Origin of the sequence: Methylobacterium sp. E-041 (genome assembly GCF_022829665.1) — a bacterium.
Classification (GTDB): domain Bacteria; phylum Pseudomonadota; class Alphaproteobacteria; order Rhizobiales; family Beijerinckiaceae; genus Methylobacterium.
On record NZ_JAKSYQ010000131.1, the window covers coordinates 1 to 56,282 of the forward strand.

The following is a 56,282-nucleotide window of genomic DNA, read 5'->3' on the forward strand; positions in this document are numbered from 1 at the left end:
GGCGCCGTGGTCGGGCTGATCTCGGACATCGCCGGCCAGACCAACCGGTTGGCCCGAAAGGCCACGATCGAGGCGGCCCGCGCCGGCGCGGCCGGCAAGGGTTTTGCCGTGGTGGCCTCCGAGGTGAAGGCCCTGGCCGAGCAGACCGCCAAGGCGACGAGCGAGATCTCGGGCCAGATCGCGCAGATCCAGGCCTCGAGCGGTCAGGCGGTCGCCTCGATCGGCGGGATGACCGGGCGCATCCGCGAGATCAACGCGGTGGCCACCGCGATCGCGGCGGCGGTCGAGGAGCAGGGCGCGGCGACCCAGGAGATCGTGCGCAACGTCGGCCAGGCGGCGATGGGCGCGGCCGAGGTGACCAGCAACATCACCGGCGTCGCCGGCGCCGCCGAGGAGACCGGGGCGGCCGCGACCCAGGTGCTCAGCGCGGCGTCCGAGCTGTCGCGCCAGTCCGAGCACCTCGCCGCCGAGGTCGGGCGCTTCCTCGCCACCGTGCGCGCCGCCTGACCGGGCGGGATCAGGCCGGCTCGGTCCCGCACCATTCGGCCACGAACAGCGCCATCGCCGTGGTGATGCGCCGGACCGAGGCGAGGCTGACGCGCTCGTCGAAGCCGTGGATGTTCTCGCTCCGCGGGCCGTAGCACAAGGCCGGCACCCGCTCGTAGAGGGCGTGCACCCGGGTATCGAGGTAGCAGGGCGACATGACGCTCGTGAGCGCCGTCCCGACCGCCGCGCGGTGGGCGGCGGCGAGCACGTTCTCGGCGTCCGAGCCCGGCTCCAGCACGTAGCCCTCGGCGAAGAAGCCGTCGAAGCTCACCCGCGGCGGCGTGCCCGACAGGAACGGGTCGGTGCGGGCGAAGGCGCCGACCGCCGCCTCGATCTCGGCGGCGGCGTCGGCCGCGCGGAGGCCGGGATAGAGCGCGATCCGGCAGCCGATGCGGCACCAGGCCGGCACCGAGGAGATCCAGTCGCCGCCCTCGATCCGGCCGATATTGAGGTTGATCGGGTGCTCGGCCTCGGCGAAGTGCGGCCGGCCGGCCCGGTCGGCGTTCCAGCGCGCCTCGACCGCGCGCAGGGCGCCGATCACCCGGTAGGTCGCGTCGATGGCGTTGGCGCCGGCCCCCATCTCGCGCACGTGCACCGGGCGCCCGCGCACCTCGACCGTGAACCACAGCACGCCGGTGTTGGCCCGCACCAGGGCCTCGTCCATCGGCTCGGGGATCAGCACCGCGTCGGCGCGGTAGCCGCGCAGGTGCGCCGCGAGCGCGCCGTTGCCGGTGGATTCCTCCTCGACCACCGACTGGATCGTCACGGTGGCGGCCGGCTGCAGGCCGATGCGGCGCAGGGCGTCGAGGGCAAACAGGTTGGCCGCGTGCCCCGCCTTCATGTCGGCGGCGCCGCGCCCGTACATCCAGTCGCCGGCGATCACCGGATCGAAGGGCGGGTGCGTCCACAGATCGAGCGGCCCGGGGGGCACCACGTCGACATGGGCCTGGAGGATCAGCGAGCGCCCGCGCTCGTCCCGCGGCCGGTGGATGCCGACCACCACCGGCGCCTCGGAATGCCCGGCCGCGACCTTGGCGCCGCCGGGATGGGCCTCGACCGCGGCGGCGTCGATGCCGAACCGCTCGGTGGCGTAGCCGCGCGCGCGGAAGCCGCGGAACACGAAATCCTGGATCGCGTGCTCGGCGCCGCGGGTCGAGCCGAACCGCACCAGCGCCTGGGTGTGGGCGACCTGGTCGGCGAACCCGTCCGCGACGGAAGCCGCGATGCGGGCGGCCAGGGCAGGATCGAGGCGCATGCGGGGTCCTCAGGGCTCGCGACGGCGGAACGCCGCGAGCCTACCGCGCCCGCGCGCGCCGGCCTAGGCGAAGGCCGGCGCGGCATGCCTTCGCGCAGCGGTCGCCGGCGAGACGACCGGAAGCCCTGGGCCGGATCGCACGCGTCGCCCCATCGAATGCGGAACGCGATCGGGACATCGCCTCGTTCCGACGCCGCGATTCGCCCCGAGGTCACCCGACCTCGTCGCCTCGGAGATCTTGCGGTTCGCGCGCAGGCCGGCTGCGCTGGGCGATCGCCTTGCCGACCGTGAACAGGAGCATCCGACTCATCGTCTTCATCTCGTGCGTGCCGTGCTCGTCGATGACGGCATGCGCGGCCATGACCGCGTCGGCGACCGCTTTCAGATCAGGCGTGTGATCCACAAGCATTTCCTTCCTGCACGGGAAGATAAAATGTAAAATTTTTACAGAGCTGTGCCGTTCTCTATTTTTGTACATTATTTACGATTTTACTACCCCCTCTGCAATGCTAAGATGCATTCCTGTCGAGCTAGAGACGGATACACGAGGGAATAGGATGGATATGCCGACACCTAAGGGGACCGACATGGCCCCTGAAGTCAGCGGTTCCGAGACGCTCGCTCAGCTCGCGCTGATGCTCGGCTGCTCCCCAGACTCATTCTTCGAGCAGTCCAACGCCGGCTACCCGAAGGATGCCTCGCTGCTCATCCAGACTTGGCTGGCGATCAAATCGCCGAAAGGGCGCGACGCGGTGTTCGCGTTCGCCCGCGAAATGCTGCGGGCGGAGAAGCAGTAAGATCACGCGGATTGCTCGGCACCCCTCCCTTGGATGGAGAATCGGATCACGCTCGATAAGTAAAAATATGACGATTTATCCGGGAATTCCACCTGATTAATGTCCATGGTACGGCTTGGAGCGATTGCTGATCTATGTATCGCGCACCATGTATTCTCGGTGGTCGGCTCGTTTCAGGGCGCTGACGATTGAGGGACAGCGTGTGCTCTTGCCCGCAACGCGAGAGCACACGTGGCAGATCTCCAGCAGGCCGCCCTGCGCAACCGCCTCCTGCGCGCGCTGCCTCCGGAGGACTTCGCCGCCCTGGCGCCTGCGCTGCGTCCCGAGGCGATCCCGCTCCGGCGCGTGCTCATCTCGGCCAACACGCAGATCACGAGCGTCCACTTCGTGGAGGCGGGCATTGTCTCCGTCACCTCCGATGCGCCCAGCGGCCGCATCGAGATCGGGCTGCTCGGCCGCGAAGGCTTGGTCGGGGCCGCCCCGGTCCTGCTCGACGACGACCGCAGCCCGTTCACCCACTTCGTGCAGGCGGCCGGGCACGTCTTGACGGTCGATGTGCCCGACCTGCGCGCCGAAGTGGAGCGACGCCCCGCCCTACGGAGCCTCCTGCACCGATACATCCAGACCCAAACCATCCAGACCGCGCAGACCGCGTTCGCGAACGCCCGCGGCGGTACGCCGACCCGCCTCGCCCGTTGGCTGCTGATGTGCCACGATCGCGGCGAGGGCGACGACATCACGGTCACGCAGGAGTTCATGTCGCTGATGCTGGGCGTCGAACGGCCCGGCGTGACGATGGCGATGAAGGTTCTCGAGAAGGACGGCCTCGTCGGCAAGCGCCGGGGCCACGTCCAGATCATCGACCGCGAGCGTCTGCTCGATGTGGCGGGGGACGGCTACGGCTTGGCCGAGACCGAGTACGCCCGGCTGATCGAGGGAAGCGACGCTCCGGAGGCGCGGTAGTCCGCGCCACGACCGCGTCACGGGTCGGGCCGACACCGAGCCGCGGAGGGGACTTGCCGCCGGTGGATGCCCGTGGGGCGGACGCCTCGGGAGCGGCCGTCGCGCGCCCGCCGGCTCGCGACCCGCCTCATGCCAAGCCTCGCCGAGCGTGACGCATCGAGCCTTGGCCCCCGCGACTGCGGGGCGGCGGTCGTCCGCCGGACCTCATGGGTCCTGACCTATGAGACCCGGTATCAGTCGTGCGCCGCGGGGATCGCGCCATCGATGCGCGCTGCGGTGACGCTCACCCGCACGCGGTGCCAGCAGGCGCAGAGGTAGCCCTTGTGGTTCCAGGTGTCGTCCGGCAGCGCCGGCTGCGTCTGGCCGGCGGCGTCCCAGGCGCGGACCGCGAGCTCGTGCTCGCCCGGCGGCAGATCGAGCTCCACCGCCCAGAACGTCCAGGCGAACGGCGCGCCGGCCGCGTGCTCCAGGTCGGCCTGCCGCCAGGACCGGCCGCCGTTGCCGGAGACGTCGACGCGCACGATGGCCCGGTCGCCGCTCACCGCGTAGCCGCGAACCCTGGTGCGACCGGCGCGGAGGGCGGCGCCGCGCTCCGGCTCGCAGATCGCGGCGTTCAGCGGCATCGTGTCGATGGTGTGCCCCCGGGCCGGGTCCGCCGTCTCGGCGCCGACATCGGGCGGGTACAGCTTGTAATCCTCGGCCTGGATCGGGTTGTCGGACGGGCGATCCTGCACGGCGAGGCGCCGGAGCCATTTGGGGCTGCGCACGCCGGCGAATCCCGGCACCACCGCGCGGACCGGGAAGCCGTGCTCGGGCAGCAGGGCTTCCCCGTTCATGGCGTAGGCGAGCAGGGTCTCGGGCGCCATCGCCTTGGCGAGCGGGATCGAGGCGCCGTACGGGCGGCCGTCCACCCGGTCGTGGCTCTCGAAGGCCACGTGGAGATCGGCGCCCTCGGTGACGCCCGCCGCGCGCAGGAGGTCGCCGAGGCGCACGCCCGTCCACGCGGCCGTGCCGATCGCCCCGGCATCCCACGGGTCGCCCGAGACCGGGGCGACCGCCCGCATGTCGGCGCGCCGGTTGCCGGCGCACTGCAGCGTCGCCGTGACCGTGACCTCCGGGAAGCGGGTCCGCAGGTCGTGCAGCGAAAGCGCCCGCGCGGCACCGTCTCCGCCCTCGACGGCGAGGCGCCAGGTGTCGGGGTCGAGGTCCGGCAGGTCGCCGTGCGAGCGGACGTAGAAGTCCTCCGCCGGGGTCCGGTAGGCGGCCCGCAACCGGGCGAGCGGCGGCTCGGCGTTGTAGGGCCGATCGCCGTGGACGATCAGGCGCGCCTTTCGCTCGGCCAGGCTCGACATCGGGGCTCCCGTTCGGATGCGGACACGGGCCGTGAACGCGCCGGCGGCGCGAAGGCTCACGCGCCGCCCCGAAACGGCCCGGGCGACATCGTCACAGGCGTTGGCGCGCTCCCGCGCTTCCCCGCTCCCGGGGATCGGGTCCGGGCCGGGGAGCCCGCGCGGCTACGTCGCGGCGTGGAGGGTCGGCGGCCCGAGATGCTGCAGGAAATCCGGCTTGCCGAGGCTCACCCCGGCGGCCCGCAGGATGCCGTAGGCCGTGGTGACGTGGAAGAAGAAGTTCGGAAGCGCGAAGCCGGTGAGGTAGCCCTGCCCGCTGAAGCGGTATCCCATGCCGTTCGGGAACGTCAGCTCCACCGCGCGCTCCGCACCGAGGGCCAGAGCCGCCGGATCGACGCCCTCGACGAAGGCGATCGTCCGGGCGCAGCGCGCCTTGAGCTCGGCGAAGCTCGCCTCGACGTCGGGCATCGCGGGCGCCGCGATCCCGGCGAGCCGGGCCACCGCGTTCTTCGCGCTGTCGGACGCCATCTGATACTGGGCCGGCAACGGCTTCATGTCCGGAGCCAGCCGCCGGCCGAGCAGGTCGGCCTCCGGCTTCTCCGCCGCCGCCTTGTCGAGCCACGCGCTCATGTTGGCAAGCGCGTGGACGAAGACCGGGACGCTGACGTCGTGGATGCTGATGCTCATCCGGCCTAGCTTAGGCGGCGGCCCGGGACGACGCGGTGACGGGGCGCACACCGCGCGCGGGCGCGCCGGGCGACGGGGCCGCACGGCCGGCGGGTCGCGTCGGGACCGTGCGGTCCGGGCGCCGGCCTGGGCTGCCGGTCGAAGGGCGGTTCGTGGCGACGCGATCGGCAGCGCCTGCCCGGCGCGGTGATTCCGGAGACCGGCACGACGGGACAGGCGGTGCGCCCCGGCCTGTTCTCCCTCACCCTCGACCCCGGCAACCCCAACTTCGCCCGCGCGCTGCGTGACGGGGATCTGCGCCGGACCGTCGCGCACGAGGCGCACCACGGCATGCGCATGGCCGGGCCCGGCTACGGCTGGACGCTGGGCGAGGCCCTCGTGAGCGAGGGCTTGGCGGGGCGGTTCGTCGGCCGCCTGTTCGATTCGCCGCCCGAGCCGTGGGAATGCGCCGTGACCGACGCGGAACTCGCGGCCAACCTGCCCGACGACGCGACGCTCGCGGGCGCCGGGCACGACCACCGCGCCTGGTTCTTCGGGGCAGGACGGTATCCGCGCTGGCTCGGCTACACCCTCGGCTACCGGATCGTGGGCGACTGGCTCGAAGCGGGCGCCGACACCGGCGGTGGCGCATGGGTCGACATCCCCGCGCCCGACGTCATCGCGGCGGCGCGCGGGCGCACGCTGCCGAACCTCCGACCGCCGGCCCGGGCCGCCTCCCAGCCCCGAGGCGGAATGGCCAAGCCGCTCGATGACGGCGGCTTCCGACACCGGCGGATGCTTGTCCGCACGGCCGGCACGGGCCGAGATCGGCCGGTCCGCTCTGCGACCGGATCGGATGGAAAGCGGCCCCTGGCGTTTTCCCCGGAAGCAGACGTCCGGAGTCGGACCCGACCATGCCCTCGACGCCGACGTCGGTGGTTTTCGAAAGCCGACGAAGGCGGCGTTCCGGACGGTCAGCGCGATCGAAGACTTGCACTCCTAGAAGTTGTACTTCCGGTTGCATCAAATGCGATCGACTTTGCTATCACCCTGTCCTGCCGGATGCTGCATGATGAACTCACAGGGCGGAGGACAGGTTTTTCAGTCGACGCCTTCAGCGCAAGCCAACATCAGAAAGCTCAGATCATGCTGACCCGCGGCCTCAATTGGCTTTTCCTCCGGGCCTTGGGTTCGCCCGCCTGCGGTTGGGTGGTGCGCACGCTCATCGTCTCGGCGTCGGGAGACGCGTCACCTCGTGCCGACGGCAGGGCCTCCAAGATGATCCTGATCCGGTAGTCGGAGGGTTCACCGAGAGGCGGCTCGGCTCAAGCCGCCCGCGCAAGATCGCCCTCGATCGAGGCGAGCGCACGCTCCAGCGCCGCGAAGCAGATCGGGTCGAACGCAGTGCCGAGATCCGCGCGCATGATGCCGAGCGCCTTCTCGATCGACATGGCCGCCCGGTAGGGCCGGTCGGCTGTCAGCGCGTCGAACACGTCGGCGACCGAGACGATGCGGGTCTCGGGCTCGATCGCGTCGCCGCTCAAGCCGCGCGGATAGCCCTTCCCGTCCAGCCGTTCGTGGTGTCCGCCACCGATGCGGGCCATCTCATGGAACACGGCCGCGCGGGTCAGGATGGTCTCGGAGAGGGACGCGTGATTGCGCATGTCCCGCCACTCCGCGTCATCCAGCTTGCCGTTCTTGTCGAGGATCGCGTTCGAGACCCCGAGCTTGCCGACGTCGTGAAGCAGCGCAGCCCGCTTCAGCCAGCGGCGGCGCTCCGACGTGTAGCCAAGCTCGGCCGCGATCATGTCGGCGTAGACGGCAACCCGCTCCGAATGGCCGGAGGTGAACGGGCTCTTGGCGTCGATGATCTGCGCGAAGGCACGGGCGATGTCGTCGAGGTAGTCCTCATCAACGACGATCGGGCTGACCGGTGCCAACGCGAACACCGCCTCCTCGACCTCATCCGAGGCCAGGGTATCCCAGAAGCCGGGCTCGGATGCGGCCGCTTCGAAGCAGGCGACGATCTGAGGATCGAACCATGTGCCCGAGCGCGCCCGCACCTCGGCCATCGCGGCCGCGGGGCCGGCTGCGGTGTGGAACACGTCCACGACCTGAGCGAGCAACGCCATCCGTGCGTAGAGCGGGATCCCCGGGCCGACCAGGCGGTCCGGTCTGCCGCCGCCGTTCCAGTGCTCGTCCAGCGCGTGGATGGCCTCGCAAACGCTCGCGGGGAAGCGAAGCTGCCGGGCGATCTGGGCACCGCGCTGGCAGCGGGTTTGGATCAGTTCGTCGGTGATCGCTCCGCCGTTCTGCAGGATGTTGAGCACGGCACGGAAGCGTTCGGCGAGGCCGGCCTTGAGGCCGGTATGAGAGAAGACGAAGCCGAGCACCTTCGGCAGGCTGTCGCTCACCGTCTTGAAGTCGCGTTTGAAGCTGAGATCGTCGGACAGATAGAGCTCGCAGATGCGCGCGGCGTTGCTGGAGCACCCGAGATCCTTCAGCATCACCGTGTGGTAGAGTTCCCAGAGCTGCAAGTCCGGGAGGCCCATCTCGCGGCCGATGTGGAAGCCGATCCAGGTCGCGCGCACGCAATGCCCGACGGGCTGACCTTCCGTCAGGTCGAGGGCGTGGCTCAAGGCACCCAGCACTTCCGACAGCTGGATCGTCCTGGCTTCCTCGTCGCCGCCTGATACAATCCGCATCGTTCTCGTCCGGCCTCTTGGCTTATCGGTCTCGATAGGCGGCAAGACTGCCTCAAGAACCTGATCAAAGCGTTGCGTTGCCTTGCGCGCGCCGATCCGCCCCGAGCGGACCTTTCCAGCGTCCGCAAAGGGTCGCAGCCCCTCGGATCGCCGGCAGAGCCCCTACCGCCCGGCGATCAGCGCCTTGAGGCGGGTGGCGAGGGCGTCCATCGGGAAGGGCTTGGTCAGAACCTCCATGCCGGGGTCGAGGTGGCCGTGGCCGAGGATCGCGGTCTCGGCGTAGCCGGTGATGAACAGCACCTTGAGGTCGGGCCGGCCGACGCGGGCCGCGTCCGCCATCTGGCGGCCGTTCATGCCGCCGGGCAGGCCGACGTCGGTGACGAGCAGGTCGATGCGCATGTCCGACTGCAGCACCGCCAGGCCGGCGACGCCGTCGGCCGCCTCGATCGCGGTGTAGCCGAGATCCTCCAGCACCTCGGTGACCAGCATGCGCACCGAGGGCTCGTCGTCGACGATCAGCACCGTCTCGCCCTGCTCGGCCCGGGCGGCCTCGGCGGGGACGGGCGCCCCGTCGTCGCCGTCGGCCTCGCCGTGGTGGCGCGGCATGTACAGGCAGACGGCGGTGCCCCGGCCGGGCTCGGACCGGATCCGCACCTGCCCGCCCGATTGCCGGGCGAAGCCGTGGATCATCGACAGGCCGAGGCCCGTCCCCTGGCCCATCGGCTTCGTGGTGAAGAACGGCTCGAACACCCGGGCCACCACCTCGGGCGGCATGCCGGTGCCGGTGTCGGTCACGCACACCGCGAGATACTCGCCCTCGGGGATGTCGTGCGCGGCCGCGGCCGCCCGGTCCAGCCGGGAGTTGGCGGTCTCGATGGCGATGCGGCCGCCGTTCGGCATCGCGTCGCGGGCGTTGATGCAGAGGTTCAGCAGCGCGTTCTCGAGCTGGCCCGGATCGATCAGCGCCGGCCACAGGTCCGCCGCGCCGACCCGCTCCAGCGCGATCTCGGGGCCGATGGTCCGGCGGATCAGCTCCTCCATCCCGCCGATCAGCCCGTTCACGTCGGTCGGCTTCGGCGTCAGCGTCTGCCGGCGCGAGAAGGCGAGCAGGCGGTGGGTCAGCGCGGCCGCGCGGCGGGCCGCCCCCTGCGCCACGCCCATGTAGCGCTCGAGGTCGTCGAACCGGCCCTGGCCGATCCGGCTCTGCATCAGCTCCATCGCGCCGGAGATGCCGGCCAGCAGGTTGTTGAAGTCGTGCGCCAGGCCGCCGGTGAGCTGGCCCACCGCCTCCATCTTCTGCGATTGCCGCAAGGCCGCCTCGGTCTGCATCAGCTCGGCCGTCCGCTCGGCGACGCGCTGCTCCAAGGTCTCGTTGAGGGCGCGCAGCGCCGCCGCCGCCCGGTCGCGCTCCGCCTGCACGGCGCGGCGCTCCTCGACGTCGATCAGAACGCCGGGGAAGCTCGACGGGGTGCCGTCCTCGGCCCACTCGACCCGGCCGTTGGCCTCGATCCAGTAGTAGCGCCCGTCCGTCCGGCGCACGCGGTACTGGTGCGCGTAGGCGCCGCCCTTCCGGATCGCCGCGTCGATCGCCGCGGCCAGGCCGACCTGGTCGTCGGGGTGGACGGTGGCGACGATCTGGGCGAGCGGGATGCCGGTGCGGCCGAGCGCCGGGTCGAGGCCGAAGCTGCGGGCGAAGGCCTCGTCGACGGTGAACCGGTCGGTCGGCAGGTCCCAGTGCCAGGTCCCGATGATCGCGCCGGCCTCGAGGGCGAGCTGCACCCGCTCGGCATTCTCGCGCGCCAGGGTCTCGCTGACGCGCAGGCGCTCCTCCGCGCACTTGCGCTCGGTGACGTCGTTGAAGAAGATCGCGATCTGCCGCTCGGCCGGATCCCCGACCCGCACGGCGCGCACGTCGAACCAGCGCGCGAACGCCTCCGCATAGCTCTCGAACGTCGCCGGCTCCCCGGTCCAGGCGACGCGGCCGTAGGTCTCGAACCAGAACCGCTCCAGGTCGGGCGCGAACTCGGTGACCCACTTGCCGCGCAGGTTCACCCCGGCCTGGCGCTCGAAGGCCGGGTTCGCCTCGATGAAGCGGTAATCGACCGGGCGCTCGCCCTCGAACCGCACCTCGACGATGGCGAAGGCGGTCTCGATGGTCTCCAGGAGCGTGCTGAAGCGGTCCTGCGTCGCGCGCAGGCGCTCGCCGGCCTCGTGCTGCTGGGTGCGGTCGCGGACGATCTTGACGTAGCCCTGGTGGACGCCGTCCTCGTCGCGCAGCGGCATCAGCGCGCCGGAGGCCCAGAACCGGCTGCCGTCCCGGCGCAGGTGCCAGCGCTCGTCGCTCGCCTGGCCCTCGGCGAGGGCGGCGCGCATCTCCCGCTCGACGCAGCCCGCGGCCCGGTCCTCCGCGGTGAAGATGCGCGCCGACGACCCGCCGACGACCGCCTCGCGGGGCCAGCCGAAGATGGTCTCCGCCCCCGCGTTCCACTCCGTCACCGCCCCCTCCGGGTCGGTGACGATGACGGCGAAGTCGATGGCGCTCTCGATGACGTTCTGAAGGCGGTGGCGTCCGGGCATGGCCCCGGTTTAGCCGCATCCGCCGCGCGATTTATGTAGCCGCCCGGCCACGCCGACGCGTCGGTTGCGGAGCGACCCTTTTGTGGGTCGGCCGTTCCGATGCCGCGAGATCCGCATGCCCGCGTCGGCCCGCGCGGATTCCGGCCGCGCCGGGCGCGATTCCGCCACCGGTTGCACGTTTCGGTTGCCCGCCACATACTCGCGCGTGCCGCCTGCGGACCAACCCGGGGGCCGACGGCGATCGGGGGCGGGGCGTGGCACAGGGAACGCAGATGCGCACGCATCTGTGCGGCATCAGGACGGCGTGGACGGAGCGCGGCTCCGCCGGGGAGGCCGTCGCCGAGATCGCGCGGGCGGTCGGCGCCGACGCGGCCCAGCTCCTGGTGTTCTTCTCCCCCGACTACGACCCCGAAAACCTGAGCCGGCGGCTGGCCGAGGCGTTTCCGCGGGCCGAGATTTCCGGCTGCACCATGTCGGGCGGGATCGCCCCGGCCGGCGGGCTCGACCGCGGCCTGGTGGCGATCGCGTTCCCGGCGCACGGCTTCCGCATCGTCTCGACGGTGCTCGACGCGATCGACCACCTCGACGTCGAGCGCACCGCGGGCGCGGTGCGGGCGCTGCGCCGCCGGCTCGAGCCGCACGGGCCCGACCACGCCCAGCCGACCCGCTGCTTCGCGCTCTCGCTGATCGACGGGCTCGCCAACGCCGAGGAGACCGTGGTCTCGGCCATCGCCTGGGCGCTGGAGGGCATCCCGCTGGTCGGCGGCTCGGCCGGCGACGACCTCACCTTCCGCGACGCGGTGCTGCTGCACGGCGGCGCGATCCACCGCAACGCCGCCGTGCTGCTCCTCGTCGAGAGCGACTTTCCGGTGCAGATCTTCAAGAGCGACAACTTCGAGCCGACCGACGTGAAGTTCGTGGTGACCGCCTCGGACGGCGAGTCGCGCACCGTCTACGAGCTCAACGCCGAGCCGGCCGCGCGCGAATACGCCATGGCGGTGGGGCTCGACCCCGAGCGGCTGACGCCGATGAGCTTCGCCGCCTACCCGCTCGCGGTGAAGGTCGGCGGCGAATACTTCTGCCGCTCGATCCGGCGGCTCAACGCCGACGGCTCCCTCAGCTTCTTCTGCGCCATCGACGAGGGCGTGGTGCTGACGCTGGCCGAGCCGCGCGACATCGTCGCCTCGACCCGGGCGGAGCTCGCCCGGCTCGACCGGGCGCTCGGCGGCGTCGACCTGATCATCGGCTTCGAATGCGTGCTGCGCCGGCTCGACGCCGAGAGCCGGCAGGTGCGCCAGGGCATCGCCGACCTCTACCGGCGCTACGACATGGTCGGCTTCGAGACCTACGGCGAGCAGTACCGGGCGATGCACCTCAACCAGACGTTGACCGGCATCGCCATCGGCAAAAGGCCCGCGGACGAGAGGCTTGCGAGCGAAGGGCCTGCGGAGGCGACGCCCGCCCCGCCGGCGCTCCCGTGACCCTGCACGACGCCGGTCTGGAGGGCGAGGCGTCCCTGCGCCGGCGCATCGCCAAGCTCGAGCGGATCAACGCCGCGCTGATGGCGCATGTGGAGCGCAGCACCGACCAGCGCGGCGGCGCCTATGCTTTGTTCCAGACCGCGATCACCCTGGAGGGCCGCGTCCGCACCCGCACCGAGGAGCTGACGGCGCTGATGCACCGCCTCGAGCGCTCGAACGAGGCGCTGGTGGCGGCCAAGGAGGAGGCCGAGACCGCCAACCGCTCCAAGACCCGGTTCCTGGCCGCCGCCAGCCACGACCTGCTGCAGCCGCTGAACGCCGCCCGCCTCTCGATCTCGGCGCTCGCCGACCTGCCGCTCGGGCCCGAGGCGAGCCTGATCGGCGCCCAGGTCGAGCGCGGCCTGCAGACGATCGAGGACCTGATCAAGACCCTGCTCGACATCTCCAAGCTCGATGCCGGCATCGTCCACCCGCAGGTGCGGCCCGTGCCGCTGCCCGACCTGCTGGCGGGGCTGGCGGCGAGCTTCGCGCCGTTCGCCGCGCGCAGGGGCCTGCGCCTGGTGGTGCGCAGCCCGGAGCTGGCGGTGTCGAGCGACGGCATCCTGCTGCGGCGCATCCTGCAGAACCTGCTCTCCAACGCGATCCGCTACACCGCGTCCGGCGGCGTCGCCCTGGTCGCGCGCCGCCGCGCCGGCACGGTCCGGGTCGACGTGATCGATACCGGCTGCGGCATCGCCGCCGACGAGCACGCGCTGGTGTTCGACGAGTTCTACCGCGGCAGCGCGAACGGCGCCGGGACGCCGCCGCGCGCCGCCGAGGGCGACGGGCCGGGCCTCGGCCTCGGGCTCTCGATCGTGCGGCGCCTGGCGCTGGCGCTCGACCACCCGCTGGCGCTGGACTCCCGCCCGGGGCGCGGCACGCGGGTGTCGCTCACCCTGCCCCCGAGCGCCGTGCCGGCCGCGTCCGAGCCCGCGGCGCGGCCCGGGCCGGTGGCGACGCGGCTCTCGGGCGCCCGCGTCGTCGTGGTCGAGAACGACGGCGCCACCGCCGACGCGCTCGAGCGGCTGCTCGGGAACTGGGATGCGCGCGTCGCCACCTTCCGCGATCCCGCCGGCGTCGCGGCCGCCCTGCGTGCGGGCGCGCTCGCGCCCGACATCCTGATCCTCGACTACCACCTCGACGACGGCGCCCGCGGGCTCGACGTCGCCGCCCTGCTCCGGGAAGGGCGCACCGCGCCGCTGCCTGTCATCGTCACCACCGCCGACCACGCCCCCGAGATCGCGGCCGAGGCGGCGGCCCTCGGCGCCGAGCTGGTGCACAAGCCGATCAAGCCGGCGCAGCTGCGCGCGCTGCTGACCTCCATGCTGACGTGAGGACGGGCGAGCCGGCGCCGCATCGTCGTCGCGAGACCGCGTGTCGGCCCGACGGTCCCGCCCCTCGGAGGGCCCGCAGCCCTCGGCCTCAATGCGCCGGCGCGATCGCGGCCGCGGCGGGCGCGTGCTTCTTCCGCTTGCGCTTGCGCACCGTCACGACCGCGTCGGCCTCCTCGTCGGCGCCGCGCTCGGACAGGGCGAAGCCGTGCAGGTCCGCCGACGCGTCCGCGGCCGGGGCCTCGGCAAGGGCGTAGAACGCGGCGCGGACGATCTCCTTCTTGCTCGCCTCCGGGTGCTTCTCCCGGATGGCCGCGCGGATCGCCTTCGGCGTCATCCCGGGCGTGACGACGCTGCGCATCGTCGCCGCGATCTCCTGCATCGATGCCATGGGTTCGTTCCTTCATGCGACGGGCCGCCCGCGCTCCGGCTCCGGCTTAACCCAAGTTACATTTCGATGACACGGCCACACTGCTGGCATATCGCCGACCAGACCTTGCCCGCGCCGCGCCGACCCCGTATCCCACCCGGGTTCCTTCACGAGACCGGAACCAACTCAGGGCGCACCTCTGCCAAGAGGCGCGCCTTTTTCGTCGGCGCCGATCCCGGCACGGGCGCTGCCGGATCGCATGGGATCATGCGTCGAGCGCCATCAGGCTGGCGTTGCCGCCCGCCGCCGCCGTGTTGATCGACACCGTCCGTTCCGCGAACAGGTCCGAGAGCTCGTAACCCGCCTCCGGATCGGAGGCCGTGGGGATCGACAGGATCGTGAGGATCGGCCCGTCGCGCTCGGCGATCCGGCGGACCAGCCCCGCGAGATCGGCCCGCCCGCCCGCGTGCAGCACCCCGCCGAGGCCGGGCGCGCCCGCGGGATCCTCGGCGGGGACGATCCTCCGCAGGACCGCCGCGGGCAGGCCGTCGAGCAGGCCCGACGACGCCCGCTCCGCCGCGATCACCGCGCGCTGGCCCGTGGCCAGGATCGCGCCAAGCTGGCGCAGGGTTCCCGCCTCGTCCGAGGCGAGCGCCGCGATCGGGCCGCGCGGGCGGAGGCCGTAGCTGTTGCGCTCGCCGACCGGGCCCGGCAGCACCGATTCGGTCAGCGCGGGCATCCGGGCGAGATCGCGCTCGACCCGGGACGCGACCTCGGCGTGGCCCCGCTGCCGGAGCCAGCCGATGTAGGCCCGAGCGACCGGATCGACGACCGCCTCGGCCGGGGACCGGGCCGCGTCGGCGGGGGCATCGCCACACGACGGGGCCGGGCGCGTCATCAGCCGGCGGAGGTAGCGCGGCCCGCCGGCCTTCGGCCCCGTGCCGGACAGGCCCGTGCCGCCGAACGGCTGCACGCCGACGACGGCGCCGATGGTGTTGCGGTTGACGTAGACGTTGCCCGCCCCGATCCGGTCGAGGACGCGCGTCACCGTCTCCTCGATGCGGGTGTGCAGGCCGAAGGTCAGCCCGTAGCCGGTGGCGTCGATTGCGTCGACGAGGGCATCGAGGTCGTCCCGCCGGTAGCGGAGCACGTGGAGAACCGGTCCGAACACCTCGGCCTCCACGTCCGAGACCCGGTCGATCGCGATCACCGTCGGGGGCACGAAGCTGCCCGCGTCCAGGGCCGGATCCTTCCGCCCTTGCGGGTTCTCGCCCCCTTGCGTGATCGCGTGGCCCCGGCTCCGCATCGTCTCGATGTGGCGGAAGATCCCTTCGGCCGCCTCGGCGGTGATCACCGGGCCGACGTCGACGGACAGGCGCCGGGGATCGCCCACCGCGAGCTCGCGCAGGGCCCCGTGCAGCATGGCGAGCGTCCGCTCGGCGATCTCCTCCTGCAGGCACAGGATGCGCAGGGCCGAGCAGCGCTGGCCGGCCGAATCGAAGGCGGAGGCGAGGACGTCCGCCACCACCTGCTCGGGCAGGGCGGAGGAATCCACGATCATCGCGTTCTGCCCCCCGGTCTCGGCGACGAGCGGCACCGGCCGCCCGTCCGCGGTCAGGCGGTCCGCCAGCGTCCGCTGGATCAGGCGGGCGACGGCGGTCGAGCCGGTGAACATCACGCCCTGGACCCGGGCATCGCCGACGAGCGCCGCGCCGACCGCGCCCGCACCGGGCAGGAGATGCAGCACCCTTGCCGGGATCCCGGCCTCGCCCAGCAGCCGCACCGCCTCGGCCGCGACGAGCGGGGTCTCCTCGGCCGGCTTGGCGAGCACGGGGTTTCCGGCCGCGAGGGCGGCCGCGACCTGCCCGGTGAAGATCGCGAGGGGGAAGTTCCAGGGGGCGATGCAGGCGACCGGGCCGAGGGGCCGTGCCTCCGGGCCGCAGACCCGTTCGGCCTCGCCGGCATAGTAGCGCAGGAAGTCCACCGCCTCCCGCACCTCGGCGACGGCGTTCGCCAGGGACTTGCCCGCCTCCCGCACGATCAGGCCGAGCAGGACCGGCATCCGCGCCTCGAAGGCGTCCGCGGCGGCGCGGAGCAGGCCGGCGCGGAGGGCCGGCGCCGTCGCCGCCCAGCCCGGGGCCGCCGCCGCTGCGGCCGCCAGGGCGCGGGCGATGTCGGCGGGCTCCGCCGCGCGCACGCGGCCCACCACGTCGGTGCGATCGGCAGGGTTGAGGACCGGGTCGCGGGCCTCCGCGGCGGAGCGCCCGGACGGGACGGCGGCCCAATCCGCGGCGGCACGCGCCGGCAGGTCGGCGGCGAGCCGGGCGAGCACGGCCTCGTCGTTCAGGTCGAGCCCGGCCGCGTTCGGCCGCCCGGCGCCGAACAGGTCGCGCGGGGCCGCGATCCGCGGGTGCGGCGCCCCCGGCGGGCGCATCGCCCGCACCGTCGCGACCGGATCGGCGACGAGGTCGTCGGGCGAGACGGAGGCGTCGGCGATGCGGTTGACGAAGGAAGCGTTCGCGCCGTTCTCCAGGAGCCGGCGGACGAGGTAGGCGAGCAGGGTCTCGTGGGTGCCGACGGGGGCGTAGATCCGGCACGGCCGGTCGAGCCCGCCCGGGCCGACCACCGCCGCGTAGAGCGGCTCGCCCATTCCGTGCAGGCACTGGAACTCGTAGTCGCCGGGCCGGAAGCCGGGGCCGGCCATCTCCAGGATGCTGGCCACGGTCTGCGCGTTGTGGGTCGCGAATTGCGGGAACACCGCGTCCGGCGCGGCCAGCAGCATCCGGGCGCAGGCGAGGTAGGACACGTCGGTGTGGGCCTTGCGGGTGAAGACCGGGAAGTCGGAGAGCCCCTCGACCTGCGCCCGCTTGATCTCGCCGTCCCAGTAGGCGCCCTTCACCAGCCGGACCATCAGGCGGCGGCCGCTCCGGCGGGCGAGGTCGACGAGCCAGTCGACGACGAAGGGGCAGCGCCGGCCGTAGGCCTGGATCACGAAGCCGAGCCCGTCCCAGGCCGCGAGGTCCGGGTCGGTGGCCAGCGCCTCGAGGATGTCGAGGGAGAGGTCGAGCCGGTCGGCCTCCTCGGCGTCGATGTTCAGGCCGATGCCGTACCCCCTGGCCAGCACGGCCAGCGCCTTCGCCCGGGGGATCAGCTCCGCGAGCACGCGGGCGCGCTTCGTCCGCGTGTAGCGCGGGTGCAGCGCCGAGAGCTTGATCGAGATGCCCGGCCCCCCGATGACGCCCCGCCCGGCCGATTCCCGTCCGATGGCATGGATCGCCGCCGCGTAGGCGGCCTGGTAGCGGGCGGCATCCGCTTCCGTGGCCGCGGCCTCCCCGAGCATGTCGTAGGAATAGGCGAACCCCTTCGCCTCGTTGGGGCGCGCCCGGCGCAGGGCCTCGGCGATGGTCTCGCCCATCACGAACTGCTCGCCCATCAACCGCATGGCGAGGTCCACGCCCCGGCGGATCAACGGCTCCCCGCCCCGCCCGATCAGGCGCGTCAGGGCCGCGGACAGGCCGCGCTCGCGCGTCGTCGCGGTGAGCTTGCCGGTCACCAGCAGGCCCCAGGTCGCCGCGTTGACGAACGGCGAGGGGCTGTGGCCGAGATGGGCCCGCCAGTCGCCGGGGGCGATCTTGTCGCGGATCAGCGCGTCGCGGGTCGCCGCGTCCGGGATGCGCAGCAGGGCCTCGGCGAGGCACATCAGGGCGACGCCCTCCTGGCTCGACAGGTCGTATTCGTGGATCAGGCCCTCGACGCCGCCCCGCTTCGCCGTCTGCCGCAGGCCCGCGACCAGGCTGCGCGCCGTCGCCGCGACGCGCGACGCCGCCTCGGGCGGAAGCTGCGCGCGGTCGAGGAGCGGCGCCAGGCACGCCGCCTCCGGGCGCCGGTGCGCCGCGACGATCGCCGCGCGCAGCGGCGACGACGCGGGCAGGTCGTCGGCGAGATCCGCGAAGGACGGGCGGGCGGGCACGACGGGCCGAGGGGAAGACACGATCGACGACGACACGATCGACATGGCAGACCCCGCCTCCCTCCGCCGCCGGCCGCCGGCCGCCGGCCGGGCACGGACCATTTTGTAGCCGCGGCGGCGCGGTGCTAAAATCTGTGGGTCGCGTCGAAGACCGGCGGATTCCCCATCGGAATGGCGTTCTGCGCGTGAAGACCACCGATTCGACCGATGCCGCCATCCTGCGCATCCTGCAGCAGGACGGGCGCATCGCCACCGTCGACCTCGCCGAGCGGCTCAGGCTCTCGCCCACCGCCACGGCCGAGCGCCTGAAGCGGCTGACCCGCGCGGGCTACATCACCGGCTACGGTGCCCGCCTCGATCCGGCGATGCTCGATCTGGGATTGCTGGTGTTCATCGAGGTGCTGCTCGACAAGACCACCGGCGCGGTGTTCGACCGCTTCTCGCAGGAGGTCCGCCGCGTGCCGGAGATCCTGGAATGCCACATGGTGGCCGGCGGCTTCGACTACCTGCTCAAGGCCCGGGTGAAGGACATGGCCGCCTACCGCCGCTTCCTCGGGCAGGTCATGGTCGACCTGCCCGGCGTGAAGGAGACGCGCACCTACGCGGTGATGGAGGAGGTCAAAACGGACAGCCCGCTGCCCGTGTGAGCCGCGACCGGGTGCCGCGAAGGCGGAGCCTCGGGCGCGTCAATGCCCCGAATGGCGCACCGCCATCTTGAGGCGCTGGTCGACGTCGTCGATGCGGGCGGCGACGCCGCGGCGGATGCATTTGCCGAGGGTGTCGCCGGCGAAGAAGCCCAACGTCGCCTCCTGCTCGCGGCAGGCGGCGGTCGGCGGCCAGGCCAGGTAGATGCCGGCGATGGCGGCGATGACCACGAGCTCGACCACGAGCCAGCCGCCCCAGCCGAGGCGGAAGCCCTCGCGCCGGCCCGCGCCGTGCCGGCGCCGGCGCAGGGCGTCCGCGGCGCGGGCCCCCTCGGGCGTCGGGCGCACCGGCTCCTGCGCGGTGCGGGCGATCCGGTCGAGGCGGGCGCGGGCCGCCTCCGCCTCGGTGAGGGTGGGCTGCGCGTCGGTTCCGGGGGGCGGGGCGTGCATGGTCGGCTCGTTCGAAAGGGCGGGCGGCGCGGGTCGCGTCGTCGGGGCGGGTGTCTCGGGGGGCGTCGCCTCGTCCGAGGCCGTCCCGTGCGCGGTGCGCGGTCAGTTCATCGCGCGGCGCAGGGTACCGAGGTCGTCCGGCAGGGACAGGGCGCGGTTCAGCATCTCGTTGCGGGCGCAGGCGCCGGCCTTGAGCAGCTGGCCGAGGCCGCCGCCCGAGCGCGACCCGCAATCGGTCACGAAGTAGCTCGCCGCGAACAGCGCGATCGGGGCGAGGAACAGCACGAGCTTGAGCAGCCCGAACACCCGCCCGATCGCGCTCCGGCGGCGGGGCCGCGCGTCCTCCCAGTCCGCGTCGCGATCGAACCGCTCGTAACCCTGCTGCATGGTCGGACCGACCTCCCGGAGACCCGCGTGCGACCGCGCGAAGACCGGCGGCGACATCGTGAGGATGATGGTCCCATTTGAAGATCTCGCTAAGCGACGTGCTTAACGGCACCGGACCCGCCGCATCCGTCCCCGCCCGCCGCTTCGCCGCCCTTCTCGGCCGCCCCTCTCGGCCGCTCCTCGGCGAAGCCGTCGCGAACCTTGGCGAAGCAATTGCAAAGGCCTAAGCCGCGGGGTGTGATCGGGCCGGCGGCGCGAGCCGCCCGCCGGCGGACCGCCACGCCGCCGCATCGAACCGGGAGCAGCCCTTGGCCACCATCATTCCCGTCGCCTCCTTCGACTACGTCGTGTTCGGCGCGACCGGCGACCTCACCACCCGCAAGCTGCTGCCGGCCCTGTACCACCGCTACAAGGACGGCCAGATCCCGGCCACCTCCCGGATCATCGGCGCCTCGCGCTCCGAGCTCGCGGTCGAGGCGTTCCGCGCCCGCACGCAGGACGCGCTGAAGCGCTTCGTGGCCCCCGACGACCTCGACCCGGAGACGCTCGCCGCCTTCCTCGACCATCTCGACTACGTCGCGGTCGACGGCGCCGGCGACGACGGCTGGACCGAGCTCGTGGCCAAGCTCGACGAGCGGCCGGACCAGGTGCGCCCGTTCTACCTCGCCACCTCGCCCGACCTCTACGGCTCGATCTGCCGGAACCTCGCCAAGTTCGGCCTCGTCGGCCCGAAATCCCGCGTCGTGCTCGAGAAGCCGATCGGCAAGGACCTGACCTCGGCCCGCGCGATCAACGACGCGGTCGGCGAGGTGTTTCCCGAGGAGCAGATCTTCCGGATCGACCACTACCTCGGCAAGGAGACGGTGCAGAACCTGCTGGCGCTGCGCTTCGCCAACACGATCTTCGACCGGCTCTGGACGGCCGACGTCATCGACCACGTCCAGATCACGGTGGCCGAGACCGTCGGGGTCGAGGGCCGGGCCGGCTACTACGACACGTCCGGCGCCCTGCGCGACATGCTGCAGAACCACATCCTGCAGCTGCTCTGCCTCACCGCGATGGAGAGCCCGCTCAACCTCGACGCCAACTCGGTGCGCGACGAGAAGCTGAAGGTGCTGCGCGCCCTCAAGCCGATCACCGCGGGCGACGTGCAGCACGTGACGGTGCGCGGCCAGTACGTCCAGGGCGCCGTCGACGGCAAGCCGGTGGAGGGCTACCTCAACGAGCTCGGGCACGACAGCCGCACCGAGACCTTCGTCGCCTGCAAGGTCGAGGTCCAGTCCTGGCGCTGGGCCGGCGTGCCGTTCTACCTGCGCACCGGCAAGCGGCTGCCGCAGAAGCTGTCCGAGATCGTGGTGCAGTTCCGCGCCGCGCCGTTCTCGATCTTCCCGGAGGAATCGTTCGGGCGCGAGCCCAACCGCCTCGTCATCCGCCTGCAGCCGCAGGAAGGCATGAAGCTCGAGGTGATGACCAAGGATCCCGGCCCCGGCGGCATGCGCCTGCGGCCGACCAACCTTGACATCTCGTTCGAGGAGACCTTCAAGCAGCGCTATCCCGACGCCTACGAGCGCCTGCTGATGGACGTGGTGCGCGGCAACGCCACCCTGTTCATGCGCCGCGACGAGGTCGAGGTCGCCTGGGCCTGGGCCGACAGCCTGCTCAAGGCCTGGGCCGACCGCCGCGAGCCGCCGCGCGCCTACCCGGCCGGCAGCTGGGGCCCCACCGCCGCCATCGCCCTGATCGAGCGCGACGGGCGGACCTGGCACGAGGAGCTGCGGTGACCGCACCCGCCGCCCGGCGCCGGCTCGCCCTCGCCCTGACGCTCGCCTGCCTCGCCCACCCGGCCCGGGCGCAGGGGCCGGCGACGGGGCAGGATGATGCGCCGAGCGGGGGCGGGGGACGGCCCGACACCCGCGCGCTCACCTGCGCCGCCGCCGCGGGCCTCGTCGCCCGCGCAGGCGCCGTGGTGATGAGCACCGGCCCGATCACCTACCTGCGGATCGTGCGCGACGGCGGCTTCTGCACCATCGAGGAGACGACGCGGCCCGATTACGAGGCCACCCGCGACGAGCGGCAATGCTTCGTCGGCTACCGTTGCGTCGAGCGGCTGCAGGAGGGCCGCGAGGGACCTTGAGGGGGAGGAAACCTTGAAATTCCGGCCTGCGCGTGCCTTATTCCGTGCCTGGGGACGGATCGCCTGAGCGGCTTGCCGCGATAGCCCCAGGCCGCCGACGACGGGCAACCGCAGTCGGTCCACGCGCAACGCGAGATAGCCAAGTGTCCCGGCGAGTGATGGCCCCTCCTCCCCGTGAGCGAGGGGCCTTTCACGTCCGGAGCCGTCCCGAACCGTGGATGCCGGCCCGCCGGAAAGGGCGCGGTCCTGTCGTGAGATCGCATCTTCCTCATGCGAGCCGGGCTCCACCGCGCTTGAGAATGCCTCAGCGCCGCGCCCGGGGCCGCACCCGATCACCCTGGTACACCTTCGCGCACAGGACCGCGAAGCTGATCTTGGTCGTGCCGGCCAGCACCCGCCGCCGATCCTGCACCGGGTACGCGCTCTCGACGACGATGAGCAGTTGCTGCCGATGCCCGGCCGCCGCCCGGCGGAGGCTGAAGTACATCGGATAGCACGCGCCATCGGCCAGCACGACGTTGGCGAGATAGACGTAGTTCCGATCCGTCGGCGTCATGTAGACCGAGGCACCCGGCAAAGCGTCGACGATGGCCGGCAATCGGCGGGAGAGTTCGTGCCGCGCGGGATCGTATGCGCGACGGCTCCGATGGTCCCAGATCAGGTGCTGGCGGTCGTGACGTTCGTCGTCGAAACCGACGGTGAAGCAGTGATTCGAGAAGCGTACCTCGATCGACAGCGCACGGCCGATCTTGTCGACGAAGAACGTCAGACGGCGCGGCTCCAGATGGGCAAGGTCGAGCCTCACGCCATCGATCACGTGGTCGAAATAGGCCATGGCCCATTCCGGATAGGTCTTCGGGCCTAGGCCGCGCAACCGGCAAGGCTTGCATGCCGCAAGGCTCGCCACCGAACCCGTCATGGCCACCGGCCGAGCGAATCGGGAAACGCAAGAGCCTGGCGGAGATCGCCGCACCGGTTCGCGGCACCGTCGCGTGCGCGAACCGGATCTCGATCCGCCCCGCCGCCCGGCGTCAGGCCGCCGGGACGCCGATCAGCTCGGCCTGGAGGCCGCCGAGATAGGTGGTGAGCCGGGCCGAGATCGCCGGGTCGGCGCACTGGACCCAGAGCGGCACCGGCAGGGCGGCGCGCGGGCAGCGCAGGATGATCCGTTCGGCCGACAGGGCGGCCTGCCGCTCGCTCGCCGCGGCCAGGAGCTTCGAGCCCGTCGGCGTTCCGATCATGATGGCGATGCTCGTCATGCCGGGCCAACCCGTGAGCGGGCCGTCCGTTGCCTGAGGTGGGGGGCCGGGACGGCGTGTCGCGTGCGCGATCCCGATTCCCGGTCTACCCTGTCGCCGCCGCGGCTCATGAGCTTCGGCCGCGAGGGAGGATGGAATGCCGTGCGACGCCTCCTGAAGTTCCTGCACACGATGGGCGCGGTCGGGCTGATGGGAGCGTTGGCCTGCCTGCTCGTGCTGTTCACGTTCGTGCCGCCGCCGGCCGACGGGGCCGGATACGCGCTGATGCGCGGCGCGATGGGCGCGGTCGCCACCTGGATCTTCCTGCCCGCGCTGGCGCTGACGCTGCTGGCCGGCCTCCTCGCCCTGGCGCAGCGCGCCTTCCACCGGGCGGCCTGGGCCTGGGCGAAGCTCGCCACCGGCGTGCTGATGTTCGAGGGCGGCCTCGTCTACGTCCAGGGGCCGATGCGGCAGGAGGCCGACTTGAGCGCCGCGGCCTTGGCCGGCCGCCTCGACCCGGCGACGCTGGCCCAGTCGCTCGGGCCCGAGCGCAACACCCTGTGGCTGCTCTTGGTCGTCGCCACCGCCAACGTGGTGCTCGGCGTCTGGCGCCCGCGGCTGATGCGGCGGGCGCCCGTCGGGCAGACGGCGGCGCGCGGATAGGGTCCGCAGCACGCCCGCCCCGGCCCCCGTCCGGCGTCACGCCTCGTCGGCGGCCGGGACCCAGAGCGGCCCGCGCAGCACGGGGGCGCGCTTGGGCGGCGGCAGGGCGCGGCTCCCGGCGAGGTCGGCGAGCTCGGGCGCCTGGGCGGTGTCGTCGACGGTGAGGAACAGGCCGCGGGCGCGGGCCGCCCGGCCGAGATCGGCCCGGCTGGTCAGCACGCTCTGGGCCGGGCTCGTCAGCAGCGCGATCACCACCGGCGACAGCCACAGGGCGAGCCACGGGTCGCCGACCAGCGCCAGCGCGAGGCCGGCGAGCGCGCCGACCACGAGGGCGTCGGCCTGCAGGCGGCAGGCTTCCGCCCAGCTCACCTTGCGGTCGTCGCGGGCCTGGGCGTCCCAGCGCACGACCCGGCCGAAGAAGGTCGAGATCACCGCGCCGGCGGTGAACAGCGTCATCACCGGCCAGAGCAGCACCCAGATGCCCTGCTCGAGCGCCGCGCTCGCCAGCAGCGAGCGGGTGCCGCCGAAGGCGTCGCGCCGCGCCTTGGAGGCGAGCACGTGGCCGAGGCTCAGGAGCTTCGGCAGGGCCAGCACCGTGAGGGTGAGCGCGGCGAGCCCGTGCGCGGCGGCGCCGGTGCCGGTCAGCCCGTAGCCGAGCAGGCCGAGCTCGCCGGTGCGCGCGGCCAGCCACGCCCCCGCGACGAGGTAGGCGATCCACAGGGGCAGCACCCCGTAGGAGACGATGCCGACGGCGAGGTGCCAGCGGCTCGCCGCGCGCAGGCCCGGCCAGGGCAGGACGCGCAGGTGCTGCATGTTGCCCTGGCACCAGCGGCGCTCGCGCCCGAGGAGGTCGACGAGGTTCGTCGGCATCTCCTCCCAGGTGCCGCCCATCTCCGGCAGCAGGCGGACCTCCCAGCCGGCGCGGGCCAGCATCCCGCCCTCGACGATGTCGTGGCACAGGATCTCGCCGCCCAGGGGCGCCCTGCCCGGCAGCACCGGCAGCTGGGCGTGGTCGGCGAACGCCACGACCCGCAGGATCGCGTTGTGGCCCCAGTAGCTCCCGTCCGGCCCCTGCCAAGTCTCCAGGCAGCGCAGGGCCAGCGGCGCGTAAAGCCGCACCGCGAATTGCTGGATGCGGGCGAACAGCGTGTCGCGGCCGGCGGCGTAGGACACGGTCTGGATCAGGCCGGTCGCCGGGCTCTCCTCCATCAGCCGGGCGAGGCGACGCATCGTGGCGCCGGTCATCAGGCTGTCGGCGTCGAGCACGATCATGAAGTCGTACTGGTCGCCGTAGGTCCTGGTGAACTCGGCGATGTTGCCGGCCTTGCGCCCGATGTTCTCGGTGCGGCGGCGATAGCGGATCCGCGGGATGCCGGGGCCGGCGGTCTCGCGCCAGGCCTGGATCCGGGCGAACTCGTGCTCCTCCACCGCCGCGATCGCGCCGTCGCGGGTGTCGGAGAGGACGAAAAGGTCGATGTCGCCGCCGAGGGACTCGTCCTGGGCACCGTCCCGCGCGGCGTCGCGGGCGAGCGAGCGCGCCATCACCCGCAGCGCCGCGAACACCGCCACCGGGTCCTCGGCGTGGATCGCCACCACGGCCGCCGTGCGCGACAGGCCCGACGCCTGCGCCGGCACCGTCTCCGAGCGGCGCTCCAGGGCGGATTTCGCCCGCGCGCCGAGGCCGGCGGCGATCAGGCCGTAGAGGTACTGCCACGCGACGAACGACTGCCAGGTCATCACCACCGCGAACAGGACCAGCACGGTGCGGGCGAGCCAGGCGCCGGTCGGGTCGGCCGGGACCGGGTAGGCGACGGCCGCCAGCCACGCGAGCGCCGCGCCGGTGGCGAGCGACGGCAACGCGAGCGCCAGCCGCCGCCCGCGCAGCGAGCCGATGCGCCCGGCGCGCTGCCAGGTTTCGGCCGCGCACCTCTCGACAGGGCGCCCGTCGGCGTGGGAGGCCGGCACTTTCGTGGACGGAATGGGGCGCGTGGCGGGCATGGAGCGCATCGAACTCGAAGGTGAGGACCACCCGCCGGAGGCGGGGCCGCAGCGCGGCGCCGGCGAGGGCCGGGGCGACGGGCCGGGGCCGGGCCTGCCGGCGCGAGGAAGCCCCAAGGCCTCCCCGCGATCGGCCGCCAGCTTGTCCCCCTCCCGCCGCCGCGTTCTCCGCACGGCCCTGACCGCGATGGTCGGCAGCGTCGTTCCTAGCGTCATCGATCTGAATGAGGCCCGAACGATGGCGCAGGAGCGGCAAGCGGTGACGGACGGGCCGACCACCTTCGCCACGGTGTCCGCGATGGCCGAGCGGCTGGCCGGCGCGCCCTACGTCGCGCCGCCCGAGGACCTGCCGGGCGCCCTCGCCGGGCTGACCTACGACCAGTACCGCGCCATCGTCTTCCGCCCGGCGGCGGCCCTACGCCTCGGGCGGCACTTCAGCGCGCAGCTGTTCCACCGCGGCTTCCTGCAGCGCAAGCGCTGCGCGCTGTACCTGCAGCCGAAGGCCGGGCCGGCCCAGGCCGTCGCCTACGAGCCCGGCCTGTTCGAGCTGGGCCGGGCGCTCGACGGCCAGAGCTTCCCGACGACGCTCGGCTTTGCCGGCTTCCGACTGCACTTCGCCGCCACCGAGACCCCGCCCGGCCGCCCGCGCGGCTTCCAGGAGGAGTTCCTGGTGTTCCTCGGCGCGTCGTACTTCCGCCTGCGCGGCGAGGGCCAGGAATACGGGCTCTCGGCGCGCGGCGCGGCGATCGGCACCGGCTCGGCCGCGGGCGAGGAGTTTCCCGACTTCACCGCCCACTGGATCTGCGAGCCGGAGGACGATGCGAAGACGATCACCGTGCTCTCGCTCCTCGACAGCCCGAGCCTGTCCGGCGCCTACCGCTTCGAGATCGCGCCGGGCGACCCGGCGCACATCCAGGTCACCGCCGCGCTCCACCCGCGGAAGGACATTCCCCAGCTCGGGCTGGCCCCGCTCACCAGCATGTTCCTGCACGGCCAGAACGGGCCGGGCGCGCGCGGCGCCAAGCCCTTCGACGACTTCCGGCCGCAGGTGCACGATTCCGACGGGCTGGTGGTGCGCTCCGGCGCCGACCGGCTGTGGCGCCCGCTGGTCAACGGCCGCCCGAGCCCGCAGATCTCCGCCTTCCGCGCGGCGCCGCTCTCCGGCTTCGGGCTGATGCAGCGCGAGCGGACCTTTGCCGCCTACCTCGACGTCGAGGCGCGGCAGGAGGCCCGGCCCGGCCTGTGGGTCGAGCCCGCCGCCCCCGCGACGAAACCCGAGATGGTCGCGGCCGGCGCCTCGCCGCGGGCCGGCGACGCGTTCGCGGCCGGCCAGGTGCAGCTGTTCGAGATCCCCTCGGTCGAGGAGTACATGGACAACATCGTGGCGGCCTTCGTGCCGGACGCGCCCGTCCGCCCCGGCCACCCGATCGCGCTCGCCTACGGGCTCACCACGGTGGGAGCCGAGCCGGTGCCGGCGCTGCCCGGCACCCTCGCCCGCGTGATCTCGACCCGCATCGGCTCGCCCGACCGCCTGCGCCCGGTCGACCCGCCGATCCCCGGCCGGCGGCTGTACTGCATCGACTTCGCGGGGCCGGATCTGCCGCAGGGCGCCCTCGACGCCGAGGGGGCGGGCGTCGCCGCGATCGTCTCGGCCAGCGCCGGCACGATGCACGATCCCGTCGCCGCGCCGGTGCCGCAGACCGGGGGCTGGCGCATCTACGTCGAGTGGCGCCCCCCCGCCGCGATGCCCCCGGGCGACGTGGTGCTGCGCGCCCACCTCACCCGGGCCGGGCGCCGCATCAGCGAGACCTGGGACGCGGCGGCGTAGGCGCGCGCGGGCGGGCGAACCCCGGAAAGGCCTCACTTCGCCCTCGCTTCACCGGAGGCGGGCCCTCCCGACCTCGGCGGGCGCGCCCGGAGCGCGGGCAGGCCCCGGATCCGTGCGGGGCCGGGGGGAGGCGCGGCCGCCCGCGCCTCGGCATCGGTGTTCACCCCAGGTTGCCCTCGGCGCGCCGACCCGTCAAACCTTGACGTCTCGTCGCGACAACGTTCGGCGGATGGGGACCGACGCGGGGGAGGAAGGGCGGAGCCAGCGTGGACGGGGACGATTCCGAAGGGCCGCCGCGCCGCCGCCGCCGCCACCTGCCGGGTGCCGAGCGCGAGCGGCAGATCGTCGAGGCGGCGACCCGCTTCTTCGCCGAGCAGGGCTTCGGCGGCCAGACCCGCGAGCTCGCCGCGCGGATGGGCATCACCCACTCGGCGATCTTCCGCTACTTCCCAACCAAGGAAGCGCTGATCGAGCGGGTCTACGACCGGGTCTTCGTCGCGCGCTGGAACCCGGATTGGGGCCCGATGGTGCGGGACCGCAGCCATCCGCTGGAGGCGCGGCTGGTGCGGTTCTACCAGGAATACGCCGCCCGGATCTTCGACTACGAATGGGTGCGGATCTTCGTGTTCGCCGGCCTGCGCTCGGTCGACATCACCCCGCGCTACCTAGCCATCCTGCGCGAGGCGCTGATCCTGCCCGTCTGCGCCGAGTTACGGGTCGAATTCGGCCTCGCGCCGCCCGAGGTGCTGCCGTTCCAGGAGCGCGAGATCGAGGCGGTCTGGGCGCTGCACGGCCAGGTGTTCTACATCGCGGTGCGCAAGTACGTGTACAACCTGCCGACCCCCGACGACGTCGGCCCGATCCTCGCCGACGACGTGCTCGTGTTCATGCGCGGCGCGCCGACGCTGTTCCGGGCGATCCACGCGGACGCGGCAGCGCTGCGCGGGTCGGCGGAGCCGGGCTGACACAGGTTCGAACGGATCGTTCGCATCGCCGACTCGGCCCCCTCTCCCGTTCGGGACGAGGGGACCCGCGCCGCCTCCGGCTGAAGCGGGGATCCGCGAACCCGACCACGCTGGCGAAGCGGCGCGATCGCATCGTCCCTATCGGAACGCCGCCCGGTCACGGCGCGCGCGCTTCGCGAAGCGTCCATTCTCCGGATACGCGGCGTCGAACTCCGCATCGAATGCCTTCGCGATCAGATCGGCGAAGGCGATTTGCACGTGACTGGGTCGCGCTCTCATCGGCCGGCATGCGTTGTGCGGGTTTCCTCGAAACCGGTACAACAGAACCGCAGGGTCCGAACCTCGTGGCCGGGGTGTGGACGCGGCCCCGAGGCGAAGGTGCCGGGCGGCCGATGGACGACCGCTCTCGGGGGACATCGACGGCCGTCCGCAGGCGCGGCATGGGCCGGATGCAAGCCATCGTCATGAAGGCCATCCGCCGACATCTCACGCCGTGCGGTCCCCCGCCCCGAGCTCGCCGCGGTCCCGGTGGCACGCCACCTCATGCTCCGGCCCCACCGAGCGGCGCAGCGGAAGCTCGGTGCGGCAGACGGCGATCGCGGCCGGGCAGCGCGGGTGGAACGGGCAGCCGGGCGGGGGCGCGAGCGGGGACGGCGGCTCCCCGGGGAGCGCCTGGAACCGGCGCTTGCCCGGCACCAGCTTCGGCGTCTGAGCGAGCAGGCTGATCGTGTAGGGGTGGGCGGGGGCGCAGAACAGGGTCTCGGCCGGCGCCACCTCGACGAGGCGGCCGAGATACATCACCGCCACGCGCGAGGCGACGTGGGCGATCACCCCGAGGTCGTGGCTGACGAACAGGTAGGTCAGGCCGAGGTCGCGGCGGAGCTCCAGGAACAGGTTCAGCACCTGCGCCTGGATCGAGACGTCGAGCGCCGCCACCGACTCGTCGCAGACCAGCATCCGCGGCTTCACCGCCAGGGCCCGCGCGATGCCGATGCGGGCGCGCTGGCCGCCGGAGAACTGGTGCGGGTAGCGCGCCATCGCGTCGGCCCCGAGGCTGACCCGGGCGAGCTGGTCGGCCACGTAGGCGCGCTTGTCGCGGGCCGCGACGAGGCCGTGGGCGACGGGGGCCTCGCCGACGATGTCGAGCACCCGCAGGCGCGGGTTGAGGGACGCGGTGGCGTCCTGGAAGATCATCTGGACGGACAGCGCGGCCGCGCGGCGTTCCGCGGCGCTCGACCCGGCAAGGTCGCGCCCGTCCCGCAGCACCCGGCCCCGGCTCGGGGCGTGGAGGCCGGCCGCAAGCCGCGCCAGGGTGGATTTCCCGCAGCCGGATTCGCCGACGAGCCCGACCACCTCGCCGGCTCCGATCGCGAGGTCGACCTCGGTCACGGCCTGCACCGCGCTCGGCGGCCGGCGCTCGCCCAGCAACCCGGCGAGCCGGGCGGCCAGCGACGGGCTCGACCCGAACCGCTTCGAGACGCCCTCGAGGCTGACCAAAGGTTTCACGTGAAACGCGCCGGCTGGAGGGGATGGCGGCAGAGGGCGAACCGCGACGGCTCGGCGCGCGCGGTCGGTGGCGGCACGGCGCAGTCCGGCGTGGCGCAGGCGCAGCGCGGGGCGAAGGCGCAGCCCGGCGGGCGGTCCGTCAGCGCGGGCGCCATGCCGGGGATCTGCGCCAGCGGCACGCCGCGGGCGTTGCGGCTCGGGGCGGAGGCGATCAGCCCGGCGCTGTAGGGATGCAGCGGCGCCTCGATGACGTCGGCCACCGGCCCGGCCTCGACGATGCGGCCGGCATACATCACGCAGAGCCTGTCGCTGAGCCCGGCCACCACCGCGAGGTCGTGGGTGATCCAGATCAGGGCGGTGCCCATCTCGGCGCAGAGACCCTGCGCCTCGGCCAGGATCTGCGCCTGGATCGTCACGTCGAGGGCCGTCGTCGGCTCGTCGGCGATGAGCAGGGCCGGCGCGTGCAGCAGCGCGATGGCGATGGCGATGCGCTGGCGCATCCCGCCCGAGAGCTGGTGCGGATAGGCGCGCAGGCGCGCGTCGGGTGCCGGGATCCCGACCTTGACCAGGGCCTCGCGCGCCCGCGCCCGGGCGGCCGCCGCCCCGACGCGCTCGTGCGCGCGGATCGCCTCGACCACCTGGGTCTCGACCCGCAGCACCGGGTTCAGGGTGGTCATCGGGTCCTGGAAGATCATCGCCATCCGCCTGCCGCGCAGCGGCCGGAGCTCGGCCTCCGGCAGACCGGCGATGTCGCGACCCTCGAGCAGGATCCGGCCGCCCGAGACCCGGCCGGGCGCCTCGATCAGCCCCATCAGCGCGAGCCCGGTCACCGACTTGCCCGAGCCGGATTCGCCGACGAGCCCCAGCACCTCGCCGCGGCCCACGGTGAGGCTCACCCGGTCGACGGCGACGTGCTCGCGCCCGCCGGCTTTGAAGCTCACGCTGAGGTCTTCGAGGGCGAGGACGGGGGCGGTCATGGCGCATTCCCCTGCCCGACGCCGCTTGCCTCCCCCCTCTGCGGGCTCGCGGAGGCGCGCATGCCCGCGCGTCGGCAGACGGACGGATTGCGCGAAGCACCACGCAGCCCCCTCTCCCGAACGGAAGAGGGAACCCGCGCCACCTCGGGAATGCGTGGCGAAACATGTGACCGCGATCGCCCGCCGGGGCCGGAAGGGATGTGCACGGACAGAATTCTTCGGCCGGTCCCGGAGGGTATCAATCCGAAAACCTCGGGTTCAGCACGTCGCGCAGCCGGTCGCCGACGAGGTTGATCGCGACGATGACCGCCACCAGCGCCAGGCCGGGGAAGGTCGAGATCCAGTACTTGCCCGAGAGCAGGTAGTCGTAGCCGTTCTTGATCAGCAGCCCGAGGGAGGGCTCGGTCACCGGCACGCCGACGCCGAGGAAGGACAAGGTCGCCTCGAGCGCGATGGCGTGCGCCACCTGCATCGTCGCCACCACGATCACCGGGGCCGAGCAGTTCGGCAGCAGGTGGCGGAAGATCAGGCTGCGGCGCGGCAGCGCGAGCGCGCGGGCGGCCTCCATGTACTCGCGCCGGCGCTCGACCAGGGCGGTCGCCCGGATGGCGCGGGCGTAGTAGGCCCATTGCACGGCGATCAGGGCGATCACCACCTTGTCCACGCCGCGGCCGAAGGCGGCGAGCAGCACCAGCGCGATCAGGATCGCCGGGAACGAGAGCTGCAGGTCGGCGAGCCGCATCAGCACGGCATCGACCCGGCCGCCGGCGTTGGCCGCGAGCACGCCGATCGTGGAGCCGAGCGTCGCCGCGACCAGGGTCGCCGAGAGGCTGACGACGAGGGAGACGCGCAGGCCGTAGAGGATGGCCGAGAGCATGTCGCGCCCCTGCGCGTCGGTGCCGAGCGCGTACAGCATCCCGGAGACGCTGCGGCTGCCGGGGGGCAGGGTGCCGTCCATCACGTCGAGGTTGGCGAGGTCGTAGGGGTCCTGCGGCGCGATCCAGGGGGCGAGGCAGGCGGCGAGGACCGTCAGCACCAGGGCCGCCAAGCCGAGCGCCGCGCCGGGGCTGCGGACGAACGCACGCACGTGCGCCCGCCAGACCGGCTCGGCCGCGGCGGCGACCGGCCGCGCGGCGGGCGGCCCGCCGGCCGTTGGGAGCGTCTCGCCCGTGCTCACGCGGCCTCCGACAGGCGGACCCGCGGGTCGAGGGCGGCGTAGATCAGGTCGACGATCAGGTTGATGACCACGAACAGGCACACGGTCAGCATCAGGTAGGCGACGATGACCGGGCGATCGAGCCGGTTGATCGAGTCGATCAGGAGCTTGCCGATGCCGGGCCAGGCGAACACCGTCTCGGTGACGACGGCGAAGGCGATCATCGAGCCGAGCTCGAGGCCGATCACGGTGACCACCGGAAGCAGGATGTTCTTCAGGACGTGCACGCCGACGATGCGGGCCGGCGACAGCCCCTTGGCGCGGGCGAAGCGCACGTAGTCCTGCAGCATCGCCTCGCGGGTGCCGGCGCGCGCCAGCCGGATCACCACCGCGAGCTTGAACAGCGCCAGGTTCACCGCCGGCAGCACGAGGTGGCGCAGGCCGTCGAGCGTCAGGAGCCCGGTCTCGATGCCGAGCACGTTGACGGTCTCGCCGCGGCCGCCGGCCGGAAACCAGCCGAGCGTCACGGCGAAGACCAGCACCAGCATCAGGCCCTGCCAGAAGTTCGGCAGCGAGAACGCCAGGATCGAGCCGGTCATGATCGTCCGGCCGGTGCCCGAGCTCGGCTTGAGGCCGGCCCAGAGCCCGAGCGGCAGGCCGACCGCGACCGCGAGCACCAGGGCGGTGAGCGCCAGCTCCAGCGTCGCCGGCAGGCGCTGCAGGATCACCGACAGGGCGGGCTCGTTGTAGACGAACGAGCGCCCGAGATCCCCGTGCAGCGCGCGCCAGGCGAAGGTGCCGAACTGCACCGGCAGCGACCGGTCGAGCCCGAGCCGGGCACCGATGGCGGCGCGCTCGTCCGGCGTCGCGTCGGGCGCGGCCAGCATGTCGATCGGATCGGCGATGGCGTAGACGCCGACGAACACCAGCGTCGCCATCGCCGCGACGGTGACGAGCGCCTGGCCGAAGCGCTGGATCAGGTAGGTCAGCATGCAGGTACGCCGCCGAACGGGGCGCGGGTCCCCTCTCCCCGCACGCGGGGAGAGGCCCGGCTGCACCCCGTCGTGCAGCCGGGAAGCGCAGGCGAAGCCGGAGCGATGGTGAGGGGACGCGAACGGACGAGGCTCCGCCGTCGAAGCCCCCTCACCGTCGGCTGCCGCCTCGCCGCGCCGACGACGCGGTCCTCGCGGCCCTCTCCCCGCGTGCGGGGAGAGGGGATGCCCGGCGCCCGGAAATCCCGATCCCTCACTTCACCACCGCGACGTCCATCGCCAGCGTGTACTGGTCGATCCGCGGCGTGTAGCGCAGGCCCTTCACCGTGGCCCAGGGGGTGACCTCGAAGTGGAGCGGGATCAGCGGGTAGTCCGCCATGGCGAGCGCGGAGGCCCGGCGCAGCAGGGCGGAGCGCTCATTCTCGTCGAAGGTGCGCATCGCCTCGATGGTGAGGCGGTCGACCTCGCGGTTGCAGTAGCGGCCGCGGTTGGTGAAGCCGCGGCCGGATTCGGGATCGAAGCACAGCAGCAGCGAATTCAGCGAGTTCGACATCTCGCCGGAATCGGCGCCCCAGCCGGCGAGGTAGGCCGAGAACGAGAAGGTGTTGCGCCGGGTGAAGAAGGTCGACGCGGTCGCGGCGTCGAGGCTCGTCTTCACGCCGATCCGGCTCCACATCTGGGCCACCGCCTGCGCGATCTTCTCGTCGTTGATGTAGCGGTCGTTCGGCGTGCCGAGCGTGATCTCGAAGCCGTTCGGGTAGCCGGCCTGGGCCAGGAGGTCCTTAGCCGCCTTCGGATCGTAGGCGACGACGGGGAAGTCCTTGGTCGTGCCGGCCAGCGGGAACGGCAGCAGCTCGCCTGCGCCCTGCGCCACCCCGCCCATCACCCGCTCGACGACGGCCTTGCGGTCGATCGCCTTGGACAAAGCCTCGCGCACGCGCCGGTCGAGCAGCGGGTTCTTGTCCGGCGGCGCAGCCTTGTCGGTGCCGCGGATCGTCGGCGTCTTCCAGCCCGGGCCGTCGAACTGGTCGAGGTGGATGTAGATGATGCGGTTCGACAGGCCCTTGGCGACGGTGAAGCCCGCCGCCTCGATCCGCGGCAGGTCCTGGATCGCCGGGTTCTCGATCAGGTCCGCGTCGCCGGCGAGCAGCGCCGCCACCCGCGGGCCGGTGGAGACGATCGGCTTCATCGTCACCGTGTCGAAGGCGGGCGCCGCGCCCCAGTAGGTCGGGTTCCGGGCCAGCACGACCTGGGTGCCGCGCACGTACTCCTTGAGCGCATAGGGGCCGGTGCCGACGGCGACCTTGGGGTTGCCGAAATCGGTGGATTTCGGCGGCGTGCCCATGCCGGCGCACCCGCCCTTGGCGAAGGTGACCGGGCCGGGCGCGCCCGAGGCCTTGGCGCTGAGCATGCCGAGCGCGGTGATGTTGGTCGGCAGCAGCGGCAGCGGCTCGGCGGTCCTGATCACCACGGTCAGCGGATCGGGCGCGGTGACGCTCTCGAACGGCCGGACGAAGGTGGCGAAGGAGGAGGGCGAGTTCTCCACCAGCGGGATGCGGCAGAAGGTGTAGATCACGTCGTTGGCGGAGAACGGCGTGCCGTCCGAGAAGGTGACGTTCGGGCGCAGCCTGAACGTCCAGGTATGCGCGTCGTCGGCCGTCCAGGCGAGCGCCAGCGCGGGCAGCACCGTCATCGCGGGGTCGGTGGTGACCAGGCCCTCGAAGATGTGGCGCCGCAGCGCGTTGTTGGGGCCGAGGTTGTGGAAATGCGGGTCGATCGACGTGGCTTCCGCGGCGAGGCCGATGCGCAGGTCGCGCGCCGCGGCGCCCAGCGGCCCGCCCGCGGATGCCAGCGCCCATCCGCACAGGACGGCGCGCGACAAGGTCCGGCACGGACGGCGGCGCGTCTCGATCATCGACGGTTCCGTGTAGAAGGAGCGGGCACGCGAGGGTGGCGCATCGACGGCGCGAGAGCATTTTCGAGCGAGGCGGCGTCCGGCTCGCTTGAAGACAATGCGATCCCGCACCCTGGATAGAGCCTGTTTCGTGATCCATCGATCACGGGACAGGCTCTAGCGTCAATCGTGCCAATCCTCGGGTCGGAGCGTTTTCAGGCGGGGCGGATGCCGTCTCGCGTGTGACGATGCGACCCCACAAGACGTGCGACCCGGTTTCGCGATCCGAGGATCGTGGGCCAGGCTCGCGCCACACCGGTCAAGGACACGCGCAATGGGTATGAAGACGACGTTCGTGGTCCAGACCTTCGTGGTCAAGCGCAAGCGCCTGGTGCCCGGCGACCGCGAGGTGGCGCCGACAGAGAGCGGGGCGCTGAAGAAGGCGGAAGCGATGTCCGGGCGGATGCCCGGCACCGCGGCGCTGAAGGTGGTGGCCGACGACGAGACCGGCGAGCTGGAAAGCGCGACGATCCTGGCGAGCTTCGGCGAGGTGCCCGAGGACTTCGCGGAGAGCCTGCAGGGCGGCTGACGGCAACGGGAACGCGAAAGGCGGAGCGGGCCGCCCGGCCCGCTCCGCCTCCATCAGGGTCCGCGCGGCCTTCAGCGGCCGCTGGGCGCCGCGCCGCTGCCGGTGGTGCCGTTGCCGCTGCCGCTGCCGGCGGGCGAGCCCGCGGTGCTGGTCGAGGGGCCGCCGCTGGCGCCGGGGGGCGGCGCACCGGCGCCCGGGGCCATGGTGCCCGAGCCGCCCATGGTGCCCGAACCGCTCATGGTGCCGCCGGTCGATCCCGCCGTGCCCGCGCCGCTGCCCGAATTCACGGTGCCGCCCGCGCTGGGCCCGGCGCCCGGGCTGCCGGTCTGGGCGAAGGCGGTGCCGCCGAGCGGCAGGATCAGGCAGGTGGCGAGCGCGAGAATCTTGTACGACATCAAGTTTCCTCCTGGTTTCTATATGGGAGCAACGGTGTCGCGGCCGGCTTGTTCAATATCGATCGCTGCAGCCGCAGGTTCGGGCTGCCCCCGGCGGCATCGCAGGCCGGCCCTGATCGCCCCTTCCATCCTCCCCCGTGCCGCCCGGCGCTTTGACACGGGGGAAGGCATCGCGGACACGGTAGAAAGGCATCGCAGGCACGGGAAAGGCATGGCGCGACCCGCCGGCGCCGACGGGGAGCCCCGCCGCATGATCGAGCCCAAACCGGTCTTCGACGACCTCACCGCCTTCCACCTCGCCCGCGGCATCGCGCGCTGGGGCTGGACCGTGGGGGCGCACAGCTACGGCAATCCGCGGGTGCTGGAGCCGGAATCGGCCCGGCTCCACATCGGCCGGTTCTGCTCGATCGGGCCGAACGTCACCATCGCGCTTGGCAACCACCGCACCGACCTCGTCACCACCTACCCGTTCAAGGCGCTCGCCGCCTTCTGGCCGAACGCGGCGGCCGGCGCGCACGACCACGCCACCCGCGGCGACGTCGTCCTCGGCGACGAGGTCTGGCTCGGGGCCAACAGCACGATCCTGTCGGGCGTCACCATCGGCAGCGGCGCCGTGGTCGGCGCGGGCGCGGTGGTGCGCCGCGACGTGCCACCCTACGCCCTCGTCACCGGAAACCCGGCGACCGTCCTGCGCTACCGCTTCGATCCGGAGACCATCGCGCGCCTGCTGGAGGTGTGCTGGTGGGCCTGGGACGACGCCCGGATCGCGGACCACCTGCCGCTGATCCTCGGTGCCGACATCGCGGCGTTCCTGGCGCGGGCCGAGGCCGCGCCGAAGCGCCCGCGCCGGCCGCGAAAGCCGAAACCCGCCGGATGAGCGCCGGCCGGCGCGCGAGCCGCGCCGTTGCGCGCGGGGGCCGGTTCTCGCTATCCCTCCCGGCACCACCCCCGGCCGCCGCAGCCCGGCACGAAGGACCGAATGCAAGCCGCACCGACGCCCACGGACATCCTCGCCACGCTGGTGGCGTTCGACACCACCAGCGCGCTGACGAACCTGCCGCTGGTCGACTGGGTCCAGGATTTCGCGGGCTCGCACGGCGCCGCGGTCGAGCGGGTGATGGACGAGACGGGGGAGAAGGCTGCCCTGTGGATCACGGTCGGGCCGGCCGGCGTGCCGGGCTACGTGCTCTCCGGGCACAGCGACGTGGTGCCGGTGGCCGGCCAGGACTGGAGCCACGACCCGTTCCGGCTGACCGAGGCCGACGGCCGGCTCTACGGGCGCGGCACCTCGGACATGAAGGGGTTCGTCGCCGTCTGCCTCGCGCTCCTGCCGGAGATGGCGGCGGCGCCCCTCGTCCGGCCGCTCCACCTGGCCCTGTCCTACGACGAGGAGGTCGGCTGCCTCGGCGTGCGCCCGCTGATCGCGCGGATGCGGGCGATGGGCCTCGCGCCGCTGGGATGCTTCGTCGGCGAACCGACCGGGATGGCGGTCGTCACCGGGCACAAGGGCAAGCACGCCGCCCGCGTCACCTTCCGCGGCAAGGCCTGCCACTCGGCGCTGGCGCCGGCCGGCGTCAACGCGGTCGAGTACGCCGCGCGCTTCATCCTCCACGTCAGGCAGATGGCCGACGCGCTGGCGGCATCCGGCGCGCGCGATCCGCTCTACGACGTGCCCCACACCACCGGGCTCAGCAGCGTCGTCCACGGCGGCACCGCCCTCAACATCGTGCCGGACCGCTGCAGCGTCGACTTCGAGTTCCGGGCCATCGGCGCGGACGATGCCGGTGCGCTGGCCCGGCGCGCGATCGCCTTCGCAACCGAGACCCTCGCCGCGGAGATGGCCGCGCGCGATCCCGCCTGCGGCGTCGCGGTCGCCCCGCTGATCGATTATCCCGGCCTCGAGACCGCGGCCGATTCGGCGCTGGTGACGCTGGCCAAGCGGCTCGCCGGCCGCAACGGCCACGCCAAGGTCTCGTTCGGCACCGAGGGCGGGCTGTTCCAGGCGCTCGGCGACGTGCCAGCGGTGGTGGTCGGCCCGGGCTCGATCGCCCGCGCCCACAAGGCCGACGAATTCATCACGCTCGCCGAGCTCGACGCCTGCGCCGCCTTCGTGCGCCGGCTGATCGCGGAGTGCTGCGAGGGCTGACGGCCCGCTCGCCCCGGCCTGCGGCGGCCCTATCTGACGAGCGATGCGCCGTCCCTTGCCCGCCGCGCCTTCCCTCCCCCCGACGGATCTCGGGCTTGCCCGAGATCCGCACCCCGTGTGCCCAAGTCGGGCAGGCCCGACTCGGGTACGGGGGAGGGTGGGCCTCGCGTCAGCGAGGGTCGGGAGAGGGGAGCGCCCTTTCAGGCATCGTCGCTCCCCTCTCCCGACCCGCTGCGCGGGCCACCCTCCCCCGCAGAGGGGGGAGGGAAGGGCACGCCCCTCATAGGATTCACCCCCATGCGCCAGAACAAGCTCGGCCGGACCGGCCTCTTCGTCTCGGAACTCTGCCTCGGCACGATGACCTTCGGCGGCGGGGAAGGGATGTGGCGGCAGATCGGTGCGCTCGACCAGGCGGAGGCCGAACGCCTCGTCGGCCGCGCGATCGATGCCGGGATCAATGTCGTCGACACCGCCGACGTCTACGCCGAGGGCCTGTCCGAGCAGATCACCGGCCAGGCGTTGAAGGCCCTCAAGGTGCCGCGCGAGAACGTGGTCGTCGCGACCAAGGCCTACGGCCCGACGGGGCCGGGCGCGAACAGCCGCGGGGCCTCGCGGGTGCATCTGCTCGACGCGGTGAAGGCCAGCCTGAAGCGGCTGCAGCTCGACCACATCGACCTCTACCAGATCCACGGCTTCGACCCGGCGACCCCGATCGAGGAGACGGTGCGGGCGCTCGACATCCTCGTCCAGCACGGCCACGTCCGCTACGTCGGCGTCTCGAACTGGGCGGCCTGGCAGATCGTGAAGGCGCTCGGCATCTCCGAGCGCGAGGGGCTGGCCCGCTTCGAGAGCCTGCAGGCCTACTACACGCTGGCCGGCCGCGACCTCGAGCGCGAGATCGTGCCGATGCTTCGGAGCGAGCGCCTCGGCCTGATGGTCTGGAGCCCGCTCGCCGGCGGCCTGCTCTCGGGCAAGTATTCCGGCGACGCCGCCGGCGAGGGCCGGCGCGCCGCCTTCGACTTCCCGCCGGTGGAGCGCGGCCGCGCCGAATCCTGCATCGACGCGATGCGGCCGATGGCGGCCGCCCGCAACGTCTCGATCGCGCAGATCGCGCTGGCGTGGCTGCTGCACCGGCGCGTGGTGTCGAGCGTCATCGTCGGCGCCAAGCGCATCGACCAGCTCGACGACAACATCGCCGCGACGCAGATCGAGCTGAGCGAACCCGAGCTCGACGCCCTCGATGCGGTCAGCGTGCTGCCGCGCGAATACCCGGGCTGGATGTTCGAAACGCAGGGGGCGCGGGCCAAGCAGCTGGCCGAGGCCGGGCGCAGGAATGCGCGCTAGCGAGAACCGACGGGTGCCGGCCGGCGATCTCCGCATCCCGGCCGCCATTGCCACGGCGGGGGTCGAGGCCTAGCTCGTGCGGGCCCCCTGAGAGGGCCGGCGCCGGGAATACCGGCGCGCGCCGCCTATCGTCGGAGACGCCCATCATGATCCGGACCCTCGCTCTGCCCGTCCTCGCGCTCGTCGCCGGCACGGTGCCGGGCTACGCCATCGACGTCGCCAAGACCGCCACGGTCGCCGCCCCGCCCGCCAAGGTCTGGCAGGCCATCGGCGACTTCTGCGGCATCGGCGACTGGCACCCGGCGGTGGAGAAGTGCGCGCTGTCCGAGAAGGACGGCATGAAGGTCCGCACCCTCTCGCTCAAGGGCGGCGGCACCCTCGTCGAGGAGCAGGTCTCCCGCGACGACAAGGTGATGAGCTACACCTACACGATCCTGTCCGGCCCGCTGCCGGTCTCCGACTACAAGTCGACGCTCTCGGTGGCGCCGGACGGCACCGGCTCGAAGCTGAGCTGGACCGGGACCTTCAACGCCAAGGGCGCCCCGGACACCGTCGCCACCGACGCGATCTCCGGCATCTACGAGTCGGGCCTGAAGGCCATCGCCGACAAGGCGAAGTAGGCCGGTTCGGTCGACGAACGAGCTGTTCCCTCCCCCCTCTGCGGGGGAGGGAAACCGCGAACGGCGATCGCGGATCGAGCACCACAATCGAAGCCTACGATTGACCGCCTGGCGGCGCGGGCTCAAAAACCGTCCGGCGCAAGCTGCGCCGTGTCAGGGAAAGCCGCCCGTGCCGACCAAGATTTCCGGATTCTCGCTCGCCGCCCTCCTCGCCGCCGCCGCGCTCGGCGGGTGCCAGCAGAAGGCCGCGGCGCCCGCCGTCGCCGTCGCGGGGGCGCCGGCCCCCGTGGTGCTGCCCCAGGGCTCCGGCTGCGGCCCGGCGATCGGCCGGACCCAGACCGTGGTCGACAGCGACGTCGCCACCGGCAACCTCAACAAGCCGGTCGGCGACCGGTTCAGCGCGGACCTCGCCCATGCCTCGGCAGCCTGCGCCGCCGGCCGCGACGGCGAGGCGCTGCACCTGCTCGCCGCCGCCAAGAGCCGCTACGGCTACCCGTAGGCCTCGTCCGGCGCGATGGTCCAGCGCGCGGCCGGGCCGATCGCACATCGCCCAACAGCAGGACGGCGCACCGCTCGCGGATGCGCCGTCCTGCGTTTCAGACCTGCCGCGGGCTCCGATCGAGCCCGCAACGTCCGCTCAGCGGCCGCCGCCGCTGCCGGTCGAGCCGATGCGCGAGGGCTGGCCCTCGTTGCCGGAGGCGGCCGAGTCGGTGGCGATGCCGTCGGCGGCGCGGCCGGTCGGCGAGTAGGTGGCGGCGCCTTCCTCGCCGGTCGAGTTGGTCTGGCGCGTGACCACGCCCGGCGCGCCCGGCGGCACGACGACGGTGGTGCCGGTCGGCGTCTCGATGACCTGGGCGACGGCGGGGGCGGCGACGCCGAGCGCGAGGGCGGCGGCGAGGGTGAGCTTGATCATGGGGGTGGGGCCTGGACGAGGGGACGGCGCATCGAGCGCCTGAGCCCGGACAACGTCGATTGCGCGCAATCGGTCCATGCGCGCGCGCGATGGACGTTATGTCGCCGCCCGGTGCGGAAGGGGGGAACCGCGCCGCCGGCGCCTCGCCTCCGGCGGCGGAGCGGCGCTCAGGTCACGAACAGCGGGTTCAGCCCGGCCTTGTGGAAGCCGTCCTCGGTGATCTTCAGGTCGAGGCCGTAGGAGGCGACGTCGTCGGCGACGGGGTCGAGCGCCGGGTCGCGGTGCTGGTGCAGGTGCTTGATGTAGCTGTGGCAGGTGCCGCAGGTCTCGACCTGGACGTCCTTCGAGAGCTCGTCGAGGCTCTGGTAGGTGATCGCCTCGCCCGAGCCGCAGGCGGTGCAGCGGATGCGGACGTGATTCCACTGGCTGCCGCAGAGCGAGCAGGCGAGGTAGCGCGCCTTGTCGGCCGGGGTCCAGGCGACGATCAGGCTCGCCACGGGAGCGCCGCCGCAGGCCGGGCAGACGCCGTCGGCCACCGGCTTCAGCGCCGACCGGTCGAGGCGGGCGGCGGCCTCCGACAGGCAGAGCTGGAGCGCGGCCGCGACGAACACGCATTCGGCCATGCGCTCGACCGGGAACGCGCCCTCGAACACCTGCACGCCGAGATCGAGGCGATCCTCCGGCGATGCGGATCGCAGCGCCGCCGCCGCGTCGTGGGCGGCCTGCGGCGCCGGCCCGAGGTCGAGGGCGGCGAGCAGCCCGTCCAGGCAGGCCAGGAAGGCGCCGGGCGCCTCCAGGCTGTGGCGCGAGAGCGGCGGCATGCCGTGCTCGAGCCGCAGGGCGCGGTCGGCATTCGGCTCGGTCTCGGGCTGCGGCACCTGTCCGGCGCGCGCGGTCTGAACCGAGGCCTGCGCCGTGGCGATGCGGGCGAGCAGGTCGAGGTAGCCGCCCATCGGATGGTCGGGGGCGAGGCGCTGCAGCCGCAGGGCGCGGTTCGCGAACAGGTCGGCCGGGACGGGGAGCTGGACGAAGGGCACCGAGCCGGCGATGCCGATCCGGTCGGGATCGGGCTGCAACTCGTGCAGCTTCTGGCGTTTCGGGGTTTTACCGGCGGTGTCGGCGGGATCTTGCGCGGCGGGATCTTGCCCCGCGGGCTCGGCCGCGGGGGTGCGCTTGAAGAAACGGGCCAAGGCGTCAGTGCCCGCGCTTGTCGGTGGAGCCGCGCTGGCGCTTGCCGCCGGCGATCTGCCGGAACCACTTGCGGTGGTGGCGATAGGCCCAGCCGCCGGTGACGGTGCCGCGCACCATCGCCCGGCCGGTGCCGCGCACCCAGATGCCGGCGTAGATGTGCACGACGATGATCGCGATGGCGATGACCGCGGCGAGCGAGTGCGCCAGCAGCGCCCAGCGCTTCGTCTCGATGACGGTGTACTGGTAGAAGTACTGGTCCCAGATCACCAGCCCGGTGACAAACATGATCCCGATCAGCGCGGTCTGGCCCCAGAACACGCCCTTCTGGCCGGCATTGTACTTGCCGAGCTCGGGCAGCCGGTCCTCGCGGTTGGTGACCACGTCGCCGATCTTCATCGACCAGGCGACGTCGTCCTTGTTGGGGATGTTGAGCTTCCAGAAGCGCAGGAACAGCAGCGCGAAGCTGACCGCCAGCGCCACGCCGAACCACGGGTGGATCGCCCGCGTCGCCTGGCCCCCGCCGAAGATGCCGGTGAGCGAGAACAGGTACGGCGTGAACATCGCCAGGCCGGAGAGGGTCAGCAGGGTGAACAGGATCGCGGTGATCCAGTGGTTGACGCGCTGCAGGCCGGTGTAGCGGGGAACGTACAGGATCTCCGGCGCCTCGTGCACCTCGCGCAAGGGGCGGGCATCGCCGTCTCGGATGTCGGTGTGAACGGTCATCGGGTCTGCTTCTCTCGACCTGGAGCATCGTCCACGATCTCCCGATCGCGGACAAGGCTCGCGCTTATCGTAGGGCCGCGTCGTCCTCGCGCGCCGGGATCCGCCGCGCGCGATCGATGCGCCCGTGGCCCCGAACGGGAGCCGGGAGGCCGGCGCGCCCTCGGCGGCGCCGGCCTCCCGTGCCCGTCAGTGCGGCCGGGCCTCGCCGCTCTCGGCGTCGCGGCGCTTCTCGTGGTCGTACTCGATCGCCTCTTCCTCCTCCTCAGCGACGACCTCGTTCGGCCCCGCCGTGACGTAGTGGAAGAACCCGGCGACCGCCGCGAAGCCCATCGCGGCGAGCCCGAACACCTTGGCGCCGCCCTTCCAGAAGGCGACCAGCGGCGAGATCTTCGGGTCGAGCGGCAGGCCGGCATAGAGCTGCGGCTTGTCGGCGTGGTGGAGCACGTACATCACGTGCGTGCCGCCGACGCCGGCCGGGTCGTACAGGCCGGCATGCTCGAAGCCGCGCGACTTGAGGTCCTCGACCCGGTCGTGCGCCTGCTCGATCATCGCGGCCTTGGTGCCGAACATGATCGAGCCGGTCGGGCACGCCTTGGCGCAGGCGGGCGCCTGGCCGACGGCGACGCGGTCCGAGCACAGCGTGCACTTGTACGCCTTGTGGTCCTTCTCGGAGATGCGCGGGATGTTGAACGGGCAGCCCTTCACGCAGTAGCCGCAGCCGATGCAGTTCTCCTCGATGAAGTCGACGATGCCGTTGGAGTACTGCACGATCGCGCCGGGGGACGGGCACGCCTTGAGGCAGCCCGGATCCGTGCAGTGCATGCAGCCGTCCTTGCGGATCAGCCATTCGAGGTTGTTGGTCGCCTCGTTCTCGTACTCGGTGAACCGCATCAGGGTCCACGTCTTGGGCGTGAGGTCGTGCGGGTTGTCGTAGACGCCGACGTTGACGCCGACGTCGTCGCGCAGGTCGTTCCACTCCTCGCAGGCCGACTGGCAGGCCTTGCAGCCGATGCACTTCGACACGTCGATGAGCTTGGCGACCTCCATGTGCGAGCGGATGGCCGGCGGCGTCTCCGTGGAGGCGGAGCGCTGCCGGATGTCGAGGGAGCTGTAATCGGCCATGGTCTGATGCTCCCCTTACGCGACGGCGTCAGCAGGAGGCGTCGTCGCCTCGATGTTGACGAGCCACGCCTTGAACTCGGGCGTCTCGGTGTTGGCGTCGCCGACCACCGGGGTGAGCGAGTTCGGGTGCCATCCTTTCTTCGTCTGGCCCATGAAGCCCCAATGCTGCGGGATGCCGACCACGTGGACGGCCTTCCCGTCGCACATCAGCGGCTTGATGCGCTTGGTGACGACCGCCTTGGCCTTGAGCGAGCCGCGCTTGGACCAGACCCGGACCCAGCCGCCCTTGACGATGCCCTTCTCCTTCGCGAGCTGCTCGGAGATCTCGACGAAGGCCTCCGGCTGGAGGATCGCGTTGATCCGGGCGTGCTTGGTCCAGCCGTGGAAGTGCTCGGTCAGCCGGTAGCTCGTCGCCGCGTAGGGGAACTCCTCCGAGGTGCCGAGATCGGCCAGGTCGTCCTTGAAGATCCGCGACGCCGGGTTGCCCTTCACCCGCGGGAACGGGATGTTGGCCATCGGCGACTCGAACGGCTCGTAGTGCGTCGGGAACGGCCCGTCGCGCATCAGGCCGCGGGTCCACAGGCGGGCGACGCCCTCCTGGTTGAGGATGAACGGGCCGACGCCCTTATCGGGGGCGACGGTGACGCCGTAATCCGGCACGTCGAAGCCGACCCACTGCTTGCCGTTCCACTCGATGAGCTTCTTCTTCTCCGACCACGGCTTCCCTTCCGGGTCGCACGAGGCGCGGTTGTAGAGCACGCGGCGGTTGGCCGGCCAGGCGAAGGCCCAGTTCGGCGCGATGCCGCGGTCGCCGGGATCGGTGTTGTCCCGGCGGGCCATGGTGTTGCCCTTCTCCGTGTAGCAGCCCGAGTAGACCCAGCAGCCGCAGGCCGTGGTGCCGTCGTCCTTGAGCTGGGCGAAGCCGTCGACCTGGCGCCCGGCCGGCAGGGTCTGCCCGTCGAGGCCCGGCGTCGGGGCGAGCGTGTAGCCGTTCAGCTCGCGCGCGAGCTCGACCGGGGTCGGCTCGTGGGCGATCGCGTAGTTCCAGGTCAGGTTGAGCATCGCGTCCGGGAAGGCGCCGCCCTCCTTCTGGTACATCTCCTTCATGCGCAGGAAGATGCCCGCCATGATGTCGATGTCGGGCTTGCACTCGCCCGGCGCGTCCTGGGCCTGCCAGTGCCATTGCAGCCAGCGGCTAGAGTTGGAGAGCGAGCCCTCCTCCTCGGCGAACAGCGTCGTCGGCAGCTCGAACACCTCGGTCTGGATCGAGGCGGTGTCGACGTCGTTGTACTCGCCGTGGTTCTCCCAGAACCGTGCGGTCTCGGTCTTGAGCGGATCCATCACCACGATGAACTTCATCTTGGAGAAGGCTTCCGTCATCTTGGCGCGATTGGGGAACGACAGCAGGGGGTTGAAGCCCTGGATGATGTACCCGGTCATCTTGCCTTGCTTCGCCAGCTCGAAGCCGCGCAGCACGTCGTAGGTCGGCACGTCGAGCTTGGGCAGGTAGTCGTAGGCCCAGTCGTTCTCCTTGGTCGCCTTCTCGCCCCACATCGCCTTCTGGAACGAGACGAAGAACTTGTTGTAGTTCGACCAGTAGCTGGTCTGGCCCGGGCGCAGCGGCTTGAACTGCCGCTTCTCGGCGTAGGACTGGTAGGTCGGCTCCTTCTCGATCGGGATGTTCAGGTAGCCGGGGATGAGGTTCGACATCAGCCCGATGTCGGTCAGCCCCTGGATGTTGGAGTGGCCGCGCAGCGCCTGCATGCCGCCGCCCAGCATCCCGATGTTGCCGAGCAGGGTCTGCACGATGCACATCGAGCGGATGTTCTGCGAGCCCTTCGAGTGGTGGGTCCAGCCGAGCGCGTAGAGCGAGGCCATCGTCCGGTCGGGCGTCGAGGTCGTGGCGATGAGCTCGCAGACCTTGAGGAAGGTCTCCTGCGGCGAGCCGCAGATCCGCGACACCATCTCGGGCGTGTAGAGCGCGACGTGCTTCTTCAGGAGCTGCATCACGCAGCGCGGGTGCTGCATCGTCTCGTCGACGACCGCGTAGCCGTCCGGCCCGATCTCGTAGTCCCAGGTCGACTTGTCGTAGTCGCGCTTCTCCGGATCGTAGCCGGAGAACAGCCCGTCCTGGAAGTCGTAGCCCTCGCGCACGACGTAGCCGGCGTTGGAATACGCCGCGACGTAGCGGTGCTGCAGCTTGTCGTTGTCGAGCAGGTACTTGGCCACGCCCGACAGGAACGCGATGTCGGTCCCCTGGCGGATCGGGCAGTACAGGTCGGCCACCGACGCGGTGCGCGTGAAGCGCGGGTCGACGACGATCAGCTTGGCGTTGTTGTGGGCCTTGGCCTCGACCACCCACTTGAAGCCGCAGGGATGCGCCTCAGCGGCATTGCCGCCCATGACGGTGATGACGTCCGCGTGCTTGATGTCCATCCAGAGGTTGGTCATCGCACCGCGGCCGAAGGAGGGCGCCAGACTGGCGACCGATGGGCCGTGTCAAACCCTGGCCTGGTTGTCGAAGACCAGGGCCCCCATGCTTCGGACCGTCTTGTAGGTCAGCCACGCGGTCTCGTTGGAGGTCGCGGAGGCGCCGAGGAAGCCCATCGTGGTCCAGCGGTTGACCGTGAGGTCGCCGTTCTTGGCCACGAAGTTCTTGTCGCGGTCCTCCTTCATCAGCCGGGCGATCCGCTCGAAGGCGAATTCCCAGGAGACGCGCTTGAACTCCTTCGCGCCGGCCTCGCGGTGCAGCGGGTACTTCGTCCGGGTCTCGGCCTGGATGAAGTCGAGCAGCGCCGAGCCCTTCGGGCAGAGCGTGCCGCGGTTGATCGGGTGATCGGGATCGCCCTCGACGTGCATCACCGCCGAGCGGGCGTTCTTCGACTTGTCGCCGAGGCTGTAGAGGATGATGCCGCAGGCGACCGAGCAGTAGGGGCAGGTATTGCGGGTCTCGCGCATCTGCGCGAGCTTGAAGGGGCGCACCGCCGCCGCCATCGCCGGCTCGAGGCCGCCGAAGCCGAGGGCGCCGAGCGAGCCGCCCGCGAGGGTGACGGCGCCACCCTTCAGCAGGCCGCGGCGAGAGACCTGAATCGTCATCCGTCCATCCCGATCAGAACTGGAGTTATTCCAGCATGCATCCCAGGATTGGCGCGCCGAGGCAAGTGCGGTTCCGTGACACAGATCGTCGGTCTGTCGCCGTCGGGGCCGCCACGATTTGCCGGCCCAATCCATCCCGCGGCGGCTGCAATATTTTGCCGGGCCCGAGCCTGGCCGGAGCAAGACTTGGTTTAAGGACGTCTTACTTGGACGGCGAGGCCGGGTTCTGGCCCGAGGGGCCCGGGGTGCGGTGATCGAGCGGCGCCTGCGGCTCGGTGCCGGAGGAGGACCCGGTCGAGGCGCCCGGCACGTCGCGGTTGCGGTTCTCGGCCGTCGCGTTGCCGCCGGGATTGGGCGCGTCCTTGGCCGCCGATTCCTCCCGCGGCACGGGGGCCTGGCTCCAGCCGTCGTTGGCGCTGCGGGACTTGTCGCCCATCGCATCGACGCCCTTGATCTCGCCGGGCTTGGTCTGGGCGTGCCCGGGGGTGCAGGCGAGCGCGATCGCCAGGGCGGCGGCGGCGGAGATGAGGCGGGGGAGGAGCACGCGCGGGGTCCGGGGTTCTGGATCGGGGAATCGACGGGATCTCAACCGGCCAACAATCCCCCGCCGCGCACGGTTCCGATTCCGCGACATCTGCGGCCTGCCGGTGACGAGGCCTTAACCAAGCTTTGCCATTCTGCCGAGATGTCGGAATGGCGTGAGGGTCCGGTGGTCATGGCGAAGCCGCAGACGTCCCGGCCGGGCGAGACGCCCCAGACCCAGCCGCCGCTGAACCCGAGCGTGCGCCGCCACCTCGGCCAAAACCTGCGCAACCTCTACGCCGACACCCTCTCCGCCCCGGTGAGCGAGCGCCTCGAAGCGCTGATCGCGCAGCTGGACCGCCCGAAGGGCTGAGGAAGCCTCGGCGCGAGGGTCTTCGCTCTGCGGCTCGGTTTCCGGGGGTCGCCTGGGGGTGGCGAGCGGCCGAAAAGCTGCCGTTCGACCATCGGCCTGGGCCGGCGCCGCGATCCGCGCGCTCATGGGCCGGAAGGCGCCATGCTCCGCAAAGCCGTGCCGACGGCCGGTGCCCGCGCACGGGCACCGGTGCGGGCGTCGCAGAGGTCCCGGGCGCGCAGGGCAAGGGTCGCGGGCGCGCAGGGCAAGACGGTCGGTCACCCCGGCTCGCGCAGGTTCGTGAAGTTCGCGACGATGCCGGGCGCCCGGCTGCCCTTCCGGGACGAGGCCATCAACCGGACGTGGTAGCGGGCGCCGTCCGCGCCCTCGATCGTCCGCTCGGAGGGCCGGCGCGTCGCCAGCACCGTCGGGATCTCGTCCGACAGCCACGTCAGGGCGATCGGCGCCGAGAAGTTGCGCAGGGACCGGCCGACGTCGCTCGGCTGCAAGCCGAAGATCTGCGCCGCGGCACGGGTGAACATGCGGATGTGGAGATCCGGCGTGAGGAGCACGCTGGCGACGTTCATGCCCTCGAACAGCGTGGCCTGGTCGTCGCTCAGCTGATCGATCGCCTCGATCTTCGACGTCAGCTCGACGTTCATCGTCTGAAGCTCTTCGTTCAGAGACTGCGTCTCCTCCTTCGCGGCCTCGAGCTCCTCGTTGGCGGCCTGCATCTCCTCGTTGACGGAGTACAGCTCCTCGTTCGAGGATTTGAGCTCCTCGAGGGAGGTCTCGTACTCCTCGATCACGGATTGGAGCCGCTCGCGCGTGCTGCTCAGCTCGCGCTCCAGGCCGTGGATCGCCGCGTCCCGATCGTCGGCTTCCAGAGCCTGCCGCCGCTCCTTCTCGACGGGGGCGGCGGCCTCGTCGAACACCACCAGGAACAGCGGCTCCGTCTCGCTCGGCGTGTGGAGCGGCTTGACGACCAGGGTGATCGTCTGCAGGCGCCCGTCCGGAAGCTCGACGCCGATGCTGTCGCGCACGACCCGGGTGTTGCCCTCGATCGCCTCGCGCAGGGCCGTCCGGAGATCCAGCCGCAGGCCCTTGCGCGCCATCGCGGCCAGCTCCCGGGTCGGCTGGCCGGGCACGACCTCCAGATGATCGCCGATCCGCGACGAGTAATGCACGGCCTCGCCCGTCCGCGTCACGACCGCGTGGGGGGGCGTGAACTCGGACAGCATCAGCGTCTCGACCGTGTGCCGCAGGGCCGCGTGCGTCTTCACGTTGCGCCGGTGCGGATGGCCGGTCCCCACGAAGACCGCCGTGTCCGGCCCGGACATCGGCGGCAGCTGGGCCGGCGGGATCGCGTCCCGCGCCTGGAAGATGCGGTGCCGCTTGTCGATCGTCTCGAACAGGTCCTCGAAGCGCGTCACGTTCTCGGCCATGTCGATGAACAGGTAGCCGCGCGGGCGCAGGGCGTAGTGCAGCACCGGCATCAGCTGCTGCTGGGCATCGACGCCGAGGTAGATCAGCAGGTTTCGGCACGAGACGAGATCGAGGCGCGAGAACGGCGGGTCGCGCAACACGCTGTGCGGGGCGAAGGTGCACAGGTCGCGCACGGCCTTCTTGACCACCGCGCTGTCGCCCTCGACGACGAAGTGCTGCGCGACCCGCTCGGGCGAGACGGCGGACAGGTAGGTCCTCGGGTAGAGGCCGGTCCGGGCGACCGTGAGCGAGCGCTCGTCGATGTCGGTGGCGAAGATCTGCACGCGCGGCGGATCCGCCAGGGTGAGCATGTGCTCGCGCAGGAGGATGGCCAGGGAGTAGACCTCCTCGCCGGTCGAGCAGGCCGGCACCCAGACCCGCACGATCTCGGTCGCCGCGCGCGCATCGAGAAGCTTCGGGATGACATGGGTGGCGAGCGCCTCGAAGGCGGCGGCGTCGCGGAAGAAGTTCGTCACGCCGATCAGCAGATCCCGGAACAGCGCCCCGACTTCCGCCGGGTCGGCACGCAGCCGCTTGAGGTAGGCGTCCGGCCCGGCCGCCCCGACCACGCCGATGCGCCGCTGCAGGCGGCGCACGAAGGTGTTGGGCTTGTAGCCCGAGAAGTCGTGCCCGACCTGCGAGCGGAGGATGACGAAGATCTCAGCAAGCAGCTCGGCGTCGAGCTCCTGCGCGGCCGGGTCGGCCTGGGCCTCCCGCGCGGCGGTGCTGTGCGCGGCGATCCGGTCGCCCATCCGTTCGGCCGGCTCGCCGAAATCGACGAAGCCGGTGCGCAGCGAGCTGAGCGGCATGTCGGGGGTCTCGGGCCCGAAGCCGTCCAGGGTCTGGGCCAAGGTCAGGCCGCCGTGCTCCTTGATCGCCTTGATGCCGATGGCGCCGTCCCCGTCGCCGCCGGACAGGATCACGCCGACCGCGCGCTCGCCCTGGTCGAGGGCCAGGGCCGTCAGGAAGATGTCGACCGGCTTGGTCTCGCGGACCTTCGGCTCGAGCGGCCTCAACGTCAGCCGGCCGTCCACGATGCCCATGACGAAACCGCCCGGCATGACGTAGATGCGGCCCGGTCGGACCGGCGCGCCGTCGGTGGCGGTCTCGACCTCCAGCGGCGTGAACCGGGCCAGGACGTCCGGGAGCAGGCTCTTGTGGTCCCGGCTGAGATGCGTGACGATGACAAAGGCTGCCCCGAGCGTCTCCGGCACCCCGCGGAAGAAGCCCTGCATCGCTTCGATGCCGCCCGCGGACGCGCCGATGCCGACGATCGGAAAGTGGTCGTGGTCCATCACGATGTTCTGAGCCTTCGGATCGATGCAATGCCGTTCGTCGGGTCCCAGCATCCTGCGTTCTCGCCCGATGTCGAGGACGGCCGTGCGGATCAGCTGTCGTGCGTGGCCTCCTGCACGACGTAGGCGAGGCAGCGGGCCCGGGCCTCGGGGCTCTTCAGCCGCACGAACAGCCGCAGCAGCGCCACCACTTCGGGGAGATGATCCAGGCCCGCCACGGCGGTTTCGGTGTCCGGTGCCCGAGCCGGGTCGGCGGTCAGGAAGGTCGCCACCGGAACGCCCAGCGACCGGGCGATGCGGACCAGCGCACCGGGGTCGTCGTCCTGCAGGTCGTCACCGTTCATCATGACCGTCCGCCGATCCCCGCGCCGCGGCGATCAATGCACGGCGATCCCGGCCACGCGCGGTCCCATCACGCCGGCGATGCGACGCCCGACATGATGGAGCACGTGACCGAGGAGCAGGCGGGTCTGGGTGTCGGGGTCGTCTTCCGCGGCCTCGTAGGCCTCGATGAGGGACGCCACCAATTGGTTCGACGGGCCGGGGGCGTCGTCCGTGCAGGATGCGAGAGGCCCCGCAGCGGTCTGCTCCCGGGAGCGTAGGACGAGCGCGCGCGAGGCCTGGAGCGTCCGCCGCGTCTCCTCGGCCATGGCGCGCAGCTCACGGGCCACCTCAAGGCACCGATCTGCTCGTGAGCGGTCTATCATCGGCGCTCCGGTTTCCGTCCCATGCCCGCACATGGACGACTTCTGTGCGGCAGATCGGAACGTGCACGCAATTTATAGATGTGGCAATCCGACGATTGCGTTCGAGGGCGATCGGGAGGACCGAACGTCAGCATGCAAGGCAGGTCGGCTTTCGCATCCATCGAGCAGACGCAAGTACAAGTCCCGCGTTCCCAAGTCGTCGCTCCATGCGCTGCCCGGAAGCGGACCGTCCGGCCTTGCCATGGGTCGTGCGCGGGCGCGACGGCGATGTCCGCTTCCGGTGGACCTGCGCGCGCGCGTCAGGTCCACCGGGCGCCCTTCATCGGCGGCGGCCTCCCGGAGCCGTACGGCCCGAGCCGACATCGGAACCGTGGCCGGCCGGCACGCGGGCTCGGCGCGGCCGCGACGAAACGGCCGGTGCCAGGGATCGCACCGGATCCGGCCCTTCCGCCCGCCCGGAATTTGGAATGGTTTGCAGTTTCGTGCACCTTAGGCGTGAATCGGGCACGCCATCCGGAACGCCAAGAAGGCCGGACGCCCGACGGTGGAGGAAACATGAACGAAATCGTCAAGCCGGACTCCCTGATCGTCGCGGAGGCCGAGAGCCTGACCGAGACCTTCTTCGGCGGCTGCCCGCACGATTGCCCGGACACCTGCTCGATGCTGTTCGAGGTGAAGGACGGGGAGCTGCTCGGCGTGCGGGGCAACCCGGACCATCCGATGACCCGCGGCGGCCTCTGCGTGAAGCTGAAGGACTACGAGAAGCGCCACTACCATCCCGACCGGCTGCTCTACCCGATGAAGCGGGTCGGCCCGAAGGGCGCGAAGCAGTTCGCGCGCATCACCTGGGACGAGGCGCTCGACACCATCGTCACGCGCTGGAAGGCGATCATCGACCAGCACGGCCCCGAGGCGATCGCGCCCTACAGCTACCTCGGCAACCAGGGCCTCGTGCACGGCTTGAACGGCGGCGACGCCTTCTTCAACCGCATGGGCGCCACCGTGACCGAGCGCACCTTCTGCGGCGAGGGCTCCTGCACCGCGTGGCTGCTCACCGTCGGCCCGACCGCCGGCCTCGACCCGGACAGCTACATCCACTCCAAGTACATCGTGATCTGGGCCTGCAACTCGGTCTCGACGAACCTGCACCACTGGGCCATCGTCAAGGACGCCCAGAAGAAGGGCGCCAAGGTCGTCGTCATCGACACCTACGCCTCGCGCACCGCCAAGGCGGCCGACTGGCACATCGCGCCGAAGCCCGGCACCGACGGCGCGCTCGCCATGGCGCTGATCAACTCGATCATCGCGCAGGGCCTCGTCGACCAGGACTACGTCGGCAACCACACGGTCGGCTTCGCGGAGCTGAAGGAGCGGGCCGCGCCCCGCACGCCGGAATGGGCCGCCGCGATCACCGGCGTCCCGGCCGAGGACATCCGCACGCTCGCCCGCGAGATGGCGACCGAGCAGCCGGTCGGCATCCGCATGGGCGTGGCGCTGGAGCGGCATTACGGCGGCGGGCAGACCATCCGCGCCGTCACCTGCATCCCGGCGCTGACCGGCGCGTGGCGTCACGTCGGCGGCGGCGTCACCCAGTTCGGCGTGTGGGAGCATCCCTACAAGTTCGACGTGATGTGCCGGCCCGACCTGATCCCGGAGGGGACCCGCGTCGTGTCGAACCTGCAGATCGGGCGCGCGCTCACCGGCGAGCTGAAGCTCGACCCGCCGATCCTGTCGATGATGTGCTGGAACTCGAACCCCGTCACGCAGGCGCCCGAGACCGACAAGATCGTCGAGGGGCTGATGCGCGAGGACCTGTTCATGGTCTCGGCCGAGCACTTCATCTCCGACACGGCGTCCTACGCCGACATCCTGCTGCCCGCCACGATGGGCGCGGAGATGGAGGACATGATCCTGTCCTGGGGCCACCTCTACCTGACCTACAACACCAAGTGCGCGGACGCGCCCGGCGAGGCGATCCCGAACAACGAGATCTTCCGCCGGCTCGCGGCCCGGCTCGGCTACGCGGAGGAGAACTTCACGTGGTCGGACAGCGAGTGCCTCGAGCACTACGTCGACTGGTCGTCGCCGGCCTGCGAAGGCATCGACCTCGCCTACATGCGCGAGCACGGCTTCGCCCGCCTCAAGGTCGGCACGCCGGACGACCGGGCGCCGCACCGGGAGGGCAACTTCCCGACGCCGACCGGCAAGTGCATGCTGAAGGTGGAGGGCGCCACGAACTTCGTCGCGCCGCCGTTCCGGCAGATGTACGAGGGCTTCCAGCCCGGCGAGGCGCTCGACCCGCTGCCCGATTATCTCGGCCCGCGCGAGTCCCACACCAACGACCCGGAGCTGGCGAGGCGCTTCCCGCTCAACATCGTCTCGCCCAAGAGCCACTACTTCCTGAACTCCTGCTACGCCAACATGGAGGACAAGCAGAAGAGCCAGGGCGAGCAGTTCGTACTGATCAGCCAGGCCGACGCCGACGCCCGCGGCATTCGCGACGGCGACAAGGTGCAGGTCGCCAACGACCGCGGCGCCTTCAAGGGCGTGGCCCGCATCACCGACGACGTGACGGCCGGCATCGTGGTCGCGACGCTGGGCTACTGGCGCCAGCTCAACGAGGGCACGGTCAACAGCATCTCGTCGGGCGCCTTCAGCGACATGGGCCACGCGCCCTCGTTCTCGGACAACCTCGTCGAGGTCGTTCGGGCGAACTGAGGCCGTCGCCGGCCGTGCGGCCAGCAGGCGCCCCACGGGGCGCGTGCTGCCTGCGGACGGCGCCCCGGGCTTGGCCGGATGCGGCGGATGTGCGAGGCCTCGTCGGCGGTTGCGGGCGGACGCGCGGGGCGGCCGAGCCCCGGAGGGGGAGGCCATGGAACTCCTGATCGTCGACGACCACCCGCTGTTCCGCGAGGCGCTCGCCAGCACGATCGGCCTGTCCGATCCCGACGCGGTGCTGCACGAGGCCGACGGGATCGCGGCGGCCTGCGCGATGCTGGCCGCCCATCGCGGCATCGAGCTGACGCTGCTCGACCTGTCGATGCGGGGTGTGTCGGGCTTCGACGGGCTCGTCACCATCCGCGCCCGGTTTCCGCGCGTGCCGATCCTGGTGGTGTCGGGGCACGAGGATCCGCGCATCATGCGCGAGGCGCTGCACCACGGGGCGGCCGGCTACGTGCCGAAGGCGGTCGACAAGGCGACGCTGACGCGGGCGATCCGGGACGTGCTCGCCGGCGCGCTCGCGATTCCCGAAGGCCTCGCCGAGGCCGGCCCGCCCGCCCGCGGCGTCGCGCGGAAGGCGCCGCTCGCCGAGCGCATCGCCCGCCTCACCCCGCAGCAGATGCGGGTGCTGCTGATGATCCGCCAGGGCAAGCTCAACAAGCAGATCGCCCACGCGCTCCAGGTCGGCGACTCGACCGTGAAGGCCCACGTCTCCGAGATCCTGCGCAAGCTCGAGGTGATCAGCCGGACGCAGATCGTGATCGACACCGCGTCGCTCGATTTCGACCGCCCGCAGGACGGCCATGCCGGCTGAGCGCGCGGTCTTCGCACCACACGCGATCTTGAGATCCGGCAGTTTCCTGCCGATCCGAGCGATCTTTGCAGCCTATGATAGCAACGGCCCGGCCCGGCCTTAACATGCGTCAACCGGACCGGCACGATCGACTGGTGCTTCGCCGGCGGAGCCCGGCCCTGTAGGCTCCGGACCCCGGTGCGACCTTTGCGACGACGCTCGGATCGCGCGGCTGATCCGCCGGTTGCCCTGCCGGATCGACGCCCCATCTTCCCCGTCGAGGGCGGCGTCAGCGAACAGGATCGACCGTGACCGTTTTTCGAACCATCCGTTTCCGCGGGCTCGCCCTCGCGGGCGCCCTCGCCGTGGCGCTGCCCGCCCTGGTCCACGCGCAGGAGATGCCGCGGATCGACGGCGCCCACAACGCCCTGCTGATCCACGGCAACTTCTGCGGCCCGGGCAACCGCGGGCCGGGGCACGCGCCGGTGGACGCCCTCGACCTCGCCTGCGCCCACCACGACGCCTGCACGCCGGACCGCGCCTCGGGCCGGCTGCCGCACTGCGCCTGCAACGACCGCCTGCGCGAGGAGGCCGGCCTCGTCGCCCACGATCCGCGCACGCCGCAGACCGTCCGCGACACCGCGCAGTTCATCGCCGACGGCGCCGACCTGCTGCCCTGCGACGACTGATCCGGCCCGACGACGCCTCGGCCCGGCGGCCGCCCCCGCCGGGCCGCCGCCGCGGGCCGGGCGCCGCTCAGGTGTGGGCGAAGATGTCGACCTCGGGCCAGCCGTCGAGGTCGAGCCGGGCGCGGGTCGGCAAAAAGGCGAAGCAGGCCTCGGCGAGATCCGTGCGGTTCTCGCGCGCCAGCATCCGGTCGAGGCGGTCGCGCGCGGCGTGGAGGTGGAGCACGTCGGAGGCGGCGTACTCCACCTGCGCCGGCGTCAGCGTCTCGGCGCCCCAGTCGGAGGATTGCTGCGCCTTCGACAGGTCGACCCCGACGCATTCGCGGACCACGTCCTTGAGCCCGTGCCGGTCGGTGTAGGTGCGCGCGAGCTTCGAGGCGATCTTGGTGCAGTAGACCGGCGCCGGCATCACCCCGAGCGCCCGGTACAGCACCGCGAGGTCGAACCGCGCATAGTGGAAGATCTTCCGCACCCCCGCATCGGCCAGGATGCCCGCCAGCACCGCGGGCACCGGCCCATCGCGAAGGATCTGCACGACGTCGGCCGAGCCGTCGCCCTTCGAGACCTGCACGACGCAGAGCCGGTCGCGATGCGGGTTGAGCCCCAGCGTCTCGGTGTCGACGGCGATCGCCGCCCCCGGCTCATACCCGGCCGGCAGGTCGCCGCGATGCAGGCGGATGGTGTGGCTCGGCATTTTTTTC

51 protein-coding genes are annotated in these 56,282 nt (G+C 72.0%); 22 read left to right on the plus strand and 29 right to left on the minus strand.

Annotated elements, in window-relative coordinates; all coding sequences use genetic code 11:
• On the plus strand, positions 1 to 507 hold a 507-nt coding region (locus MKK70_RS11690; RefSeq protein ID WP_243947868.1), incomplete at its 5' end, for a methyl-accepting chemotaxis protein.
• 10 nt (positions 508 to 517) lie between these two features.
• Here the strand turns inward: MKK70_RS11690 and MKK70_RS11695 are convergent.
• Positions 518 to 1,801, minus strand: a complete 1,284-nt coding sequence (locus MKK70_RS11695; protein WP_147843007.1) for an ArgE/DapE family deacylase — start codon at positions 1,799 to 1,801, stop codon at positions 518 to 520.
• 211 nt (positions 1,802 to 2,012) lie between these two features.
• Positions 2,013 to 2,162, minus strand: coding sequence for a hypothetical protein (locus MKK70_RS11700; protein WP_243947870.1), 150 nt, complete (start codon positions 2,160 to 2,162; stop codon positions 2,013 to 2,015).
• A gap of 226 nt (positions 2,163 to 2,388) precedes the next feature.
• On the opposite strand from MKK70_RS11700, the gene MKK70_RS11705 reads away from it, so the two are divergent.
• On the plus strand, positions 2,389 to 2,598 hold the full coding sequence (locus tag MKK70_RS11705; RefSeq protein WP_243937249.1) for a hypothetical protein: 210 nt from the start codon (positions 2,389 to 2,391) through the stop codon (positions 2,596 to 2,598).
• Positions 2,599 to 2,829: 231 nt separating this feature from the next.
• On the plus strand, positions 2,830 to 3,561 hold the full coding sequence (locus tag MKK70_RS11710) for a Crp/Fnr family transcriptional regulator (RefSeq protein WP_147727311.1): 732 nt from the start codon (positions 2,830 to 2,832) through the stop codon (positions 3,559 to 3,561).
• 233 nt (positions 3,562 to 3,794) lie between these two features.
• Here MKK70_RS11710 and MKK70_RS11715 read toward each other — a convergent pair whose 3' ends face one another.
• A complete protein-coding gene (locus MKK70_RS11715; RefSeq protein ID WP_243947877.1) occupies positions 3,795 to 4,913 on the minus strand; it encodes a molybdopterin-dependent oxidoreductase in 1,119 nt (372 codons plus the stop codon).
• A gap of 162 nt (positions 4,914 to 5,075) precedes the next feature.
• Positions 5,076 to 5,597, minus strand: a complete 522-nt coding sequence (locus tag MKK70_RS11720) for a DUF1993 family protein (protein ID WP_243947878.1) — start codon at positions 5,595 to 5,597, stop codon at positions 5,076 to 5,078.
• Between the two features lie 186 nt (positions 5,598 to 5,783).
• On the opposite strand from MKK70_RS11720, the gene MKK70_RS11725 reads away from it, so the two are divergent.
• Positions 5,784 to 6,872, plus strand: coding sequence for a DUF2268 domain-containing putative Zn-dependent protease (locus tag MKK70_RS11725; RefSeq protein WP_313899088.1), 1,089 nt, complete (start codon positions 5,784 to 5,786; stop codon positions 6,870 to 6,872).
• A gap of 29 nt (positions 6,873 to 6,901) precedes the next feature.
• Here MKK70_RS11725 and MKK70_RS11730 read toward each other — a convergent pair whose 3' ends face one another.
• Positions 6,902 to 8,281 (minus strand): HD-GYP domain-containing protein, encoded by a 1,380-nt coding sequence (locus tag MKK70_RS11730; RefSeq protein ID WP_243947880.1) that lies wholly within the window; start codon positions 8,279 to 8,281, stop codon positions 6,902 to 6,904.
• 162 nt (positions 8,282 to 8,443) lie between these two features.
• Positions 8,444 to 10,858, minus strand: coding sequence for a PAS domain S-box protein (locus MKK70_RS11735; protein ID WP_243947881.1), 2,415 nt, complete (start codon positions 10,856 to 10,858; stop codon positions 8,444 to 8,446).
• 272 nt (positions 10,859 to 11,130) lie between these two features.
• Here MKK70_RS11735 and MKK70_RS11740 point away from each other — a divergent pair, with 272 nt between their 5' ends.
• The gene (locus MKK70_RS11740; protein WP_243947882.1) at positions 11,131 to 12,339 is read left to right on the plus strand and encodes an FIST N-terminal domain-containing protein; all 1,209 of its coding nucleotides are present in this window, start codon (positions 11,131 to 11,133) and stop codon (positions 12,337 to 12,339) included.
• Positions 12,336 to 13,712 carry a hybrid sensor histidine kinase/response regulator gene (locus tag MKK70_RS11745; RefSeq protein WP_243947883.1) on the plus strand — a complete coding sequence of 459 codons (1,377 nt, stop codon included), beginning with the start codon at positions 12,336 to 12,338 and terminating at the stop codon, positions 13,710 to 13,712. The genes MKK70_RS11740 and MKK70_RS11745 overlap by 4 nt, the downstream gene beginning before the upstream one ends.
• A gap of 88 nt (positions 13,713 to 13,800) precedes the next feature.
• Here the strand turns inward: MKK70_RS11745 and MKK70_RS11750 are convergent, their stop codons facing one another.
• Both MKK70_RS11750 and putA read right to left on the minus strand, forming a co-directional pair.
• On the minus strand, positions 13,801 to 14,100 hold the full coding sequence (locus MKK70_RS11750) for a hypothetical protein (RefSeq protein WP_243947884.1): 300 nt from the start codon (positions 14,098 to 14,100) through the stop codon (positions 13,801 to 13,803).
• A gap of 244 nt (positions 14,101 to 14,344) precedes the next feature.
• Positions 14,345 to 18,094, minus strand: coding sequence for a trifunctional transcriptional regulator/proline dehydrogenase/L-glutamate gamma-semialdehyde dehydrogenase (putA, locus tag MKK70_RS11755; RefSeq protein ID WP_243947885.1), 3,750 nt, complete (start codon positions 18,092 to 18,094; stop codon positions 14,345 to 14,347).
• A gap of 140 nt (positions 18,095 to 18,234) precedes the next feature.
• Between putA and MKK70_RS11760 the strand changes: the two genes are divergently transcribed.
• Positions 18,235 to 18,696, plus strand: coding sequence for an Lrp/AsnC ligand binding domain-containing protein (locus MKK70_RS11760; RefSeq protein ID WP_243937212.1), 462 nt, complete (start codon positions 18,235 to 18,237; stop codon positions 18,694 to 18,696).
• A 39-nt stretch (positions 18,697 to 18,735) separates the two neighbouring features.
• Here the strand turns inward: MKK70_RS11760 and MKK70_RS11765 are convergent, their stop codons facing one another.
• Together MKK70_RS11765 and MKK70_RS11770 are read right to left on the minus strand one after the other, a co-directional pair.
• Entirely contained in the window at positions 18,736 to 19,143 is a 408-nt protein-coding gene (locus MKK70_RS11765) for a hypothetical protein (protein WP_243947886.1), read from the minus strand.
• 102 nt (positions 19,144 to 19,245) lie between these two features.
• Positions 19,246 to 19,530, minus strand: a complete 285-nt coding sequence (locus tag MKK70_RS11770) for a hypothetical protein (protein ID WP_243947887.1) — start codon at positions 19,528 to 19,530, stop codon at positions 19,246 to 19,248.
• A 308-nt stretch (positions 19,531 to 19,838) separates the two neighbouring features.
• On the opposite strand from MKK70_RS11770, the gene zwf reads away from it, so the two are divergent.
• Both zwf and MKK70_RS11780 read left to right on the plus strand, forming a co-directional pair.
• Entirely contained in the window at positions 19,839 to 21,311 is a 1,473-nt protein-coding gene (gene zwf, locus MKK70_RS11775; protein WP_147844613.1) for a glucose-6-phosphate dehydrogenase, read from the plus strand.
• On the plus strand, positions 21,308 to 21,664 hold the full coding sequence (locus MKK70_RS11780; protein WP_243937208.1) for a hypothetical protein: 357 nt from the start codon (positions 21,308 to 21,310) through the stop codon (positions 21,662 to 21,664). Before zwf ends, MKK70_RS11780 begins: the two co-directional genes overlap by 4 nt.
• Before the next feature lie 304 nt (positions 21,665 to 21,968).
• Here the strand turns inward: MKK70_RS11780 and MKK70_RS11785 are convergent, their stop codons facing one another.
• Together MKK70_RS11785 and MKK70_RS11790 are read right to left on the minus strand one after the other, a co-directional pair.
• On the minus strand, positions 21,969 to 22,499 hold the full coding sequence (locus tag MKK70_RS11785) for a hypothetical protein (RefSeq protein WP_147729636.1): 531 nt from the start codon (positions 22,497 to 22,499) through the stop codon (positions 21,969 to 21,971).
• A gap of 196 nt (positions 22,500 to 22,695) precedes the next feature.
• Positions 22,696 to 22,923 (minus strand): hypothetical protein, encoded by a 228-nt coding sequence (locus MKK70_RS11790; RefSeq protein ID WP_147729635.1) that lies wholly within the window; start codon positions 22,921 to 22,923, stop codon positions 22,696 to 22,698.
• Positions 22,924 to 23,064: 141 nt separating this feature from the next.
• On the opposite strand from MKK70_RS11790, the gene MKK70_RS11795 reads away from it, so the two are divergent.
• On the plus strand, positions 23,065 to 23,565 hold the full coding sequence (locus tag MKK70_RS11795; RefSeq protein ID WP_243947888.1) for a hypothetical protein: 501 nt from the start codon (positions 23,065 to 23,067) through the stop codon (positions 23,563 to 23,565).
• A gap of 36 nt (positions 23,566 to 23,601) precedes the next feature.
• On the opposite strand, the gene mdoH is transcribed toward MKK70_RS11795, so the two are convergent.
• Positions 23,602 to 25,563 carry a glucans biosynthesis glucosyltransferase MdoH gene (mdoH, locus tag MKK70_RS11800; protein ID WP_243947889.1) on the minus strand — a complete coding sequence of 654 codons (1,962 nt, stop codon included), beginning with the start codon at positions 25,561 to 25,563 and terminating at the stop codon, positions 23,602 to 23,604.
• Between the two features lie 238 nt (positions 25,564 to 25,801).
• Here mdoH and MKK70_RS11805 point away from each other — a divergent pair, with 238 nt between their 5' ends.
• Both MKK70_RS11805 and MKK70_RS11810 read left to right on the plus strand, forming a co-directional pair.
• Positions 25,802 to 27,391: a glucan biosynthesis protein gene (locus tag MKK70_RS11805; protein WP_279603616.1), complete on the plus strand. Its 1,590-nt coding sequence runs from the start codon at positions 25,802 to 25,804 to the stop codon at positions 27,389 to 27,391.
• Between the two features lie 266 nt (positions 27,392 to 27,657).
• Positions 27,658 to 28,356, plus strand: a complete 699-nt coding sequence (locus MKK70_RS11810; RefSeq protein WP_243947892.1) for a TetR/AcrR family transcriptional regulator — start codon at positions 27,658 to 27,660, stop codon at positions 28,354 to 28,356.
• A 486-nt stretch (positions 28,357 to 28,842) separates the two neighbouring features.
• Here MKK70_RS11810 and MKK70_RS11815 read toward each other — a convergent pair whose 3' ends face one another.
• The 5 genes from MKK70_RS11815 to MKK70_RS11835 form a co-directional block, all read right to left on the minus strand.
• Positions 28,843 to 29,862, minus strand: a complete 1,020-nt coding sequence (locus MKK70_RS11815; RefSeq protein WP_243938192.1) for an ABC transporter ATP-binding protein — start codon at positions 29,860 to 29,862, stop codon at positions 28,843 to 28,845.
• Positions 29,859 to 30,839 (minus strand): ABC transporter ATP-binding protein, encoded by a 981-nt coding sequence (locus MKK70_RS11820; RefSeq protein WP_243947894.1) that lies wholly within the window; start codon positions 30,837 to 30,839, stop codon positions 29,859 to 29,861. Before MKK70_RS11820 ends, MKK70_RS11815 begins: the two co-directional genes overlap by 4 nt.
• Positions 30,840 to 31,077: 238 nt before the next feature.
• Positions 31,078 to 31,926, minus strand: a complete 849-nt coding sequence (locus MKK70_RS11825; RefSeq protein WP_243938231.1) for an ABC transporter permease — start codon at positions 31,924 to 31,926, stop codon at positions 31,078 to 31,080.
• Positions 31,927 to 32,012: 86 nt separating this feature from the next.
• Entirely contained in the window at positions 32,013 to 32,987 is a 975-nt protein-coding gene (locus tag MKK70_RS11830; protein WP_243947904.1) for an ABC transporter permease, read from the minus strand.
• A 253-nt stretch (positions 32,988 to 33,240) separates the two neighbouring features.
• Entirely contained in the window at positions 33,241 to 34,902 is a 1,662-nt protein-coding gene (locus MKK70_RS11835) for an ABC transporter substrate-binding protein (RefSeq protein WP_243947905.1), read from the minus strand.
• A 313-nt stretch (positions 34,903 to 35,215) separates the two neighbouring features.
• Between MKK70_RS11835 and MKK70_RS11840 the strand changes: the two genes are divergently transcribed.
• Positions 35,216 to 35,470, plus strand: coding sequence for a hypothetical protein (locus MKK70_RS11840; protein WP_147729101.1), 255 nt, complete (start codon positions 35,216 to 35,218; stop codon positions 35,468 to 35,470).
• 71 nt (positions 35,471 to 35,541) lie between these two features.
• Here the strand turns inward: MKK70_RS11840 and MKK70_RS11845 are convergent, their stop codons facing one another.
• Entirely contained in the window at positions 35,542 to 35,865 is a 324-nt protein-coding gene (locus MKK70_RS11845) for a hypothetical protein (protein WP_147863032.1), read from the minus strand.
• 250 nt (positions 35,866 to 36,115) lie between these two features.
• On the opposite strand from MKK70_RS11845, the gene MKK70_RS30610 reads away from it, so the two are divergent.
• The 5 genes from MKK70_RS30610 to MKK70_RS11870 all read left to right on the plus strand — a co-directional run bounded on the left by MKK70_RS30610 (position 36,116) and on the right by MKK70_RS11870 (position 40,474).
• Positions 36,116 to 36,742, plus strand: a complete 627-nt coding sequence (locus MKK70_RS30610; RefSeq protein WP_279603611.1) for a CatB-related O-acetyltransferase — start codon at positions 36,116 to 36,118, stop codon at positions 36,740 to 36,742.
• Between the two features lie 102 nt (positions 36,743 to 36,844).
• Complete coding sequence (gene argE, locus MKK70_RS11855) at positions 36,845 to 38,011, plus strand: acetylornithine deacetylase (protein ID WP_243947908.1); 1,167 nt, start codon at positions 36,845 to 36,847, stop codon at positions 38,009 to 38,011.
• A 297-nt stretch (positions 38,012 to 38,308) separates the two neighbouring features.
• Complete coding sequence (locus MKK70_RS11860) at positions 38,309 to 39,355, plus strand: aldo/keto reductase (RefSeq protein ID WP_243947910.1); 1,047 nt, start codon at positions 38,309 to 38,311, stop codon at positions 39,353 to 39,355.
• A 146-nt stretch (positions 39,356 to 39,501) separates the two neighbouring features.
• A complete protein-coding gene (locus MKK70_RS11865; protein WP_147729221.1) occupies positions 39,502 to 39,975 on the plus strand; it encodes an SRPBCC family protein in 474 nt (157 codons plus the stop codon).
• Between the two features lie 169 nt (positions 39,976 to 40,144).
• The gene (locus MKK70_RS11870) at positions 40,145 to 40,474 is read left to right on the plus strand and encodes a hypothetical protein (RefSeq protein ID WP_243947912.1); all 330 of its coding nucleotides are present in this window, start codon (positions 40,145 to 40,147) and stop codon (positions 40,472 to 40,474) included.
• 138 nt (positions 40,475 to 40,612) lie between these two features.
• On the opposite strand, the gene MKK70_RS11875 is transcribed toward MKK70_RS11870, so the two are convergent.
• The 6 genes from MKK70_RS11875 to MKK70_RS11900 form a co-directional block, all read right to left on the minus strand.
• Positions 40,613 to 40,888, minus strand: a complete 276-nt coding sequence (locus MKK70_RS11875) for a hypothetical protein (protein ID WP_147860201.1) — start codon at positions 40,886 to 40,888, stop codon at positions 40,613 to 40,615.
• 167 nt (positions 40,889 to 41,055) lie between these two features.
• Positions 41,056 to 42,078: a formate dehydrogenase accessory protein FdhE gene (gene fdhE, locus MKK70_RS11880; protein ID WP_243947922.1), complete on the minus strand. Its 1,023-nt coding sequence runs from the start codon at positions 42,076 to 42,078 to the stop codon at positions 41,056 to 41,058.
• A gap of 4 nt (positions 42,079 to 42,082) precedes the next feature.
• Entirely contained in the window at positions 42,083 to 42,802 is a 720-nt protein-coding gene (locus MKK70_RS11885) for a formate dehydrogenase subunit gamma (RefSeq protein ID WP_243947924.1), read from the minus strand.
• Between the two features lie 186 nt (positions 42,803 to 42,988).
• Positions 42,989 to 43,924, minus strand: coding sequence for a formate dehydrogenase subunit beta (gene fdxH / locus MKK70_RS11890; protein WP_147728352.1), 936 nt, complete (start codon positions 43,922 to 43,924; stop codon positions 42,989 to 42,991).
• A gap of 15 nt (positions 43,925 to 43,939) precedes the next feature.
• A complete protein-coding gene (fdnG, locus tag MKK70_RS11895; protein ID WP_147728353.1) occupies positions 43,940 to 47,020 on the minus strand; it encodes a formate dehydrogenase-N subunit alpha in 3,081 nt (1,026 codons plus the stop codon).
• 202 nt (positions 47,021 to 47,222) lie between these two features.
• On the minus strand, positions 47,223 to 47,564 hold the full coding sequence (locus tag MKK70_RS11900) for a hypothetical protein (protein ID WP_147860203.1): 342 nt from the start codon (positions 47,562 to 47,564) through the stop codon (positions 47,223 to 47,225).
• 171 nt (positions 47,565 to 47,735) lie between these two features.
• On the opposite strand from MKK70_RS11900, the gene MKK70_RS11905 reads away from it, so the two are divergent.
• Complete coding sequence (locus MKK70_RS11905) at positions 47,736 to 47,915, plus strand: NepR family anti-sigma factor (RefSeq protein WP_147725361.1); 180 nt, start codon at positions 47,736 to 47,738, stop codon at positions 47,913 to 47,915.
• Positions 47,916 to 48,172: 257 nt separating this feature from the next.
• Here the strand turns inward: MKK70_RS11905 and MKK70_RS11910 are convergent, their stop codons facing one another.
• From MKK70_RS11910 to MKK70_RS11920, 3 genes are read right to left on the minus strand one after another with little or no spacing between them, the layout of a single operon-like run.
• Positions 48,173 to 50,728 (minus strand): CheR family methyltransferase, encoded by a 2,556-nt coding sequence (locus MKK70_RS11910; protein ID WP_243947926.1) that lies wholly within the window; start codon positions 50,726 to 50,728, stop codon positions 48,173 to 48,175.
• A gap of 38 nt (positions 50,729 to 50,766) precedes the next feature.
• On the minus strand, positions 50,767 to 51,021 hold the full coding sequence (locus MKK70_RS11915) for a hypothetical protein (protein ID WP_243933075.1): 255 nt from the start codon (positions 51,019 to 51,021) through the stop codon (positions 50,767 to 50,769).
• 30 nt (positions 51,022 to 51,051) lie between these two features.
• Positions 51,052 to 51,345, minus strand: coding sequence for a hypothetical protein (locus MKK70_RS11920; RefSeq protein ID WP_147843915.1), 294 nt, complete (start codon positions 51,343 to 51,345; stop codon positions 51,052 to 51,054).
• A 591-nt stretch (positions 51,346 to 51,936) separates the two neighbouring features.
• Between MKK70_RS11920 and MKK70_RS11925 the strand changes: the two genes are divergently transcribed.
• From MKK70_RS11925 to MKK70_RS11935, 3 genes are all read left to right on the plus strand, one after another.
• Positions 51,937 to 54,099, plus strand: coding sequence for a molybdopterin-dependent oxidoreductase (locus tag MKK70_RS11925; RefSeq protein ID WP_243947928.1), 2,163 nt, complete (start codon positions 51,937 to 51,939; stop codon positions 54,097 to 54,099).
• Between the two features lie 154 nt (positions 54,100 to 54,253).
• On the plus strand, positions 54,254 to 54,916 hold the full coding sequence (locus tag MKK70_RS11930) for a response regulator (RefSeq protein ID WP_243947930.1): 663 nt from the start codon (positions 54,254 to 54,256) through the stop codon (positions 54,914 to 54,916).
• Between the two features lie 287 nt (positions 54,917 to 55,203).
• On the plus strand, positions 55,204 to 55,584 hold the full coding sequence (locus MKK70_RS11935; protein ID WP_243947932.1) for a hypothetical protein: 381 nt from the start codon (positions 55,204 to 55,206) through the stop codon (positions 55,582 to 55,584).
• Between the two features lie 67 nt (positions 55,585 to 55,651).
• Here MKK70_RS11935 and MKK70_RS11940 read toward each other — a convergent pair whose 3' ends face one another.
• Positions 55,652 to 56,275 (minus strand): ribonuclease D, encoded by a 624-nt coding sequence (locus tag MKK70_RS11940; RefSeq protein ID WP_147730061.1) that lies wholly within the window; start codon positions 56,273 to 56,275, stop codon positions 55,652 to 55,654.
• Positions 56,276 to 56,282: the final 7 nt, after the last annotated feature.

Coding starts and splice junctions, on each gene's coding strand:
- fdxH (WP_147728352.1), bottom strand. CDS start 43,924: ATGGCCGATTACAGCTCCCTCGACATCCGGCAGCGCTCCGCCTCCACG.
- MKK70_RS11765 (WP_243947886.1), bottom strand. CDS start 19,143: ATGCACGCCCCGCCCCCCGGAACCGACGCGCAGCCCACCCTCACCGAG.
- MKK70_RS11715 (WP_243947877.1), bottom strand. CDS start 4,913: ATGTCGAGCCTGGCCGAGCGAAAGGCGCGCCTGATCGTCCACGGCGAT.
- MKK70_RS11730 (WP_243947880.1), bottom strand. CDS start 8,281: ATGCGGATTGTATCAGGCGGCGACGAGGAAGCCAGGACGATCCAGCTG.
- MKK70_RS11875 (WP_147860201.1), bottom strand. CDS start 40,888: ATGATCAAGCTCACCCTCGCCGCCGCCCTCGCGCTCGGCGTCGCCGCC.
- MKK70_RS11835 (WP_243947905.1), bottom strand. CDS start 34,902: ATGATCGAGACGCGCCGCCGTCCGTGCCGGACCTTGTCGCGCGCCGTC.
- MKK70_RS11750 (WP_243947884.1), bottom strand. CDS start 14,100: ATGGCATCGATGCAGGAGATCGCGGCGACGATGCGCAGCGTCGTCACG.
- MKK70_RS11830 (WP_243947904.1), bottom strand. CDS start 32,987: ATGCTGACCTACCTGATCCAGCGCTTCGGCCAGGCGCTCGTCACCGTC.
- MKK70_RS11790 (WP_147729635.1), bottom strand. CDS start 22,923: ATGACGAGCATCGCCATCATGATCGGAACGCCGACGGGCTCGAAGCTC.
- MKK70_RS11695 (WP_147843007.1), bottom strand. CDS start 1,801: ATGCGCCTCGATCCTGCCCTGGCCGCCCGCATCGCGGCTTCCGTCGCG.
- MKK70_RS11925 (WP_243947928.1), top strand. CDS start 51,937: ATGAACGAAATCGTCAAGCCGGACTCCCTGATCGTCGCGGAGGCCGAG.
- MKK70_RS11700 (WP_243947870.1), bottom strand. CDS start 2,162: ATGGCCGCGCATGCCGTCATCGACGAGCACGGCACGCACGAGATGAAG.
- MKK70_RS11865 (WP_147729221.1), top strand. CDS start 39,502: ATGATCCGGACCCTCGCTCTGCCCGTCCTCGCGCTCGTCGCCGGCACG.
- MKK70_RS11845 (WP_147863032.1), bottom strand. CDS start 35,865: ATGTCGTACAAGATTCTCGCGCTCGCCACCTGCCTGATCCTGCCGCTC.
- putA (WP_243947885.1), bottom strand. CDS start 18,094: ATGTCGATCGTGTCGTCGTCGATCGTGTCTTCCCCTCGGCCCGTCGTG.
- MKK70_RS11705 (WP_243937249.1), top strand. CDS start 2,389: ATGGCCCCTGAAGTCAGCGGTTCCGAGACGCTCGCTCAGCTCGCGCTG.
- MKK70_RS11910 (WP_243947926.1), bottom strand. CDS start 50,728: ATGCTGGGACCCGACGAACGGCATTGCATCGATCCGAAGGCTCAGAAC.
- MKK70_RS11820 (WP_243947894.1), bottom strand. CDS start 30,839: ATGACCGCCCCCGTCCTCGCCCTCGAAGACCTCAGCGTGAGCTTCAAA.
- MKK70_RS11785 (WP_147729636.1), bottom strand. CDS start 22,499: ATGGCCTATTTCGACCACGTGATCGATGGCGTGAGGCTCGACCTTGCC.
- MKK70_RS11735 (WP_243947881.1), bottom strand. CDS start 10,858: ATGCCCGGACGCCACCGCCTTCAGAACGTCATCGAGAGCGCCATCGAC.
- MKK70_RS11720 (WP_243947878.1), bottom strand. CDS start 5,597: ATGAGCATCAGCATCCACGACGTCAGCGTCCCGGTCTTCGTCCACGCG.
- MKK70_RS11740 (WP_243947882.1), top strand. CDS start 11,131: ATGCGCACGCATCTGTGCGGCATCAGGACGGCGTGGACGGAGCGCGGC.
- argE (WP_243947908.1), top strand. CDS start 36,845: ATGCAAGCCGCACCGACGCCCACGGACATCCTCGCCACGCTGGTGGCG.
- MKK70_RS11940 (WP_147730061.1), bottom strand. CDS start 56,275: ATGCCGAGCCACACCATCCGCCTGCATCGCGGCGACCTGCCGGCCGGG.
- MKK70_RS11805 (WP_279603616.1), top strand. CDS start 25,802: ATGGCGCAGGAGCGGCAAGCGGTGACGGACGGGCCGACCACCTTCGCC.
- MKK70_RS11885 (WP_243947924.1), bottom strand. CDS start 42,802: ATGACCGTTCACACCGACATCCGAGACGGCGATGCCCGCCCCTTGCGC.
- MKK70_RS30610 (WP_279603611.1), top strand. CDS start 36,116: ATGATCGAGCCCAAACCGGTCTTCGACGACCTCACCGCCTTCCACCTC.
- MKK70_RS11840 (WP_147729101.1), top strand. CDS start 35,216: ATGGGTATGAAGACGACGTTCGTGGTCCAGACCTTCGTGGTCAAGCGC.
- MKK70_RS11905 (WP_147725361.1), top strand. CDS start 47,736: ATGGCGAAGCCGCAGACGTCCCGGCCGGGCGAGACGCCCCAGACCCAG.
- MKK70_RS11915 (WP_243933075.1), bottom strand. CDS start 51,021: ATGATGAACGGTGACGACCTGCAGGACGACGACCCCGGTGCGCTGGTC.
- MKK70_RS11770 (WP_243947887.1), bottom strand. CDS start 19,530: ATGCAGCAGGGTTACGAGCGGTTCGATCGCGACGCGGACTGGGAGGAC.
- MKK70_RS11860 (WP_243947910.1), top strand. CDS start 38,309: ATGCGCCAGAACAAGCTCGGCCGGACCGGCCTCTTCGTCTCGGAACTC.
- MKK70_RS11930 (WP_243947930.1), top strand. CDS start 54,254: ATGGAACTCCTGATCGTCGACGACCACCCGCTGTTCCGCGAGGCGCTC.
- mdoH (WP_243947889.1), bottom strand. CDS start 25,563: ATGCCCGCCACGCGCCCCATTCCGTCCACGAAAGTGCCGGCCTCCCAC.